Source organism: Saccharibacillus kuerlensis DSM 22868 (genome assembly GCF_000378145.1).
Taxonomy (GTDB): Bacteria; Bacillota; Bacilli; order Paenibacillales; family Paenibacillaceae; genus Saccharibacillus; species Saccharibacillus kuerlensis.
In genome coordinates this window covers 1-42,559 of sequence record NZ_KB899306.1, presented here as the reverse complement: position 1 = coordinate 42,559, position 42,559 = coordinate 1, and the positions used below count along the sequence as shown (strand labels likewise).

Below are 42,559 nucleotides of genomic sequence, written 5' to 3'. Positions count from 1 at the left end.
TTACGTTAGGTACCTCTGCAGATCTTAGGCACTCTAACGAATTCTAATTACGTTAGGTACCTCTGCAGATCTTAGGCACTCTAACGAATTCTAATCACGTTATTTGCTTTCCAGACGGCTTTTACACATTCTAACGAATCGTAGTATCGCTATTTGAGTAAAATCGGCCTCTAAGAGACTTTACAGCGGCAAATAAGAGTATGAGGATTCGTTAGGTTTTCAAAAAGACCAAAAATCGGCAAATAGTGATATCAGGATTCGTTAGACGTCGATTGATGGGCGGAAGAAGTGAATAGTACGTTCTCAATCTATTAAGCTTTCCGGTCCCAGGGCCGGAAAGCTTTTTTGTGGTGTAGAAGCCCCGATCTGTGCATTAATCCAGCGTTTATCTCTATTTTCAGTTCCACTTCCACATCTATTGCTAGCTTTAGCTCTGTATTTACTCTTACTTCCGTATCTACTTCTACTTCCACCTTTACTTCCACATCCATTTCTAGCTTCAGCTCTACTTTCACTTCTACTTTCGTATCTACCTTTACTTCTACTTCTATCTGTGTTCCTACTTTACCTTTCCTCACAAAAATCTCTAGCCGTACAACGTTTATGAAAAGTTGCAGAAACAAGATTGCGACCTGAGATTTGACCTGATACGCTGAATGGAACGGAGTTTCAAGGGGGAAGGAAGAAAAATGAAGAAAAATCCGAGGAAGATGCAAATTGTTGAGGCTGCGGCAAGGACCATTGCAGACCGGGGATACGAAAGCGCCTCGATCAAAGAGATCGCAGCCGAGGCCGGCTTGGCCGCCCCCGGACTGGTCCACTACTATTTCAAGACAAAAGAAGATATTTTGCATGAAGTGGTGCGGCAGAGCCGGGACCGCTACGAAGAAGAGTTCGAAGAAGTGCTTCCGGGCGCGTCTCCGGAGCTGCGTGAAACGAATGCATCGCCGAGGAGAACGGCGGACGGCGGGCGCGAACCGGAATGGTATAAGCTTCGATACGAGCTGTTTGCCCAAGGCCTTCGCAGCACGGCATTGGCTGGCGAGGTAGCAGATCTGCTTGAGACCGGCCGTCAGGGCATTGCCAGTGTGCTTGATTCGACACTGGGTGATATTGAACCTGACGAACGCGAAGCTCTGTCTGCTGTTCTGCTCGCCTGCTTTGACGGCTTGGCGCTCCAGAAGCTGCTTCAGCCCGACCTCGATCTGGAGAAAGCCTACACCCTGATCGAGACTATGATTATCGGCCGGTTTCCGGCGTCCGAGTAAACGGGCTTTCCTCAATCTGTCTTAGAGCGTATTTGAAGACACGCCCTGGTGCTCGGAATCAAGCCAGGCGATCAGCCTTGTTTCCTGAAGCAGATGATGCCGGTAATGCATTTCTGTCAATTGCATCTGCCAGCTGCATCTGTCAGGCATGAGATACTTTCTCCTCCGTACCGTCCTTCTCGTGTTCCCCTTGATCAAAAGCGTCCGTCTGCCCGGGTGCATCCAGTCGGCGGACGCGCTGAACGACCGCACCTGCTTTGTCTGCCATCCTTTGCGTGCGGTAGAAATCACTCAACCGGCGCGCATGCTCTAACCAGAGACGTTGCAGCCGCAAAGCTTCGTCCGTCGACCATGAGTAGCCGTGTCCCGCCAAATAATCCCCGGTATAAGCGTTCAAGACTGCCTCATGCCTGTCCAGCGAATCAGGACTAATCCGTGGCAGGGCCATCACTGCTTCCTCCCACTGCCACGCATCGACATTTATACGTTCGGTCTCAAGACGGTAACCGGCTGCAGGACTCGCTTTGACAATTTCCATGTCCAATCCTTCGTCCTTCAACGCTGTACGAACATTGTAAATCGTGTTGTACAGCTGTGACGCCGCCCGCTCGGGTTCAAAGCCTGGCCACAACAGTTCCAGCAGCTTTTCCCGATTGACCGTATGTCCCTTGTTATACAGTAAATAAGCGAACAGCTCTTGGGCTTTGGACGTTCTCCACTTGATATAATCTTCTCCTGTATCCGGCCGGTATACTCTCAGAGAACCCAGGCAGCGTAGGGAAGGACTTTCAGGTACGGTCCGTCTTGGACGACCTGCCGCTTCCAGACGGTGGCGAGCCATGTCGAGCGTACGGCCAAGCCTTTTGCGGTCGACTGGCTTTCTCATATAGTCCAGCGGATAGACCCGGTAAGCCTCGGATGCATAGCTGTCACAGCCGGTTGTAAATACAATTTGAATTCCGGCATCCAGGGAACGTATCCGGTCCGCAAGCTCCAGACCTCCGATTTCCGGCATTCCGATATCGAGAAATACGAGGTCGATCTCCAAGGCCTCAACCTGCTTTAATGCCTGAATTGCGTCGCTGCATACTCCCACAATTTGTACTTTGTCTTCCTGCTCCAGCATGCTCTTCAAATGCAGAAGCGCCAATTTTTCATCATCTACCAGCAGCGCTCTCATCACTCTGCCTCCGCTCACTTTCAAAATTATAAAAATTCGCTTGGATAGCCCCTTCACAATTCTTTGGCTGTTTGTTGGATTTCGTGCCAACTCATTGCGGCTTCCTTCAAAATAACAATCGTACATCTACAAAAAATATACAGATATGCAAAGAGTCACGTATCCGTAAATTCATTTCGACAAAACTTCCCTATATGACATTTGTCATCTCAACAAACTGACGTTTATGACTGTGTCAGCATCTGCAATCCCCGTATACTTGTAATCAATAGAGGCGTTCCGAGGAATGTCCGCGAAAGGGGAATTCATCCATGAGCATGTCCCAAAGCCAAAACCCGATTACGGAACTCAAAAAACACATGAAACCCTACGAGAAGTCCGATACCAGAGCCAGCGTTATGCAGCTGTTCAATACGATCATCCCACTTATTATTTTCTGGGTCGGCGGCTACTTGGCCCTGTCCGTCTCCTACTGGCTGGCCCTCCCGCTTCTGCTCGTGGCTTCCGGCTTCGTGATCCGGACATTCATTATTTTCCATGACTGCACGCACGGTTCTTTCTTCAAAAACAAAAAAGCTAATGACATTGTCGGCACCATTACAGGCGTCATTACGATTATGCCGTACCGCAAATGGAAATACAGCCATACGATGCACCACGCGACGAGCAGCAACCTTGATAAGCGCGGCGAAGGCGACATGTGGCTGCTGACGATTGAAGAATACGAAAATGCTTCCTTCTGGACACGCTTGGCTTACCGTTTTTACCGTAACCCGCTTGTCATGTTCGGAATCGGACCGATCTTCGTCTTCCTGATTCAAGGACGCTTCAACCGTAAAGGCGCGAAAAAGCAGGAGCGTTACAATACTTACTTGACGAACATTCTGCTTGTCGGACTGTATGCACTGCTGATCTGGGCAATGGGATGGCAGGCATTCGTGCTTGTGCAGGGTCCGGTCTTCTTCTTCTCCGGCATGCTCGGCATCTGGTTGTTCTACGTGCAGCACCAATTCGAAGACTCCTACTTTGAGCACGAAGAAGAATGGAATTACGTGAACGCAGCCGTCGAAGGCAGCTCGTATTACAAACTGCCGAAGCCGCTGCAGTGGATCACGGGCAACATCGGCTTCCACCATGTGCATCACTTGAGTCCGAAAGTACCGAACTACAATTTGGAAAAAGCGCATGATTCCTCGATTCCGCTGCAAAAAGCGACGACAATCACGCTGCGGACCAGCCTGCAATCTCTCAAATTCCGCCTGTGGGACGAAGAGACCAAGTCGTTCACCGGCTACCGGAAAGTGCGCAGCGGACTGCCGCAGAACGCTGTACAGACTGTATCGCGCGAATCGAACAAATAATATCCGCTCCTGTACCGCGACTGACACCTTTACCTTATCTGCGCGGTCGGCGAGCCAACAGTTCGACCCCCGAAGCATGAGCTTCCGGGGGTCTTTAAATTTACCGATAACATACAAAAAGACGAGAGCACTTGGGAAAAAGGGGGGCCTCAGGTTATAATGTTGACAAAAAATGAAGCGGCGTACGGGAATGAAAGTCTCTCATCGCTGCCGGCATCGGTCTACGGAGGGCGGAAATTCATGCAGAAGTGGTACCAGATTTTCCAGCGGAGCACCGGACTCAATCCGTACGTATGGGTCGTTTTCTACATTCTTCCGTTTTATTTTATTTTCCGGTCGTCCACCGTGTTCCATACCGTAATGGGAATATCGCTGGTTCTCGGCTTCTTTATCTGCTACCTGCTTGCCTTCGCTTCTAAAGGCCGGATCCGCTATTTCTGGACAAGCATGCAGTTGGCGGTTTCTGTTACCATGACGCTTATGTTCGGTTATGTGTATTTTGCAGTATTTCTGGCTTACTTTGTCGGAAACATTCGCAACAAACGAGGATTTTTCATCCTGTATTCCATCCAGCTGACCGCCGCACTCGCTTCCGTCTACTTAGGATTCCTCCGGCATGACCCGCTGATGATCGCCCAATGGCCGTTCGTTGCTCTCACGATTATTGCCGTGATCCTGCTGCCGGTTACGACTTACAATCGCAACCAAAGCGAACGGCTGGAAGGACAGCTCGAACATGCCAACAAGCGGATTTCCGAGCTGGTCGTCATGGAAGAGCGCCAGCGCATTGCCCGCGATCTGCATGACACACTAGGCCAGAACCTGGCACTAATTGGCCTCAAAAGCGACCTGGCCGCGAAACTCGTCACCAAAAATCCGCAGCGGGCGGAAGACGAAATTCGAGATGTCCAGCAGACCGCCCGGGTCGTGCTCAAAGAACTCCGCGAGCTGGTTACACAGATGCGCGGCACGCACATCGAAGACGAAGTACACCGATTGCGGCAGATTCTGAAGGCTGCGGAGATCGAATTCACACTGATCGGCGATCCGGCCAAGACGCGCACGTCGCTGCTGAATGAAAACGTCGTCAGCATGTGTCTGAAGGAAGCGGTCACCAATATCGTCAGGCACAGCGGAGCAACCGCCTGCCGAGTAAAGATTGAGCCGACGCCCGGCGAGCTGATCGTACAGGTTGCCGATAACGGAAGCGGTCTTCGAGAAGGAGGCAGCCGGACACGCGGAAGCGGCCTGCGAGGTATGCGTGAGCGCCTGGAATTCGTAAACGGTAGTCTCGAGATTACTTCCGATTCTGAATCGGGCAGCGGAACACTGCTAACTATGCGGATTCCGTACGTACTCGCGCAGCGCGACCCAAACACAGCAGAAGCAGACATCCAGACACAAGAACCAGCGCGGGAATCAGGACGCGACTAAAATAAGGAGGGGTAGGCGTGATAAAAATCGTGATTGCGGAGGACCAGCGCATGATGCTCGGCGCTCTGGCCTCGCTGCTCGATCTCGAGGATGACATGGAGGTCGTTGGCCGCGCAGCAGACGGCGAGGAAGCGATTCAGCTCGTTCGGCTGCACAAGCCGGACATCTGTGTCATGGACATCGAGATGCCTCATAAAACAGGATTGGAAGCTGCAGAGGAATTGAAAGGTTCCGGCTGCCGCGTGCTGATCCTGACCACCTTTGCGCGCTCCGGCTATTTTGAACGTGCAATCAAGGCGGGGGCACACGGCTACCTGCTCAAGGACAGCCCAAGCGAAGAACTGGCGGATGCCATCCGCAGCGTAATGTCCGGCCGACGCATCTATGCGCCCGAGCTTGTGGACGATGCGCCTTACGCCGAAGAAAATCCGTTAACCGAAAGGGAGAGGGAAGTGCTGCTGCTGATTTCCGAAGGCAAAAACACAAAAGAAATCGCAAGCCAACTCTCCCTTACCAACGGAACGGTCCGCAACTATGTCTCGGTTATTTTGGACAAGTTAGGTGCCGGCAACCGGATTGAGGCGATTACAACGGTCAAGGAAAAAGGCTGGTTCAAATGAACCGGCCTTTTAATATGTACGGAAACGATACCTATTCGAAAACCTGTACAACCTCGCCCCTTTTGCGCTATGGTAAACAGAGAATTTTCCTCAACCAGAAAGGTGTGCGTACAATTGCGGATTAACAAATATATCGCCGAGTCCGGCTTTACGTCGAGACGCGGCGCGGACAAGATCATTGCCGAAGGCAAAGTAACCATTAACGGTGTCAAAGCGGACCTGGGCAGCCAGGTGGAGCCGGGCGACGACGTACGGGTAAGCGGCAAACGAATCAAGGAAAAAGCGGCGCAGGAGAACGTCTATATCGCGCTCAACAAGCCCGTCGGCATCACCAGTACGACCGAGCGCAGCGTCAAAGGCAATATCGTCGACTTTGTCGGCCACTCGCAGCGAATCTTCCATGTCGGCCGCCTGGACAAAGATTCCGAAGGCTTGATTCTGCTGACGAACGACGGCGACATTGTAAACGAGATCCTTAGAGCGGAGAACCGCCACGAGAAGGAATACATCGTCACGGTCGACCGCCCTATCACCCCTGAGTTCCTGAAAAAGATGGCGGCTGGCGTCGAGATTCTGGATACGAAGACACTCCCGTGCAAAGTGGAGCAGCTGTCGAAGTTCGTGTTCCAGATCACGCTGACCCAGGGTCTCAACCGTCAGATCCGCCGGATGTGCGAAGCGCTCGACTACAACGTCCGCGCGCTCAAGCGCATCCGGATCATGAATATTCACCTGAACAGCCTGCCGACCGGCAAATGGCGCGATCTGACAGCGAAAGAGCTGGATCGGCTGTTTAAAGATTTGAATTATACGCCTCGCAACAGCTAATCGTTTTCATACAAAAGACGAACCCTTGAGGGTTCGGTTCAGGCTGTCGAGAAACTCTCGACAGCCTTTTTTATATTCATTCGTTTCATTACGACACCGCATTAATGTTGTATAATACAAGCTACTTGTAACGAACGGAAGGTCTTCGCATACTGCGTCCAAACCGAGAAAAACAACAAATCTATGAACTCATTTCGATTGAAGATCTCGTGCCCGAAAACCATATGCTACGAAAGATTGATCGGTATATTAATTTCTTGTTCAACGATGAAAAAGTCCGTCCTCTTTATTGCGAAAACAATGGTCGTCCGGCGATTGACCCGACCGTTCTATTCAAATTGGTTTTCCTCGGTTACTTTTACGGCATTTGTTCCAAACGCCAACTGGAACGTGAAATCCAAACCAACCTGGCTTACCGTTGACTTCCGGGACTAGGATTGACCGACAAAGTGCCGGACTACTCCACGATTAGCTGGAATCGTCGAGCACGCTTTAACGGCACGACGATCTTCTAGGACATTTCGCACAAGATGGTGGGTGGACACGTCTTGTTCTCGGATTCGACTCACGTCAAAGCTAGTGCAAACAAACATAAATACACGAAACAAAAAGTGCTACAAAACACGAAAGGTTACCTGGACGAACTGAATACCGCTGTAGAAGCAGACTGGAAGGAGAATGAAAAAAAGCACTAAAACCACAAGAGGAGGAGGAAGAAACCAAAGAAGTGAAAGTGAGCAAGATCGACCCGGACAGTGGGTATATGGTCCGTGATGGGAAGCCGTAAGGCTTTTTCTATCTGGACCACCGAACCGTTGATGGAAAGAACAATGTAATAACGGATGTCTATGTGACGGCTGGAAATACACATGATTCCGGCCGTATTTGAACCACCTGGACCGGCAGACCAAGCAAGCCGAAGGAACAAGAGACACTCGATGCAAAAGAAACCCAACCCTCCGTTTGGAGAGATGGGTTTCTCGATACTCTGGGCGCTTTCCTATAATAGGAAAGTGCCGACTTTTTGTGGACTATCGAGAAATTCGAATTAAACGACGTTAGCTCCATCCTCGATAATCTTGCCGTCTTCGATTCGTACGATCCGTTGACAGTGGGCCGCGATACTGGGGTCATGAGTGACGATAATAACTGTTTTGCCTTCTTGGTTGATTGAGCGCATTAATTGGATGATTTCGTAGGAGGTTTTCTGATCTAAAGCTCCCGTAGGTTCGTCTGCGAGAATGATGTCAGGCTCGTTAATCAGCGCACGTGCTATCGCAACGCGCTGTTTTTGTCCACCAGACAGATTCATGACTTTTTCATGCTGCTTCTGACCGATATGAAGCTTCTCTAGCAGTGCAGGAAGACGAGCGGCGCGTTCTTTGCGAAGCTTCGTTTCTTTCATGTATTTTAGCGGCAATAGGACGTTTTTTTGGACAGAGTAGTGGTCGATCAGAGCAAAATCCTGCATCACGAATCCCAAATCACGGTTTCGAATATGAGCTAAAGCTTTCGGTGACTGCTGTTCGATTGCCATTTCATTGAGCCGATAGCTACCATCGCTCGGGTGATCGATACAACCAAGAATGTGGAGCAACGTGGTTTTGCCGGAACCAGAGGTTCCCATAATCGCGACCATTTCTCCTTTTTCTATGGTTAAGGAAACATCATTCAGGGCATGCAACGCATGCTGCTTAGTTTTAAACACTTTGTTAAGGTTACGGATTTCGATCTGGTTCATCGGATTCTCCCTTTCAGCATGGAAGTCGTAGTCATTCGATTGAGTCGGAGCACAGGAATGGTCAAAAAGATGATAGCCAGCAACATACTTACGATCACTGAAATATATAGGTTTGAAAAACCTCCGAACAAACTGTTTGTGATTAGATTACTGAGTACAAGCAAAATTAAAAATTGCCCGCCCAGCCTCAGAGCAAGATCTTTGTGGGTTGCCCCCGACAGCAAATGTACGCCAAATTCGTAGATATGTTTTTCGATAAACTGCAAATAAGAGACCGTCACTGTGACGAAAGTAAATATCAAAATCAGACTTGAGAGAAGGATCTGGATTTGAAGCGATTTTTCTTTGTCTTGGGCAACGAATTTGGATTGATAGAGCATACTTTTGAATGCAAAAGAATAGTTAACTAGTTCGTTTGCCTGGTTTACAATATTGGATAAAACTGATTTGTCATCAGTAGCAATATATGCTCTCATAATTACGCTATCGTAATCAGCCGCACTTAACAATTCGTTTTTATTAAGTGGAAGCAAAATCATTTGATCAAGATTTTTAAAATCTCGAGTTGCCATAATATCGATGTAGGAGCTGTTTTTTTTCAATATACCTACAACCTGATATTGTTGACTGCCAAGCGGAGATAGAATGTCTCCCAGTTTATATTTAAATGTAAGATCGCTACCGATCAGCACTGGAATAACAGGTGACTTTTTTTGATAGTCTTCAACAGTGAAATTTCTTCCTTCCGTCAATTCGAGGTTAAAATACTCGAAAAAGAGATCGTTTGTATATAAAAATGGAATAAACACGTTGGCTTCGGAAGTATACAAAAATTCAGAATTACCGAAAGAAGACTTCTCAAAATTAAAGGTAGACGAATAAAGCGAAAATGATTCCACTTCATCGTTGGCATAGATCGAATCGTATATTTGGCTCAACTCAGTAATATACGTATCGTCTTGAAATAAAAGATTTTGCTGCATACTTCCTGTGAAATTGACCAGCCCATAAATTTCTTTAGTCTCGTTAAGGCGTTGAATTTCATGATTCATTTTATTCATGTCATTCAAGCTCCAAGCGATCAAATTAACGATGATAAGAAGCATAACTGTTTCTAGCAAAAGAACGAACGAATTGCCTTTGTGCCGCCAAAGGTCTTCTAAGGAATATCGAAATTGATTCATGGAAGGACGACCTTCTTTCTTATCCGCTTTCTTTTATCGTAGCGAGAAGTTGAGATTAGGGCTGTCAATGTGCCTATAGCCAAACAGAATAGGAAAGAGATCAGACTGCCGAACAAAGTGACTTCCCGAATCAACTCATGGAAAACGCCCCATTTTGCAATTAGCCAAGCCAAACCGTTTCCAATGAAAAAACTTAACAGCAGTACGATCCAATACTCTTTAAGTAGCCAGAACCGAATTTGTCCAGCATTGGCTCCAACCAGATGTCGAGCTTGGATTTCGTCTTTTTTGGCCTGTACCCATGACAAAGTCGTTCCCAACGTGCTCAGCATCATCAGCAGGAGAGCGACTCCAAATACCATGATGATAAACGCTTGATCTCTCATTGTCAGCACAAACCGGTCCATGAAACCCGACACAGCAGGTGTTATGGAAAAAGAAAAAGCTTCAGGCCGTTCTGCCGTCCAAAGACTCAATAAGCTTTCTAAATTCGACTCGGAGATTCCATCGATCGAGTAGGACCCGAAAGCCGGTTTTTCCAGATTGAGAGAAACAAAAAGATTGCTGTCTCTGTACATGTACTTATTTATCCAAGCGAATGAATCTAGTACTTCATAAGAACGGCCTTGATATGAAAAATAATATTTTCCATCTCGAACAGTTGTGTTATTCATCAAACTACGGTCCAACACAATACTGTTCGGCTGGAAAGTGTCTAAGCTTTGTCCACTATCCATAGGAAAAGGAAGCTCGGCATTATGCAGGTAAACTGATTTAGCAAAAAAATTATCTTCATCCTTGTAAAGCAAAAAAGAATCTGTGTTTTTCTCAAGCTGTTTGATGAGTTGTTCGTTCGTCAAATCTGAAACTGCACCGGCAGTTCCAGTATTGATGACGAATTGCAAACTATTATCACTCAAGCCGTTTTGAAGAACTTTTGTATTTGCATATGAAGTGAGCAAAGAGGAAAAAGCAAGGCAGGTAAAAGTCGCGACAACTATGTAATAAACAATCAAATAAAGCGATTTTTTTATAAAAAACATATAGACACACTCCAGAACAAAACAAGACTCTTCTATATTGCAAAGAAGAGTCTTGCTTGTTTTTTATTGTTAATAATGGTGTTATTTTTAGAAATAATACCAGCCGTAGTCCGAAACTGCATCATAGAAAGGACTATTGAATTTCGATGTTACAGCTTCATAAGTCTTTGTATCTCTAGGGTTAGTAGCAAGTGTAGATCTGACAGTTCCAGAATCATAAGCACCTTCTACAATTCGTACCCATGACTGTTTAACCTGTTTACCCGAAACCAATCTCAAGCCGCTTACTCCAGTAGTTGAAGCTGCAGGAACAAAACTTGCTTTTGCAGTCAACGTGCCTACAGCATTGGTATCCGCCGAGAAAGCAAACAAGGCTGCACCTGACACTGAAGCTACACCTGCCAGACCGATGGCACTTGCCAAGGTAATGGACAAAGTTTTTCTTTTAACATTTTTGAATATTAATTCCTCCTTTGGATATGTATCTCATATAGAATGTATATCTTATAAAAATACTATAATTTCCAACAACTAATGTCAACCTTTTTTAAAAATTTACCATAAATTATATTTAAATTAATCATTTTTATTTAATGGTGTGTTGAGCTCGTCCAGGCGTCAGCCCAAACTTGAATGGATTGACCAGCGTATTCACAACTCCACAGATTGGGGGCGTTAACCCGCCTCTCGATCTTCCGATCGGGCGGATCGGCTGCGGACTCTCCGCTGGGGTTCAGCCGTAAGCTGCACTACCCTCGCTTGGAGTTTGTCCTTTCCCGTACTTCTATTCTTGGCCGGTCGGGAGGACTGGCTTTCAAGTGATCTTACCCCTGCTTCCCGCTTCCACACTACCACGAACTCTGCGTGCGTTTTTAGGCGCTCGCACCCGTGCATAAGAGCCAGAAAAAAAGATCCACTTGGTATAACGAGTCCTGCCAGGATAAGGGGTAGCAGGGACACCCGGAAGCGCTGCTCCCTATGTCCCTTACTGTAAATCTGTTCCTGTACCATTTTAGCGCCATGTTACCGTCAACTTTACCGTCAGAAAGATTTAACTTTGAAGATGCCTTAAATCTATGAGCATAGATAGAATAAAGATAAAAGCTCAAAAGACACCAATGTGTCTTTTGAGCTTTTATTTCACTTCAACTTTTAAACCATATAACGCAATTCCTTCTTCCCATTTCCCGCTAATACCATATACATATTGTCCGGGTTGTGAGGGAACAATAAATGTATGATTAGTTTCGTCAACAATAGTAAATCCCGAAGAACTTGTATGCTGTCTTACAATTAATTCATCCGGATTTTTCGGGAAAGAAATTTCAACAGTCGAATCCGGTTTCACGATTACCCCCTTTTCTTCTTTAAATGACTCCCATGGTCCTCCGTAAGTCATTTCCCCTCCCCAGTTATACGTAGTTAGCTTCGTCGGTATTTCCAAATCCGCTCCATCTATCTTTGATTTAGCAACCAATTCCGGCGGACTCTGTAGTTTCTCCTCTGAAGAACAAGAAATAAGCAACATAAAAGTCATTACCATAGACAAAGAAAACAAAAAATTCTTGATCCTAATCACTCCTACCGAGTTGCTTTAGTTTCGTCATAACCACTCGCTTGTATACCAGGACCTCTTGGGTTAATACTGTTTTCAAAGTATTGAAGAACTTCTTCATCGCTTAACTGAGGGTTTGTTTTTTTGTATTTTTCGATTTGTCTATAGACAGCCATTTCTTCATCTTCGATTTTAGGCAATTCATTGAAGAAGTCATTTGTATAAATCTCATCGATGGAACTAATTTCGGCTTGAGGAGCGGCTGGGACAACTTCGGATTCTGCAGTCACACTTGCCTCTTCAGTAGAAGCAAGCATAGCAGCAGGAGATAAAACAATTGCGGATACCAGCGCGGAAGCTACAAATACTTTTTTCAAATAGAACACCTCTTTTAATTTTTTAATGTTCATTGAACAAGTCGTTCAATGCCATTAATATAATGAACAATCCTTAAGACATTTAGTTTTGTTTTTTTGTTTTTTTTGTTTTTTTCAAAAATATTATTATGTATACATTTAAGTGACGGATTGAAAAATGAAGTGCAATACTTTGAACTAAATACAACGAGGCTTATAGCCGGATTCGTGTAGAATAGAGTCACCACAACACTTTCTACAAGGAGATTCCACCATGAGCTATACTCATTTTAGCCTAGTTTTTACCTTGACAAAAATGAAATAAATTCTTTTCATAAGTCTTTTGTCAATTTATCGAGGTTGCAAAACTCATTAAAACTTCTCTTTAAAGAGAAGCCAGAGTGTCGAGAAAACCAGCTCTCCAGATGGAAAGCTGGTTTTCTCGACACTCTGAGACGAACCCTTGAGGGTTCGTCTTTTTTACGTTCGATTCTGAACTTTTCAGCTCATTTACCAAGCGATTAAGATACCGGCTTAGACGGCTTATTCTATTTTGGAGCTAAAATCTCCAAGGATACGATTCGATGGATATCTAAAATTCAGTTTTGTGATTGCTAGTTTGTCCTAAAATAGGCGATTCCATAAAATATCAAGAACGTAACGACAGCTATAATTAAGGCTGTAATTATAGCTCCTTTTATTGATGTTGTCCTTACCTCATTATGAATATTTCTTTCTTTTTGCTTAGCAGCCTCTTCATCAGCTCCATTTAAATGGTTAGGAAACATTAAAAGCCCCTCCTTTTTTAAATTATAATACCAAAAATTATATTTATTTAGGATTTAAATAATAGATAATATTCATTTTATTAACTTACTAGCAATCAAAATTCTTTGTAAATCAATTATTTTGCTTGTAAAAACGTAATCATTACGATAATATAAATCTCATTGATGTTAATCGTAAATATTACGAAATGGAAAGAGGGATTACTTTTGAATAAAAAAGCATCGCTGCTGACGTTGATCTCCCTGGCCCTGAGCGCCGGACTGCTGAACGCCTGCGGATCTTCATCCGACACGGACAATTCCGCTTCCAATGCCGCACAGGCTTCCACTGATAAAAATGTTCACTTCCTTTATAACTTCTCCACCAGCTCGCTCGATCCTCATGTCGACTCCAGCTATGTGCCGCTCCGTGCAGGTATCACCGAAACGCTGATTCGTCTGGACGAGGAGAATCTGACCGTTGCCCCTTGGCTTGCCGAGAGCTGGGACAGCAAAGACGGTCAGCACTGGACGATCAACCTCCGGGACGACGTCACGTTCCAGAACGGCAAGCGGATGACCGGCGATTCTGTCAAAGCTTCCCTTGAGCGCGCACTGAAAGAAAGCGTCGCAATCCGAAATGCGCTCAAGATCGATACGATCGAAGCGGACGGCGACAAGCTGGAGATCACAACGACTCAGCCGTTTCCGGAATTCGCTTCCGAGCTGGTCAATCCTAATACGGCGATCATCGACGTAAGCGAGCCGGATATCGTGAATAAGCCGGTCGGTACGGGACCTTTCAAATTGAACGCTTTTACCCCGGGCAGCAAGCTTGAACTGAGCCGCTATGACGGGTATTGGGATGGTGCTTCGCCGCTCGATAAGGTTACCTTCTCGTTCAACGAAGACGCCAACGCCCGCTCGCTCGCACTCAAATCCGGCCAGGTCGATATCGTATACCGTCCGGAAGTGGAAAGCCTGGAATCGCTCAAAACAATCGACGGTATGGTCGTCGAATCTACTTCGACATTCCGCGTGCATCAGCTGACGATGAACATGGAACGCGAAAGTATTAAGGATCTGAACGTTCGACGTGCGCTGGACGCGCTGATCGACCGCCAAGGCATCGTGGACACCATTCTGCTGGGCTACGGCGAGCCGGCGATCGGTCCATTCCTGCCATCGCTGCCTTTCGCACCGAAATATGACAATACCGCTTCCGAGACCGGACGCGAGGCGGCCGTGAAGTATCTGACGGAAGCAGGCTATACACTGGAAAACGGCGTCATGACGAAAAACGGCAAGCCGCTGAAGCTGACGCTGCTGACCTATTCCGCCCGCGCCGACCTGCCGCTGATCGCGCAGGTGTTCCAGTCCGATGCCAAACAGATCGGCATCGACGTAGAAATTCGCCAGATCGATACGCCGGAAGAATATATGGCGTCGAACCGGGATTGGGACATCGCCACCTACAGCAATCTGACCGCACCGCGCGGCGACGCAGGTTACTACCTGAACGCCACGTATCATCCGACGGGCGCGCTTAATTTCAGCGGCTCCGAAGATCCGGAACTGACCGCAATTATCGACGAACTGAACTTGACCGTTGCGCCGGAAAAGCGGGCCGTATTGGCCGAGCAGGCTGCCAACTACGTACATGACAACGTACTGAACTCGTTTGTGCTTCATCCGGGCACGATTGTCGCCTACAACGGCAAAAAGATCAAAAACTGGGTGACGACGCGCAGCGAATACTACATGATCAACAATAAGCTGGACGTGATGTAATGTTTCGCCTCGTCATTCGAAAATTTCTTGAAGTGTTTATTTTCCTGCTGTTTATTATGTTTGTCAGCTTCCTGTTTATCCGCCTCGCACCCGGCGATCCGGTGCTGACGATTCTGAATGTCGATGAACTGTCCGTCAGTCAGGAGCAGGTCGAGGCGATGCGGGAAGAAATGGGCTTTAACGATCCGCTGCTGATCCAATTCGGGAATTGGCTGCTTGACTTCGTCCAGCTGGACTTCGGCAATTCATACTCCACCGGTCAGCCGGTGATGCAGATGCTGATGCGGGCGCTGCCCGCAACGGCGGAACTGACGCTCGGCGCCCTGCTGGTCATGCTGCTTGTGGCACTGCCGCTCGGATCATTGTCGGCGGTCTACCGCGGCAGCTGGATCGATACGGTCAGCCGCATGCTGTCGATTGTTGGCGCGGCAGTACCCAGCTTTTGGCTCGGATTGATCCTGATCGACCTGTTTGGCGTCCGCTTCGGCGGACTGCCGACAATGGGCCGGGACGGCTTCGCTTCGCTTATTCTGCCATCGTTGACGCTGGGGCTTGCCATCTCCAGCGTTTACGTGCGTTTACTGCGCTCCAGCCTGCTGGATTCGCTGAGCCAGGAGTTTGTCCGTTCCGCCCGGGCCAGAGGATTGTCCGAAGGACGCATCTTCCTGATGCATGCTTTCCGGCACAGCCTACCGCCCGTTATCACCGTATTCGGCGTTAGTCTCGGCAGCCTGATCGGCGGGGTCGTCGTCATTGAGGTGCTCTTCGCTTATCCGGGAATCGGCAAGCTTGTCGTCGACGCGATCCGCCAGCGTGACTACCCGCTGATCCAGGGTTACATTCTGATCATGGCTGTTGTCGTCTTTTTCGTAAACACGGCCGTCGATCTGTCGTACCGCTACTTGAATCCCGAAATGAAGCTCAAAGAAAAGGAGGCCCACCGTTGAAAACGATCTCTCTGCGCTCACCCGCCAGACCGAAGTCGAAAAAACACAGCTGGCAGGCGATTATCGCCGCCTTGTTCATCGTGCTTGTCGCGGCGGCCTCCTTGTATACGTTTATGTATCTGAAGCATGATCCTACGTTGACCGATCTGCGCGGCCGGCTGCAGGAAGGAAGTACGCTTCACCCGCTGGGCACTGATCATCTGGGACGCGATGTGCTGACCCGACTTCTGCTCGGCGGTATCCAGACGATCGGCTACAGCCTGCTCGCACTGAGCACGGCGCTGATCATCGGCATTCCGTTCGGTCTGATCGCGGGCTACAAGCGCGGCTGGACCGACCGAATCTTTATGCGGATCGCCGACGGCTTCCTTGCTTTTCCCGATACGATCGTTGCCATTGTACTGAGCGGCCTGCTCGGCGCAGGCATCGGCAATCTGGTGTTGGCGATTGTTATCGTCAAGTGGGTCAGCTATGCCCGTCTTGTGCGCAGCACCGTCCTGTCCGAATCGCAAAAAGACTATATCCGGATCGCACGCACGAACGGATTGTCGGACGCCCGGATCATGACCAAGCATTTGCTGCCGCATATTGCGGGTCATGTACTGGTGCTGGCCAGTCTTGATCTGGGCAAAATTATCCTGCTCATCTCCTCGCTGTCCTATATCGGACTGGGCGCGCAGCCGCCGACACCCGAATGGGGTGCCATGCTGAACGACTCGCGGCCGTACTTCCAGTCCCGTCCCGAACTGATGGTCTATCCGGGTCTTGCGATCGTCTCTATCGTCCTGCTTGCGAACATGCTGGGCGACTACTTGAGAGACCGCTTCGATGTGAAAAAGGAGGTGCAGCCGTGATTCTCTCGATCGAGGAATTAAGCATCGCCGGCCGTGAGCGCACCATCGTGGACAATGTATCGCTGGCCGTGCGCGAAGGCGAATTTATGGCGCTGGTCGGTCAGAGCGGCAGTGGCAAAAGCCTGCTGTCGCAGGCGATCGGACAGCTGCTGCCACCTAATCTGCACGCGGCGGGTCGAATCCTGTTCGAAGGAAGCAATCTGCTTGAACGAAAGCCCAAAGAGATGCGGGCCCTGCGAGGCAGCCGCATCTCGTATATTTTTCAGGATTATCAGGGAGCGTTCACGCCGTTTCGCAGCATCGGCGCACACTTCAATGAATATCAGAAAATTCACGGGGAAAAGTCATCCACTGTGCGCAGAAATCGGGCGGCCGAAGCGCTGGAATCGGTAGGACTGGACCCAATACTGCTGCGCCGTTATCCGTTCCAACTGAGCGGCGGGCAGCTGCAGCGGGCTTCGATTGCGCTGTCGCTGCTGCTGTCGCCGCGTCTGTTGATCGCCGACGAAGCGACGACTGCGCTCGACAGTGTCTCGGCCCACCGGGTGCTGGAGCTGCTGGCTCGCAAACAGAAGGAAACCGGATGCGCCATTCTGTTTATCACCCATGACTGGCGACATGTACGGCGGTACGCAAACCGACTCTCCGTCATGCAGGAAGGACGAATCGTAGAGTCTGGCGGCAAACACCGGATTCTCGACCATCCGCAGCATGAATACACCCGCAAGTTGATCGAAGCGGCTCCTATTCTGGGCCGTTCGCTGAGGTCGGGGATTGAGGAGGAAACACGATGAAAATTTCGGATAGATTGAAGCGGATGTCCGGCAGCATCCGCCTACGGACGCCAGACATCGCCCCAGCGTCTGTAGGCAGGTTTCTCGCGAACACAGCAGTTACATCAAGCACATCAGGCACAGAAAGCACATCAGACGCAGCCGCTTCTTCAACTGCAGAAACCTTGGACTCTCCGGTTCTTGCCGTAGAGCGTCTGAGTCGGACTTACGCCGGTGCAGAACGCCCAGCTGTAGATGACGTAAGCTTCTCGATCGGCCGCGGCGAATGTCTAGGCCTCGTCGGCGAGAGCGGCTGCGGCAAGAGTACGCTCGCCCGGTGCCTGCTGCGAATCGAAGATGCAGACTCCGGCTCGATTATCCTTGGCGGACAGGATATTGCCCGGCTGAACGGACGGAAGCTGCGCCCTCATCGGCGCAGAATCCAGATCGTGTTCCAGAACCCGACAGCCGCGCTGAATCCCAAGCTCAAGGTGTCAGACTCCTTGATCGATCCTTATGAGCAGCTCGGCCAAGACGCAAAGCTGACGCACTTCGCTTATACGTCCCGCGACGCGTATATCCGGCAGCTGCTCGAAGCCGTCGAACTTCCGGCCGAGCTGGCGAGCCGCTACCCGCATGAACTCAGCGGCGGGCAGCGTCAGCGCGTGACGATTGCCCGCGCGATCAGCATTGAGCCGGATGTCGTCGTACTCGACGAGCCGACAGCAAGCCTGGATGTGATCTCGCAGGGAGCCGTGCTCGACCTGCTGACGAATCTGCGCACGTCGCTGGGTTTGTCGTATCTGTTCATCTCGCACGATCTGGCCGCCGTTCACCGGATGAGCCAGCGCATCATGGTCATGCGCGAAGGGGAGATCGTCGACCGCTTCGATGCGGGTGATCTGTTCGCGGAAGAGCGGCATGCCTATACGAAGGAATTGATTTCGATTTTCTGAATTCGGCATCTATATGGCTTCTGTCCATCCTGCCTTCAACTTCTAATCTTCTGTCTAAAGATCGATCAGCGCTTAACCTGACAAAAAGCGACCGGTATGCTCAGCATACTGGTCGCTTTTGTGTTCAGGCTGTTCACCTACTTATTTCATTATTCGCAAACCAAGCTCAAGACGCTTCCTTAGCTATTAACCCTTGATCGCCGCTTCCACAGCCGCTTTCAACGGCGTATATGCATCCCCGATCAGGTTGACCAGATCGTTCGACGGCGTGCCGAATTCTCCGTTCTCGATCGCGGCATCTACGACATGAACCATAAAGCCCGCTCCACCTTCCGGCACGCCGGCTGATACCATCGCACTGACCGCCTCGGGAGCCGGCAGAGCCTTGTGCACGACCAGTTTGCCGGACACTTCCGCCAGTACGGCGGCATACTCGTCGTACGAGAACGGCTCTGCAGCCGTCAGTTCATAGATCTTGTTCGCATGACCTTCCCCGGTTAGCACGACAGCTGCCGCGCGAGCCAGATTGTCGCGGGTCACATAGTTCATTTTGCCGGTTGGAGCTGCGGAAATTACCGTTCCGGCTTCTACAGCCGCTGCCGTGCCTTCGTTTACGAGCAGCTCTAGGTAGAAGCCGTTGCGCAGGAACGTGTAATCAATGCCTGTCGTGCGGATCATGTACTCCGTCGCCATATGGACATTTTCCAAGCCAATGGTCATCTTCTCCGGGAACGCGAAGCCCGTATACGCAATATGCTTGATTCCCGCGTTGCGAGCCGCTTCCACAACCGCCGAATGCTGACGGACACGCAGCGTGTTGTCCATCGAGGAAGCCGAGACGAACAGCAGCTTCTCTCCGCCTTCGAACGCCGACGGCAGCGAAGCCGCGTTGTCGTAGTCGCCCAGACGCAGCTCGATGCCCAGATCAGCGAGTGCAGTGCCTTTAGCCTTGTCACGTACGACGCCGACGATGTTACTCGCCTGTACGCCGAGATCCAGCAGATGACGGATAGCGGAAGTGCCGAGATGACCGGATGCTCCGGTTACGATAATTTTGCCCATGAATAATCGCTCCTTTGAGTAGATAATGGTAGAGTACCGCATGCAATTGTAACCATTATAGTTTCAGGATAGAAGAGCTGTCAACCGAACTCCCTTTTATCGACATGTCGTCCATCATTAGATCACTTATTATTCAGTCATCTATTGTTCAGTCATTTATCATCCGTTCGTTCTCGCCCGGTCACTTACCGCTCGATCATTTATCCTTGGTATGAATCAATTCCAGAGCCGCATCGGCAATGGCCTGAGGCTGATAAGCCTGCATGGAGTGTCTGCTGCCCTGCACGACCACAACCTCCGACTGGTTCGCCCACGATTCGCCGAACTGCCGCTGGGCAGCTATGCGCTCTTCGCTGGTCCGGCCAAAATTATCCGCGACCAGTATGGTCATGGGGACGTTCAACTTCTGCTTGTCTTCCACAACTTTTCGCGCATTGGCATGCATCTGCCGCATCTCGTCCGTTACGTTCTTATTGTTGGCGATGAGCATGGTCGCCAATCGGTCCTGTTCCTTCATCTCCGGAGACAGCAGTTTCAGTCCGTTGCGCCCGCTTGCAACCCGTTCCGCAAATCCAGGCACATGATACAGCGCACGAACAATGCCGGACTTGATCGCAATCCGCTGAAGCTGCGACTGCATTGCCTGCGAACGGAACGTTTCGTAGAACTCCGGCGAACCGGTATCGATCATGACCAGACCTGTAACTTCCTCCGGATAGAACTGCGAGAATCGGATCGACTCCAACACGCCGAGCGAATGCGCCGCCAGCACATAAGGCGGGCGCACGCCCGCTTTTTCCAATGCTTCATGCAGCTCCTGCGTCATTGTATCGATCTCCCGCTTCTCGTCCGTCACATCGCTGTAGCCGTATCCGAACCGTTCGACGACAGCGAAGCTGCCCTGCCCTCTGAGCTTATCGTAGACGGGCGAAAAGTTGGCGTACGGATTCGGCGTACCCCAGCCTGCAATCAGCACAATCGTCCCTTCGTCCGCCGCTTTGTCCGGCTTCTTTTCGTGATAGACGTGCATCCTATGTCCGTTTACTTCCACACGCTGTCCCGGCGCGATATATGCCTGCCGGTCGCTGCGCTCGCCGAACCACTGATACAGAAAGCCTGCCAGCAGCAGGAGAAGCAGGAAGCTCAGCATTCGTTTACCCACCCTCATTAGCTTGCGCGGCAGCGCCTTTGTCTTTTTTTCCAACGTCCTCTCTCCTTCTTACGAACGCTCTCACGAACGCTTCTTCAATCCACCAGCTCCAACGCGGCTTCGGCTACCGATTCCGGGTGATAAGCCTGAATGGAATGCGCGCTGCCCTGCACTACGGTCATTTTCGAATCTGCAGACCATGACTCTCCGAACTGCCGCTGGCTGTCCAGCCATTCGTCCGTCACTTCGCCGAATTGATCCGCAAACAGTTGAATGATGGGAACCTCAAGCCGCTGTTTGTCTTCGACCAGCTTGTCTGCGTTGGCCGCGGCTCTGCGAACCTCGTCCGTCACATTATCGTTGAGGGCCACAAGAAGGGTAGCCAGCCGTTCCTGTTCCTTCATCTCCGGCGATAGCAGCCTCAATCCGTTTCTCTGTCCGTTCAAATAAGCATCGAAGCCGTTGATATGATACAGCGCCCGTACAAGGCCGGACTTAATCGCGACCCGCTGCAGCTGCAGCGTACGCGCCGGAAAAGTCTGATAAAATTCAGGCGAACCGGAATCGATCGTGACAATCCCTTTCACTTCTTCCGGATAGCGCTGGGCGTAGCGGATCGCTTCCAGACTGCCGAGCGAATGCGCCGTCAGCACATAGGGAGGCTGTACGCCCGCCTTTTCCAATCCTTCGTGCAGCTCCTCCGTCATTCGGTCGATATCCCGCTTCTCGTCCGTTACATCGCTGTAACCGTAACCGAATCGGTCAACAACGGCAAATGCCGCCTGGTTCCGCAGAAATTCATACACGGGCGAAAAATCGGCATATGGATTAGCTGTTCCCCATCCGGCGATCAGCACCACTGTCCCTTCATCCGCCGCTTTGCCCGGTTTCTCTTCGTGATACACATGCATCCTACGTCCATCCACTTCCACATGCTGCCCCGGTGCGATATACGCCTGACGATCCTCGCGTTCTCCCATCCATTGATAGACGAACCCGGCCAACAGCAGAAGCAGCACCAGGATCAAACCCCAGCCAACCCCCATGAACAAGCGCCGAAAAAGACTTCTTTTTTTCTTCACAGACTTCTCCGGCCCGGCCGGTCCGGTCGGCTCTTCCGGCAAACCGGCATTCGCTTGAGAGACGAGCTGCTCCATCTCGGCCCGTCTTTTGATTCGTTCTTCCGGTCCCATCGTCGTTTCCCTCCATCCATAACGAAAAGACGCGTTCTCTGCGCGGAACTTTGCCGATTCGCCCGCTTGTAGCGTAACTTCTGCAAATTCTCTCGCGAAAACGCGCCTTTCGAAACATTTCCGTCGCTGTATCGACGTTCTGTTTGTTCTCTCCCCTGCAAGTTCGGCTGGGTTTTCTTCCTTTTACCGAACGGTCATTTTGAGGCAGTCCTTAGTGGCTTGTCTGCATCAGATGAACGAAATCCTACTATTAGTGAGACAAGCTGTTAGTCCTCGTATCCCGCCAGCCCTTTGTCGATCAGGTAAGCCATCTCGGCATCCAGTACGTTCTCGACTTCGAGTTCATTCAGCTTAACGTTTTTCTGACCTACCACGTAATCGACCAGCTCGTCGCCGTCCAGTTCGATGGTATCTCCCGGCTTCTTGGCCGCTGTCGCAATAAAGTCCTGCTCATGCTTCAGCACGATCTTGATGCCCTCTTCGCTCAATCCGGTTTCATCCACGATGTATGCGATCATTTCGCTCTCGTTCACTTGTTGTTCGCTCATTATATTCATCCTCTCGCATATCGTCTTGCGGCGATTGCACGCGTTCCCATTGTAGCACAAGGAACTGCCGGAAGGGACTGCTCCTGCAAGCTTCAATATAAATAAAGACCGCAGACGCGGAAGCTCTGGTGTCTGCAGCCTAATGCAAGCGGATTACTGTGATTAATGAAAAAATTATCTTTTTTTTCTTAACAGGAAGTTTACTAACAAAAAAGAATAGAGATAAAAAAATAAAGCCTGAGCGATTTGTACAGAGATTGCGATAGGCCCGTCTCTAAACTTGGATTGTGCTAAGATGACTGAAATACGTGAAGGAGGTGGAGGAATGTTCGCAGTGGCTATGACTCTGCTTGGTCTGCTGTCTTATGCCGCCGGCCTGGCAGGATATATCTACGCACTGGACTTTTTTTACGGACAGACGTTAGGCGGAGATCTGAATTTTGTCGTATTTACCACCCTGGTCGGATTCCTCGTTATCGCCTGTCCCCTGTACATTGGAATCGTATATATGGTCGACAAAAAGATCAGGAAGTATAAGCTGCTTATGTACCCTGCAGCCTGCATTCTAATCTTTTTCGTACCGACGCTTATCGCCCACTTTTTCACTCTGCTGCTCTGGGGCGGTATCTCGCTCTTCTCGTCGGAAGCTTTTCTGTTTCACTGCTTTTATGTTTGTTCCGGGTTGGTCTTCGGTATTGGTTACTGGTGTATTCAGCAGATGAATTGGGGCAGCTTTTATCGGGAGAATTCCGGTTCGGCGTAACTGCTTCTCTGTATAATCAAAAAAGGCTGCAGATCCCGGATAGGATCATGCGGCCTCTTCGCTGACTTTGTGAATTCCGCTTCCTTTCTGCCGCTTCTATTCCTCTTCCACCTCTGTCTTTCCCCTGCTACCCTTCGCCTCGCACAATCTTCCGGATTTCTTCTAACGGAACTTTCGGTACCCGATCATATGTCACCAGTCCGTTAATCTCCTGCTCCACATCAGTCAACTGCGTATAGCAGAAGCCCTGCACGACGCCGGATAAGATCAGCGGACGAATAACCGCTCCGAGCTTCTCCAAGAAGTCCTCGTCGGTCTCCGCGCCCGAGTAACCCCAGCCTTCCCAATCGCTTTTCTTGTAAGCAATGCCGCCAAACTCAGTGACGAGGATCGGCTGACCTTCGTACTGACTGCCGCCGACGAAAATGCGCCGGTTGGCCGGCATAGCGTTCGTCGCTTTTTCCACAGATTCGTAACGCTCAGTCAATACTTCTTCGCGCCACTCGTAATCGTGAATAGCCACAATGTCGGTCCGCATCATTTCCCAGCCGTCGTTGTAAATGACCGGGCGCGTCTCGTCAAGCGATCTTGTCAGATGATACAGCGTAAGCCCGTGCTGCTGCTGCCGGCTGTCGATCTGTACATTCGGAATGCCCCAGCTCTCGTTCATCGGCACCCAGACTACGATACACGGATGGTTATAATCCCGGTCGACCGCTTCCTGCCATTCGCGGGTGAAGTTGCGGACATATTCTTCCGAATAGGCATAAGCGTTGGCCGCTTCGCCCCAGACCAGCAGTCCCATCCGGTCGCACCAATACAGGAATCTCGGATCTTCCATCTTCTGATGCTTGCGCACGCCGTCAAAGCCCATTTCTTTGGCTAGACGGATGTCCCGTACATAGTCCTCATCGGTCGGCGCGGTCAGCACACCGTCCGGGAAATAACCCTGATCCAGCGCCAATCGCATAAAATACGGACGGTTATTAAGGCTGAACCGGCCATTCTCGATCGAGATCTTGCGCATCCCGAAATAGCTGCTTACCTTATCTATCGTCTGATCGCCGCGAATCAATTCGATCTCCGCATCGTACAAGTTCGGATTCTCTGGCGTCCACCAGCGTCCCAATCCGTGATCGTTAAAATCGTTCAGTCCGATCGCTCTGGACTCTTCGACATGAAGGACAGGGAATCGTTCCTCGGCAATCAGCTGTCCCTCAAAAGAAATGCGAACGACGGCGGTGATAGATCCGGCGTATTCGGATATACGACTACTGGACGAAGCATCAGATCGTCCGTCGGCAGGGTTCGCAGGATGATGCGCAGTCTGTGCCGCGGCACCCTCCGCTTGCGAGTCCGATTCCTTTTTAGACGACTGAACCGTATTTACTGTTTCCCGTGAGAAGAACATCCGTACACGAATCTCGCCGCGATCAATATCCGGGGTAAACTTCACTTTTTGCAGGTGTGCTTCCTGTACCGGCTCCAACCAGACGGTCTGCCAGATCCCTGTTGTACGCGTATAGAAGATGCTTTCCGAGCCTTCTTTCCAGAACTGCTTGCCCCGGGGCAGCGTCACGTCGCGGCTGAAGTCTTCGGCACGCACGACGATCGTATTGCCGCCTTCGGCATTCAACAGATCGGTAACATCCGCATAAAAAGGCGTGTGTCCGCCTTCGTGCGAAGCCGCCCAGCGGCCGTTGACCCAGACAGTAGACGCATAATCGCATGCTCCGATATGCAGGATGATGCGTCTGTCTCCCCATTCGGCAGGTGCATCGAAACGGCGTCGATACCAGACGAGATCATGGAAACCGGGATCGCCGATGCCGCTCAGCTTGCTTTGAAAAGCAAAAGGTACCGTAATACGGCTGCCAAAATCCGTATCGTCCGACTGCTCATACCAGCGTTCCCGGTCTCCACGGCGTTCGTCGTCAAATGCAAACTCCCATTCGCCGTTCAGATTGAGCCAGTCGGCACGCTGAAACTGCGGCCGCGGATATTCGGGGCGCGGCATTGCAGCTGCGCCGCCCTGTGTCTGTTGAGATGGAGATGGCATATTCATAAATCCTCCTTGGCTTTTTTCATCGTGTCCGTTCATCATATACCTTTACATGCTATACCCTTACATCCTGTACCCTTACATCTCCTTGCCGCCCGTAAACGCGATACCCTTGATGATCTGCTTTTGGAAGATGAGGAAGACAATTAGCACCGGAATGGCGGCAAGCGCGTTGGCTGTCATTGGCAGGGCGTACTCCTGATTGTACGAGCTCTGGAACATCGGCAGGCCAAGGGTAATCGTCATGTACGCTTTGTCGGAGATGGAAATCAGCGGCCAGACATAATCGTTCCACGAGCCGATAAAGGTGAAGATACCGAGCGCGGCCAATGCCGGACGCGACAGCGGCAGGAAGATGCTGTACCAGATTTTGAAGAAGCCAGCTCCGTCGATACGTGCTGCTTCTTCCAGGTCCTTGGGCAGCCCGTCGAAGAACTGCTTTAAGATAAAAATACCCATTGGACCGGCAATTGCCGGCAGGATCAGCGAAGTGCGGGTACCGAGCAGGCCGACGTCCCGCATCAGCAGATACAACGGAATAAGTGTCGCTTCGGCGGGAATCATCATGGCCGACAGAAACAGGATAAACAAGATCTTGCTGCCGGGAAAACGAATGCGGGAGAACGAATAGGCGGCCATTGAAGCAAGCAGCAGAACCATTGCCGTCGTGATCGTCGAGACCATCAGACTGTTACCCATCCAGCCGAAGATCGGCGCACGGTTCAATACGGTCATATAATTGTCCATCGATACATTGAATCCTCCGGCAAACAGACTTCCGCCTTCCGGTGTCAATGACAGCGACAGCATCCAGAAAATCGGAAGCAGGAACATGAAAGCAAACAGAACCGCCGCAATGCGGACGACATACGGATATATGCGATCGAGCATATGAATTCCTCCTTAGGATGCTTAGTTCGAATGCTTAGTTCAGAATAAGCATTTATTCTCCAAATCTGCGCAGCAGTGTCGTCTGCAGCAGCGAGATAATCAGAATGACCAACATCAGCACGAATGCGATTGCCGAAGCGTAACCCATCTGAAACGTCTGGAACCCGTTCTCATAGATCGAGAATACGACCGTCTTGGTCGCGCCGGCAGGTCCTCCGCCCGTGATCAGCTTGGATTGACCGAAGATCTTGAACGATCCGATCGTCTGGAGCACAATGACCAGCACAATAACGCGCGACAGCGACGGAAACGTAATGTAACGGAAGGTCTGCCAGCGGTTTGCCCCCTCAAGTCCGGCCGCTTCGTAGAACGATTCCGGTATATCCTGCAGACCTGCCAGGAACAGAACAAACACAAACCCGATCGTCCACCACAGTGTCGCCATAATGATCGAAGCCCAGGCCAGCGTCGAATCGGACAGCCAGAAGATTTCGCTGCTGATTACCCCGATTCCGCGCAGAATCCGGTTGAGCAAACCCGTATAAGGCTGCAGAAAAATAACCCAGATGCTCGAAATGACGGAAACGGACAGCACATAAGGCATGAAGAATGAAATTCTCAGAAAAGCCTGTCCTTTGCGTATTCCGTTAACCATCACCGCCAGCAGCAGGCCGAAGCCGGAAATCAGCGGCACGCTGATCAGCGTAAACATTACCGTATTCATCAGATTCGCCCGGAACTCTTCGTCCTGAAGCAGATTGCGGTAATTTGCCAGACCGATAAATGACTTTTCGCCAAGCAGCGACCAGTCGTAGAAACTTACGCCGAAGCCGTACAAGATCGGAATCATGGAGAAGAGCAGGAAAAAAATCGTATACGGCAGCACCATCAGCACACCGGTTACCCAGCCCTGCCGGCGCAGAGACCTTCGCGGTGTGCGGGCACCCGCCCCTCCACTACTGTCAGTTATTGTTTTGGAAGCCATGATCGCACCACTCCTTTCGGATTTGAAATGTAAAACCAGGCGCACAGTATAAGGCTTGGGAATAAAAAAGGAAGCGTCCGGCGGCAGAACCGCCCCCGTTCGCTTCCCTTTGTCATCTTGGATGCCTGTACGATGTTCACTTGCGCCGGATCGGCCGGAGCCGCCTAATCGGTAATCAATCAGTTGCCCGATGTTTTGTCGATTACGGCGTTCGCTTTCTCAAGCGTTGTCTTCGGATCCTGCTTCCCGGCCATCATCTTCTCGAATTCTTTAATAATGTTGTCGTTGATCTGACCCTGTTTTTCGTGTCTCGGCCAGTATTTGACGAAATCTGCCGACTGCGCGTAGTCACTGCGGTGCGGCATATCCTTGAATGCTTGCGATTCCAGCACTCGGGTTGTACTCGGAATATGACCGGCTTTGGCCCACATTTCTCCGTTGTCCGCCAACCATTTCGCGAATGTAAGTGCCGCTTTCTGCTTGACCGGATCTTCCGTACCGTGCTTAGGCAGCGTAAGGGTATGCGAATCGCCCCAGGTCGCCGGCTGGTCGTAAATTTGCGGCATCGGCACGACGCCGAAGTCCAGACCTTCGATGTTCTCGAAAGAGCCGGTACTCCATACGCCGGTGATCAGGACGGCTGCCCGCTTGTCTTGGAACAGCTTAACCGCGTCGTTGATCTTCGGGGGAATCAGACCTGACGTATACAGGCTGTTCACATATTCAAGCGCTTCCAGCGCCTGCGGGTTGTTCAGCTCGGCCTTGCCTTCGGCATCGTAGAACTTGCCTCCGTCCGTCATCTGGTTGTAGAAGCCCCAGAACATCCAGTAAGAGTCGATCCGCACGTCCGGCTGGGCCAGCGGAGCCACGTCGGCCGGAACGGCGTCTTTGATCTTGGTCAGGAACTCCTTGAAGCCTTCTGGAGATTGGTCGTAGACCGGCTTGCCATCTTCACCCAGTACACCGGCCTTTTCCAGGTGCTCTTTGTTGTAATACATAACGATCGCATGCGTATCGAGCGGGATCGCATAATGCTTGTCTTCATAGATCGTGGACTCCAGAATCGTCGGGTTGAATTCGCCCCAATCAAGCTGGGATTCGGCGGCCAGATCATCGAGCGGCGTTACAAAGCCGGACGGAACGAACTGAGGCATCCGCGACGAGTGCAGCACCATAAGATCCGGCGCTTGATCCGATGCGATCGCGGTCTGCAGCTTGGTGTAATAGTCGCCTGCGGCATTCGCCAACTGCTCGACGTGAACCTCTTGGTTCTCCGCGTTGAACTTCTCGATCATCTGGGTCATAAACTCGCCGTCCCCGCCGCTGAACGGCGTCCAGAACGAAATCGTTGTCTTGCCGGCCGGCGTCTCGCCTCCTTCACCCGTACTGCCGGTCGTGCCGGTGTTCGTCCCCGGACTTCCTGCCGCGCAGGCACTGAGCAGCAGCATAAGCGTCATGGCCATTGCAGCCATCTGGAATGTACGTTTTTTTCTCATTTTCTTGACCTCCCCTGAATGTTGTAGAATCGTCGGGCCCGTCCGAGTTAACAGGTGCGCTGTCCGAGTCCGCATTTTTGTTTGCGCTTACATGAATATCATAAAGTGAGGTGGCCTTTTATTGAATGACGCTTCTTTAGGGGAAATGGACATATATTTGGATGATCACCTAGATGTTCATCATGCTCGGTAAAATACAAAAAAGCGCCGGTTCAATGAACCCGGCGCTTATCATAGCCTCACACACCTGTCCGGTCCGGACGCAAGCTTTCGCGAAATTCTTTCGGTGTCCGGCCGGTTTCCGCTTTGAACACCCGATTGAAGTGCCGGATATTGGAAAACCCGGCTTCATAAGCAATCGAGGCAATTTTGTCGTCGGTATGAAGCAGACGCTTCGAAGCTTCACGTACGCGTACCTCGGTAAGAATCTCGACAAACGAGCGGCCCAACCGGTTCTTGAACAGACTGCTCAGGTAAGAGGCATTCAGATACACCATTTCCGCCATGCTCCCGAGTGTAATAGGTTCTGCATAATGTTTTTCGATATGCCGGACTACCCGATCCACTGCATGAGGAATGCCATTCCTGTCATCCTTCTTGATCAGAGCCTGCAGCGACCGCAGCAGGCCGGCACAGTATTCGGACAGCTCTGCGCGCGAGCTAAGCGCAAGCGCCTGCTGCAGCGTACCGCCAATATCGCGTCCTTCCGGCCATTCGTCCTGCAGTCCATGATCTGCAGCCAATCCGTAAGCTTCAAGCAGCATCCGGCAGATCTGCTCATGGATAACCGCCGGCCCGGCTCCGGAACCGCAAAGCTGCTCGATCCCTTCGCGAACCCGTTCGCCCAGATCCCCTTCCTGCCCTTCAAGCAGCGCCTGTTCCAGATAGCTGCGATTGGTCAGCGGCGTCTTGCCCGCACCGGCTTCCTGCCGCGGAGGATCTTCGTACAGCAGTACCCGGTTGCCTCCCGATGTCAGCCGGTACAGCAGCGCGATACGGGCTTCACTGTACGACTTGGAAGCCTCCTCGACGCCATGCACACCGCTGCCGATTCCGATCGTAATCGTCAGATTCGCATCACGTCTGATTCTTGCCGCGATCTGCCGAGCCAATTCTGCCACTTCTGCCCGCGATTCATCGGACACTGCGGCATCCAGCAGCGCTACAGCACTCTCCCCATGCCGGAACACAAAGCCAGCACTGCGTCCTGCCAGCGACTCCTCGAGAAATTGGCGAATATAGAGCGAGAATAGCTCGGCTTCCTGACGCTCGTAGCGGAGAGGCTCGATTGAATCTTTGTCTAGTTCGGCGACAAGGCAGTATACGCCGTGCTCGAATTCAATGCCCGCTTCACGCAGCTGTCCCCGCCGAGCGTGAGGCAGCTCGCCTCGAACCAGCCCATCCAGCAGTCGTTCCCGCTCTTCCGCCAGGTCGGCCGGCATCCGCCGCGCCGGCCTTAACTCTCTCTGCTGGCGCTCCTTCAGCAGCAGCTCTCGCTCCACCTGATTCAGCACCCGATACAATTCTTCCTTATCGATCGGCTTGAGCAGATAGTCACGTGCCCCATAGCGAAGCGAACTCTGCGCGTAGCGAAAATCGTTGTACCCACTCAATACGAAACAGCGGATTTCCGGGTAACGCTCGCGAATCTGCTCCTGCAGACCGATACCGTCCAGCTTTGGCATACGAATATCTGTAATGACGAGCTCCGGCTTCAGCCGTTCGATCTCCTCCAACGCTTGAAGTCCGTCTTTCGCTTCTCCTACAACTTCCCAACCCGTATCCGATATGCCGATCAAATGCCGCAGCCCTCTGCGGAAGATCGCTTCGTCGTCGACAACCAGCACTTTTCGTTTAGCCAATGTTCTCTCTCCCTTCCTTGAGCGCTGCGGTTTGCGCTTCCGGCAGCAGGATCTGTGCCAATATTCCTCCCGAATCGGCCCGTTTCAGACGAACACCAAATGCCGAGCCGTAATTCAGCACCAGGCGCCGGTGCACGTTGACAAGCCCGTGCCCGCCGGGCCCTTCCGGCAGCAGTCCCTCCCGCATCTTGGCGTTCTGCTGCCGAAGTGCCTCGTCGTTCATACCCGGCCCGTTGTCTTCGACGGCGATGACGACCCTGCTGTCCTCCCGGCCGATAACAATACGAATTTTCACTTCTCCGCTGCCCTTTTCCAGTCCGTGGATAATCGCATTTTCGACAATCGGCTGAAGGGTCAGACGAATGACCGGATGTTCCATCAATCCCGGTTCCGCCTCGATCGTATAGCGAAGTCTTTCTTCGTAACGGATGCTCTGAATAGCCAGATAACCCCGAATATGCTCGATTTCTTCACGAATTGTCACTTCGTCCCGCCCCCCGCCCATGCTGTAGCGCAGCAGGGCGCTCAGATGATTGGTCATGCTGACGACTTCGCGATTGCCTTCCAGCTCGGCGTACATACTGATTGAACCCAGCGTATTGTACAGAAAATGCGGATTGATCTGACTCTGCAGCGAAGCGATTTCGGCATTTTTTTCCCGAATCTCCGTTTCGTACAGCCGGTAAGTCAGTGCCCCCAGCCTCGATACCATCAGATTGAACGTCCGGCTCAAATGTCCAATTTCATCCTCGCTGTCAACCGGAATGGATATGCCGAACTCTCCCTTCTCGACCTTCTTCATCGACTGCCGCAGCCGGCTCAAGGGACGAGTAATTCGCAATGAGTACAGAATGGATACCAGCACCGAAGCAACCAGACAAGTCAGACCGACCAGCAGCATCTGCCGATTGACCGTCTCCGCATCTTTGAGCAGCACACTCATCGGCACCGCCTGCAGGACCGTCCAGCCTGTGATCGGCGAAGTGACGTAGGTCATCAGGACCGATGAGCTTCCGCTCCCCAGTGTAACCGTTCCGCTGCCCCGATAAGCCGCCAGCCGGCCTCCTGACTCCGGAAATTCGCCGCTTTCGTAAATCGGTTCTCCCCGGTCGTCCAGTACCGCAACCGACCTCTCTCCACCTCCCGACAGACTCGCAATCCGTTCGCGCAGATCGCTCGACGGTACATCGATCTTCAGAATGGCGAGCCGCTGCCCGCTCTCCAGACTGCGAATGACGCGTACAGCGGAAAATACGTTATAGATTGAGCCGTTGTCCGACTGAATCGAATGGGGACCGACAAATACAGCCTGACCGGAAAAACCGGATGAAGCATAGACGTTCAAATCCGCATCGTATTCCTCGGTAAACCGTCCCGGACTGTCGGGCGGCTCGACATACGAGCGAACTTTCTCCGCCTGCAGCGTAATTCCGATCGTATCGACGCGTCCATTTACGCGAATGCGCCGCATGAACTCTTCCAGCAGCAGACGTTCCTCGTACAGCGTCGTGACACGATTGCCTCTACGCTCCAAATAATCGATCAGATCCGGGGTCTGATACGGCAGCACCGAGAGCAGTGCCAGCTCATTCATATAAATATCGAGATTGGCACTGAATTCGTGCACGGCGTCCGCCTGATAGGCTCCGACATTGCGCTGCACTGCCTTCGAGTATCCGATACTGCTCAGCAGATAGGAGAGCAGCAGAGGAACGGAGATCAGAATCAGATTAATCCAGATCAATTTGAAAGCAAGTCCTCTGTCTTTCCAGTATCGATTTTTCCAGAAAGCCGCGATGTTGAGCATCTTCATTCCCCCAGAATCCGATCAATCTTCGGCTCGATTCCCTGCAGCATATCTTCCACCGTCTGACTCCCTGACCAGAGCCTCTCCAGCTCGCCGACCAGTTCGTCGCTTACACGACCCTGCTTCGGATGATCCGGGAAGTAAGCGACATCGTCGGCCGCGTCGGCATAATCACTGCGATGCGGCAGCAGCAGAAAATCTTCAGAATGCGCCGCAGCTTCGTATGCCGGAATATGACCTGCCTGCGCCCACATATCGCCTCTGCGGGTCAACCAATCGGCGAATCGCAGTGCCGCCTGACGTTTCACCGGATTTTCCTCCGCCTGCGCCGGCAGCGCCAACGTATGCGCGTCTCCCCATGAAGCCGGATGATCATAGATTTGTGGCAGCGGCATGACGCCGAAATCAAGGTCTTCCGCCTGCTCGAACAATCCGATCGACCAGACACCGAGGAACAGCGTTGCCGCCTCCCCCCGGGCGAACTCGCTCGTTGCATCATTGATATCCGGCGGAATCAATCCTTCCCGATATAGCGAGTCTACGTAATTCAGCGATTTCCGGGCTGCTTCCATATTCAATTTTGCGCGACCGTCAGCAGTGTAGAGCTGCCCTCCCCCGTCAATCTGACTGTACAGCGACCACCACAGCCAGAGCGAATCGATGCGAATACTTGGCACGGCCAGCGGTGCGATATTTTCCGGTACATCATCACGAATCTTTTTCAGAAATTCGGTAAATCCTTCCTCGCCGGGTCCGATTACCACTTTTCCGTTCTTGTACAGACCGGCCTCACGCAGCCATTTCTTGTTGTAATACAGCACCCCGAAATGCGCATCCAGCGGCAGGCCGTAATGAACATCGTCGAGCACCGTTTTGTCCAAAATGTTCGGGTTGAAGCTTGTCCAGTCCACTTCCGCCTGTACCGCCTCCTCGGCTCCGATTGCTGTAACAAATTCCGCGGGTACGTACTGTGCATATTTTGAAGCATGTACAATGGCGACATCCGGAGCTTCTCCCGTGACGATAGCGGTAGACAGCTTCATATAATAATCGTCCAGCTTATTGTTGGTCATCCGCACCGTAACTCCATCTTCATTTTCCTCGTTATACTGTGCCACCAATGCATTCATGAAAGAACTGTCCCCTCCGCTGAACGGTGTCCAGAACTCGATCGATATCGCTTCTTCTGCGGCGGCTGGCGTTTCGTATCCGCTTTCATAACCGTTCGTGAGCCATAATCCCAAGGCCAGCACTCCGCCTGTCAGTACAGGCACCAGCCACAGCGGGGTTCTTTTTCCGTACCAAAAATTCAGGCGGCGCATTCCGATCATTCTCCTCTCGTCCGGCCTTCGCTCGCTGTTTTCTCCGTTTGCTTTCCTTATACACTCCCTTGTGTCCATTGTAAATCCAAACTGAAAAGAAACGTCGTTTTCTGTCCTTTTCCTAAAATACCGTCCACATCCAAAAATATGTCCATCTCCACTGACTGCCTCAGTTCTCCAAAAATAGGACCGCCAGCTCCAAAGATCTGTCCTGTTTTTCACTCTAATCTTCAGTTAAGTTATTCCTGTACATTCCTGCGTGCTTCTCGTTGACCCTGTCGGATATTAAACTGCGCAAATGATAACTTAAATAGGGTCAGCGTATTGCACCACGAAATTAATGTAAGCGCTTATCTGATTAAAAACTTATCTCATTTTAAAAACCGAGGGGAGACAAGCAGATGAACAAGAAAACGTGGATCAAGGGAGGCCTTGCGCTTATGCTGCTCGGCACGACGATGACCGGCGGCAGCTTTGAGGCTGTGCAGGCCGCTGCCGCTCAAGCCCAATCTCAAGTAAAAAGCGATTTCTACAACGTGATTATGCAGGACGGAGCAGACCCGTTTATGTATCGACATGCGGACGGGTACTACTATTACACGAAAACGACCGGAAACAACGTTACATTATGGCGCTCCAAAACGCTGACCGGCATTGACGCAGGTGAGACGGTAGTTGTCGAGACCGGAGGACAGAATGTGTGGGCACCGGAACTGCATCGGATCGACGGCGCTTGGTACATCTATTACGCAAAAGATGACGGCGACAATGCCAACCACCGGATGTACGTCATGCAGAATAAATCGCTCAATCCACTCGAAGGAACTTGGGTCGACAAAGGACCGATCACCGACTCCACCAACCGCTGGGCGATCGACGGCACGGTCTTCAAAGCACGCGGCATTTCGTACTTTGTCTGGTCGGGTTGGGAAGGCACCGAGAATGTTCGTCAAGTGCTCTATATCGCGCGCATGAGCAATCCGTGGACGATCGACTCGCCGAGAGTGGAGATCGCGCGGCCGGAATATCAGTGGGAAACGAACCATAACCCTCACGTGAACGAAGGCCCGCAGATTCTGCTCAAAGGCACTACGATCAACATCGTCTACTCTGCCAGCGGCAGCTGGACCGACGATTACTCACTCGGTCTGCTAACAGCGAAAAACTACAGCGATCTGCTGGACCCGGAATCGTGGACCAAACGTCCGGATCAAGTATTCAAAACAGGAAATGGCGTCTATGGACCGGGACACGCCAGCTTCACTAAATCGCCGGATGGGCAGGAAGACTGGATGGTCTATCATGCGGCGAAAAGGCAGAGTTCCGGTTGGGACCGTGAGATCCGCACGCAGCCGTTCACATGGAACAAGGATAACACCCCGAACTTCGGCAGCCCGCTGGATCCGAATCAACCGATTCCTCTGCCTTCCGGCGAGCCCAAACGCGATCGCTACGAAGCGGAAGACGGACGGCTCGCCGGAACGGCGAAAGTCTCGCAGCATGAGGACAGCTCCGGCGGCGCCAAAGTCGGCTATATCGATACCGAGGACAGCTATGTGGAAGTCGATGTGGATGCAGCGAAGAGCGGGACGTATATCCTCTACGCACGCACCGGCAACGGTACAGCTGGCGGAAACTGGTCGACACTGAAGCTGTCTGTAGACGGCGGTCCGGCGAGCGACTTCTTCGTGACCAATCAGGGCTGGGACAACTGGGGCACCTCTACACAGAAAATGAGCCTGAGCAAAGGCAAGCATACGATCCGTTTCGCCAAAGGGAACGGATATGCAGAGATCGACGGATTCGACTTGTTCCGGATCGGAAAATAAGCGGAGTTAGAAGTCGGAAACCGATCGAAGGGCTGTATAAAAAGAAAAAAGGACGAGGGCCGGATCAAATGGCCCTCGTCCTTTTGTTATACAGCTTTCGAAGAATCATCAAACATTATTGCATCTGAAGAGTGTTCCACTCAATCCGAGCCGATTGTTCACCATAAACATTAGCGCCACTCCACCACGTTCTCCAGCGGTTGACGAGTCTTCTCCGGCGCTTCCGCGGAGCGATAGCCGAAAGCGGACATACAGGCCAGGCCGAAGCGGCTGTCGTCCATCAATCCTTCCTCGATCAGCACACGCTCTACTTCGTGCTTGACGAAGCCTTCCATCGGACAGGAATCGATGCCGATCATGGCCGCAGCGGTCATCATATTGCCGAGCGCCAAGTAAGTCTGACGGCATGACCATTCGAACATGGCGCGCTCATTATCCTGCAGCGCAAAGCCGGTGCGCAGAAATGTATCGTACGTTTTGCGCTTCATCTCGGCAATCTCCTGAGGCAGACGCTGCACCTCGTTCAGCATATACGAGATATAATCGGAGTCTGCTGTCATTTCGCGGGGCAGACGTGCCAGCACCAGCATCGCATGACTGGCCGAAGCCAGCTGCCGGCGTGCTCCGCCTGCATGTGCGGCGATCTTATCACGCAGCTCCGGATTTTGTACCACAACAAACTTCCAAGGCTCAAAACCATACGAACTCGGCGACATACGACCAGCTTCCAAAATAAAGTCAAAATCTTCTTTCGATACTTTGCGTTCCGGATCAAAGTCCTTTACCGCGTGACGAAACTGATAAGCGTCCAGCAGCTGGCGTTTGACATTTTCATGGGATTCGGCTGCCGTGTCCGGCTTGTTAATCATTCAAACTCCTCCTCGATTTTTCTTGCGTATCTGTTCTTCCGTGCTCGTGCTTCCGTGTTCGTTCTTCCGTCCTTACTCTTCTTGCTCCTTTTGATTTTAACGCACTTTTTTCGTTCACTCCATGCTTTAAGAAAGAGACATTATTTTTCTTATTTCTACTAACAAGCAAGAAGGTATTTATACCTAAAAAAGAGAATAATTATTACATCCTAAAAAAAGAAGGGTTGTAGATCCATGAGCACAGCATTCAATATTCAAATGAACAGCTCAGAAGGTCGGGAGGGAGCCTCTTACTTCGACGGCAATATTTTTCAATACATAGGTTGGAGTATTGTCGGCTACCTCGTTACCGTATTCACACTCGGTTTGTGTTACCCGCTTGCGCTCGTCATGATCTACAAGTGGAAAGCTGAGCACACTGTAGTCGGAGGACGAAGATTGTCTTTCGACGGTACAGCTGTACAGCTGTTCGGTAATTGGATTAAGTGGTGGCTGCTGTGCATTGTAACTTTAGGTATTTATTCTTTCTGGCTCGTGATCAAGCTGGAGCAGTGGAAGGTTAAACATACTCATTTTGCTCGTTAATTCCAAACAGGAACCCAGCATGAATATGCCGGGTTCCTGTTTGATATCGAATAGCCACCGCGTACATGCAAAATACGAATCAGCTTCATCTTCTACGCAGCTTCCTCCCCAGCCATACGATCAGCAGCAGAGCCACCGCAATCAGCACGCTGTTGAATACGATCTGAAGCGAAGCGCGCGGACCGACTATCGCTTCCGGCGTGCCCGATTCTCCGAGCGGCGCTTCATTCATTGAAGGCGGTACGAACTGTTCCGCCGTCTCGGGTCCAAGTGAAGCTTCTTTCGGCTGCTGGCTCTCGATTTCCGGCCGGAACGCTTCAATATCGTACTCTGGCGATTCTTGCTCCGCTTCCGCTCCGTATACCAGCCGGTAAGGCCCGGTGTCGGTATCTTCGAATACCAGCCGATCAACCCGGTAGCCGACCTCAAGCGACTGAATCTTCAGCGGCGGATTGCCCGCATTATCGATCACAACCCTCGGCTGCTCGCTGCGGATCGGCTCCTCCAGCCGAATTTCCGTATCGTCTATAGCTGTGCCGTTGAGCTCCAGACGGGCAAGCCGGTCCGGAGACAGGATTCGGGTATTGAGCCCGCCTCCCGGTACCTTGTCTATAGCATACAGCCGGCTGAAGCCGCTCGATCCGTCCGAAGCGGAAGCATTGATCTTGATTCGGTCGATCTTGAGCCGGCCCGCGTTGTACAGGACAATCTCCGACATCTGTATATTCGGTTCCACGTTAAAAGGAAGTTCTTTCGTCCGACGGAACGCTTCGCCGCTGACGGCCGCACCGACATCGGTAAGCGTTCCGCCGTTAATATCGAGATCCTTGCCGCCATTCGGTATGATCAAGCGGTAATAACCGTATTTCTCCAGGCCCTCCAGCTCGATTACATTCCGAGATGTACCTTCGTTTGTCGAATACAGCTCACCTTCGGTTACGCGCTCCCAGCGCTGCCCGTCATAGCTGCCTTCAAGCGTCACTGCCGCAAGGAAAGAAGCGGCCGGAAGTTCGAACGTTAATAGGCTTCCGCGCACATCCTCACTCTCCGTTGACGGTACGACGCGAAAGTCAAGCCGACTTTCCTGTTCACCATCCTGCCGGGCAATACGTTCCAGCGGATAATCGCGGTTGGTTCCCCGCTCTCCTTCCTCGCCCGTATCGATGTAGTACGGTATAAACTGTCCCATTGCATTGACGATCCGTACGTCGCCCAGATCGTCCTGAGCACGAGCGTAGACGTCCGCATCCAGAAACAGCGACTGGTAACGCGAACCCTCCGCAGGGGCAATTTCTTTGGAAAACTGCCAGAGATCCGAACCGGAGGAATCGTTCTCCTCTGCCCTGGTCTGAACGTCGGCGGCTCCGGCATATACTCGTGCATCGTTTCCCGGCAGCAATTCCGAGATGCCCGCTGTACAAGTCAAGAGCAGTGTCGTGCATAGTACGGCCCCAAGCACGGAGCCCCGTCGTTTTCTTGACTTTGCTGGCAACTGCCTACCGCTCCAGAAGATTGCCCCATTGGCGGCCAACAGAATCAATAGTGCCGCATAATCGGCTGCCCCGTTCAGAGTTCGCTCGCTGTTCAGCAGCGGCATCGTCAGCATTAGACCAAGACCGATCAAGCAGCTTACACCGTACAGGACCAGCGCATAAATATCCGTTATTCGGTTCCGCATCAGAGTGAACCGCGAAAGTCCGAACGACAGCAGTGCCATTACAGCTGCCGCAAGCAGCATCTCCGTTTCGCGGAGCAGATTCCTCTGGTTTTTTTCGATCGTAAGGAGCCTTGCTTTAAACTCGCTCATACCTACAGCCTCCTGTGTTTCTTTTTCAAGGTAATGATTGTGGTTGCAGTAAGATTTGTTTCTAATATATAGGGCTAAAGCGCTCAAAAAGTATACTTCTTGTTACCCTTTTTGTCACATTTCAGGCATTTAAACAACAAATTTACGATATTGATCGACCTACAAAATCAATTATTTTAAATTTTACCTATAGTTTGTGACATTAATCACATTTAAACTTTTAGATTTAATCTATGATTAAGCCATGGAAGAGATGATCATCAAATTAAACAAAAAAGTCGTTCCAACAAGCGGCTGAAGAAACCAATAGGAGAGTGGGATCAATGAACAATTGGCTGAGAACGAATAAAGTGGCAATGTGGCTGCTGACCGTCATTCGCGTCTATGTCGGATTTAAATGGATTGAAGGCGGATGGGGCAAGTTGACCGGCGGAGGCTTTGACGCTACGGGATTCCTTCAGGGAGCCATTGCCCAATCAGGCGGCGACCATCCGGCGGTACAAGGCTTCTGGGCGAGCTTCCTGGAGCATTTTGCTCTTCCAAACGTCGGATTGTTCAACTTCCTTGTTCCGATCGGTGAATTCGCTGTCGGTCTTGGGCTCATCCTTGGTGCATTCACAACTTTTGCCGCACTGATGGGGATGGTCATGAACTTTGCTTTCCTCTTCTCGGGCACAGTCAGCACCAACCCTCACCTGATTTTGGCTGAGATCTTCATCGTTGTTGCCGCCCTTAACGCCGGCAAAATCGGTCTGGACCGCTGGATTATTCCTTACCTGAGAGCCCATGTGTGGGGACGCAAGAAGCGTGATCAACATACAAACGAACAGCTGAATCAAAAACCCAGAATGGCTTAACGAGCAAAACTGCGGCCTATAAAGTTCCGAATCGTCTGCCTCCCACATTCCCGGCGAATGTATCGAGGCAGGCTTTTTCTTGTATAAAAAACCAGGCAAATAGATTCATTTTAAGTCAAATTTAGGATTTTTACAGTCAAAAGCACCTATTCTCCTTATAATAAAAGTAAGCCACCAGGCATAGGTCTTTGTTCGGGAGCGAAGATCTGGGCCTGGTTCGCTATGAAGAAAAAGGGGATGAAGGAAATGGAAAAAACAAGGTTAGGCGTTTCGGTAGGCATGTTGGCTGCGGCCGTGTACTTTCTGGGGATGATCAGTACGCTGGCACTGGTAATCGCTGCCGGGTATGTGCTGCTGTACGAACGCAATGAATGGTTGAAGAAAAGTGCCATCAAAGCATCGGTCGTTACGATTGCCTTTGCCCTGCTGGGGATGATCGTACCTCTCGGCAGCAGTATTCTTGGCGTACTTGCGGGACTGGCCGGCTGGTTCGGTGACAGCGTCTTTATAGGATGGCCGCTCGGCTTGAATTCGATTCTAAGCGGTGTGCTTAGTATTGCTCAGATTGTAGTTCTCGGTATTCTGGGATTCCGTGCACTGCGCCAGCAAGAACTTAAGCTTTCGAAAATTGACAGCCTTATTGAACGCCACGCTGCATAGTCAAATACATAAGTTTCATCTAAGTTTCATCATGAATAAAAAACAGGCCTCTCCGCTTTCGCATTATCGGAGAAGGCCTGTTTTATGTAAATTTTCAGTTTGTCTCGATGGTATTCGATTCTCGTACACCTCTATGCCGCCTTCATTTCGGAACCCGTATGCCGTGGCTCTGAGCCAGATCGATCAATGCGGATGCGCCGAAGCGAACAGCCATCAATACTTCGTCGCGCTCTTCGCTGCTGCGGTAAGCGGGCGGCGTATTCCTGCCGCTCCCGAAGTCGTCCCTGTCAGTGCCGTAATAAGGATGCCAATCAGCCGGATAGCCGGAGGAGGCAAGCGTATCGCAGGATTCAGCAGCAGTCGAAACATTCCGCTGAACTTCCGCATCTGTCCCTTTTACAGCAGTAGTCTTGAAGAGGTCTGCATTCGGAAGTGCTTGAGCAGGCTTCAGATGTCCGGCTTCCTTCACCATTACATTCTCTTCGCCTTCCACCGCTCCGCACAGCCTCATCGCAGGCTCCAATGCCGAGGTAGCGTCCGCTCCTTCCTCCGCGCACAGCAGAAGCAGCTCCAGCAGCTCTGCCGCCCGTTCCGGATCACGAAGCTGCACCGGCTTACCGTCTCCGTCCGCTTCGTTCCCCACCAGTTCGCTCAGCATCAATCCAGCCCATTCCGCCACTTCCGTCGCTTCCTCCGGCAGTACCCGAATTCGAATCACGTCTTCGCTTCTTCCGTCTCGCATGATTATTCCTCCCTTTCAATACGTTCTCTTATTTTCTATTCTAAGTCCTAAAATAAGAAGATAAAGAGAAGATAAAGAGAAGTATTTTTCGCATTTTAATGAGGCATCAGAGCACAAGAGAATAGGCATACAAAAACAAAAAAGCGGACCTCGTCTCGTCGACGATTTCCGCTTTATGTGAAAAATAACGCTCTATATGATTCAAACCGAATCCGAAAAATAATGATCCCGTTCCGGTTTCTCACCGAATGTCCGAAGAGCCTAACCGATTAACCGGTCTAACGCCTTGTCCGTCATCTCTGCGTCTGGCCCGCTTTGGACCGCTGCGAAGTTCGTTCGTCAGTTCCATAAACCATTCTTCATCGCGGATCTGCAGCGCCAGGTCAATCAAGCTGTGAATCTCCTGTTCGCTCTTGCGCGGGCTGTCCGATAACTTCTTCATTCCTCGATCCGACACGGCAATCTCCTTGCCCATCAGTTCCCTATTGTCGCTGTGGGTGACTTGCAGCAGAGCTGTCTGAATGGGCGCGCTCGCCGCAATCAGATAACCGTGTACCAGAGCGCCGTCGTCGGTATATGCTTGAACCCAGTCCCCCGTCGTCCATTTACTCATGTTGATACACCTCTCTCTTCCCCATTAAGAAGTTTGTGTTTGTCGGATCCGGCTAAAAAGATTATACTTGGGATACAACTGTAATTATACTATATACAGTTCAAAAGGTCAAGAAAAGTGAGGGTGATATCGCCCTCTGTACACGACCTTCGGAACTTATCTTTATATTAAATCAAGTTTAGGAGGGATAAACATGAATAGCGAATTTCCTACGGCTGTACACCTGCTTGTTTATCTGGCGCATTCGCCTTCCAAGACAGCCAATAGCGATGAACTGGCTCAAAATGTGAATATTAATCCCGCCCGCGTCCGCAAAGCGATGGGCTGTCTGCGGGATAAGGGTTGGGTCAGTACTCGCGAAGGAATAGGCGGCGGCTACTCGCTCGATGCCGATCCTGCGGAGATTCGCTTGGCGGATGTCTACCGTGCTTCCTGCTTGGCCGGACTGCGTCCGAAAAAAGGCACTGGCCTTCCTGAAAGCGACTGCGTCGTCTCCTCGGGCATCTCCGGCGCTATGAATCATTACTTCGCCGAAGCCGAGCGCTGCTACCTCGACTACTTCGACGGCGTGACCATACAGGAAGTGCTGGATCGCATCGTTCGTGGCGAAGAAAAGGAGGCCCACTAATAGGGGCCTCCAGGCTGTCGAGAAAGTCCCATCCGTAGAGAATCCGTGGAGGCTGCAGAGGAAATTCGTTTCGGTCGCGTGTTGAAATCGAGAAAAGGGATTAAATTTTATTGGAATTTTCTCGATTTCAAAGGCGAACGCTGGCGCTCCTTCACTGAATTTCCTCTTCC

At 51.2% G+C, this 42,559-nt stretch carries 41 protein-coding genes and 1 pseudogene; 17 read left to right on the top strand and 25 right to left on the bottom strand.

From position 1 onward, the window contains the following. Positions 1-311 precede the first annotated feature (311 nt). Complete coding sequence (locus F456_RS0119235) at positions 312-578, bottom strand: hypothetical protein (protein WP_018978688.1); 267 nt, start codon at positions 576-578, stop codon at positions 312-314. A 111-nt stretch (positions 579-689) separates the two neighbouring features. On the opposite strand from F456_RS0119235, the gene F456_RS0119230 reads away from it, so the two are divergent. Then, positions 690-1,268, top strand: coding sequence for a TetR/AcrR family transcriptional regulator (locus F456_RS0119230; RefSeq protein ID WP_018978687.1), 579 nt, complete (start codon positions 690-692; stop codon positions 1,266-1,268). A 21-nt stretch (positions 1,269-1,289) separates the two neighbouring features. Here F456_RS0119230 and F456_RS25040 read toward each other — a convergent pair whose 3' ends face one another. Together F456_RS25040 and F456_RS23065 are read right to left on the bottom strand one after the other, a co-directional pair. Further along, positions 1,290-1,418 carry a hypothetical protein gene (locus tag F456_RS25040; RefSeq protein WP_018978686.1) on the bottom strand — a complete coding sequence of 43 codons (129 nt, stop codon included), beginning with the start codon at positions 1,416-1,418 and terminating at the stop codon, positions 1,290-1,292. After that, entirely contained in the window at positions 1,411-2,448 is a 1,038-nt protein-coding gene (locus tag F456_RS23065) for a response regulator (protein WP_018978685.1), read from the bottom strand. The genes F456_RS25040 and F456_RS23065 overlap by 8 nt, the downstream gene beginning before the upstream one ends. Before the next feature lie 317 nt (positions 2,449-2,765). Between F456_RS23065 and desA the strand changes: the two genes are divergently transcribed. The 5 genes and pseudogenes from desA to F456_RS24945 form a co-directional block, all read left to right on the top strand. Next, positions 2,766-3,809 (top strand): Delta(5) desaturase DesA, encoded by a 1,044-nt coding sequence (gene desA / locus F456_RS0119215; RefSeq protein ID WP_026293996.1) that lies wholly within the window; start codon positions 2,766-2,768, stop codon positions 3,807-3,809. Between the two features lie 240 nt (positions 3,810-4,049). Then, positions 4,050-5,243: a sensor histidine kinase gene (locus F456_RS23060; protein ID WP_083923749.1), complete on the top strand. Its 1,194-nt coding sequence runs from the start codon at positions 4,050-4,052 to the stop codon at positions 5,241-5,243. 17 nt (positions 5,244-5,260) lie between these two features. Next, positions 5,261-5,863, top strand: coding sequence for a response regulator transcription factor (locus F456_RS0119205; RefSeq protein ID WP_018978682.1), 603 nt, complete (start codon positions 5,261-5,263; stop codon positions 5,861-5,863). A gap of 114 nt (positions 5,864-5,977) precedes the next feature. After that, positions 5,978-6,691: a 23S rRNA pseudouridine(2604) synthase RluF gene (gene rluF, locus F456_RS0119200; RefSeq protein ID WP_018978681.1), complete on the top strand. Its 714-nt coding sequence runs from the start codon at positions 5,978-5,980 to the stop codon at positions 6,689-6,691. A 149-nt stretch (positions 6,692-6,840) separates the two neighbouring features. Beyond that, positions 6,841-7,597, top strand: a pseudogene (locus F456_RS24945) (transposase); the annotation flags it as partial. 142 nt (positions 7,598-7,739) lie between these two features. On the opposite strand, the gene F456_RS0119185 reads toward F456_RS24945, so the two are convergent. The 7 genes from F456_RS0119185 to F456_RS24445 form a co-directional block, all read right to left on the bottom strand. Next, positions 7,740-8,432: an ABC transporter ATP-binding protein gene (locus F456_RS0119185; RefSeq protein WP_018978677.1), complete on the bottom strand. Its 693-nt coding sequence runs from the start codon at positions 8,430-8,432 to the stop codon at positions 7,740-7,742. Further along, entirely contained in the window at positions 8,429-9,493 is a 1,065-nt protein-coding gene (locus F456_RS0119180; protein ID WP_169577852.1) for an ABC transporter permease, read from the bottom strand. Before F456_RS0119180 ends, F456_RS0119185 begins: the two co-directional genes overlap by 4 nt. A 119-nt stretch (positions 9,494-9,612) precedes the next feature. Beyond that, complete coding sequence (locus tag F456_RS0119175) at positions 9,613-10,659, bottom strand: ABC transporter permease (protein WP_018978675.1); 1,047 nt, start codon at positions 10,657-10,659, stop codon at positions 9,613-9,615. Between the two features lie 87 nt (positions 10,660-10,746). Next, the gene (locus tag F456_RS0119170) at positions 10,747-11,094 is read right to left on the bottom strand and encodes a hypothetical protein (RefSeq protein ID WP_018978674.1); all 348 of its coding nucleotides are present in this window, start codon (positions 11,092-11,094) and stop codon (positions 10,747-10,749) included. A 700-nt stretch (positions 11,095-11,794) separates the two neighbouring features. Beyond that, the gene (locus F456_RS24450) at positions 11,795-12,217 is read right to left on the bottom strand and encodes a hypothetical protein (RefSeq protein ID WP_157060142.1); all 423 of its coding nucleotides are present in this window, start codon (positions 12,215-12,217) and stop codon (positions 11,795-11,797) included. A gap of 23 nt (positions 12,218-12,240) precedes the next feature. Continuing rightward, positions 12,241-12,591, bottom strand: a complete 351-nt coding sequence (locus F456_RS0119160) for a hypothetical protein (protein WP_018978672.1) — start codon at positions 12,589-12,591, stop codon at positions 12,241-12,243. A 593-nt stretch (positions 12,592-13,184) separates the two neighbouring features. Further along, positions 13,185-13,358 carry a hypothetical protein gene (locus F456_RS24445; RefSeq protein ID WP_018978671.1) on the bottom strand — a complete coding sequence of 58 codons (174 nt, stop codon included), beginning with the start codon at positions 13,356-13,358 and terminating at the stop codon, positions 13,185-13,187. A gap of 207 nt (positions 13,359-13,565) precedes the next feature. On the opposite strand from F456_RS24445, the gene nikA reads away from it, so the two are divergent. The 5 genes from nikA to F456_RS0119130 are packed head-to-tail and all read left to right on the top strand — an operon-like array spanning position 13,566 to position 18,658. Further along, positions 13,566-15,128, top strand: a complete 1,563-nt coding sequence (gene nikA / locus F456_RS0119150; protein ID WP_018978670.1) for a nickel ABC transporter substrate-binding protein — start codon at positions 13,566-13,568, stop codon at positions 15,126-15,128. Continuing rightward, a complete protein-coding gene (nikB, locus tag F456_RS0119145; RefSeq protein ID WP_018978669.1) occupies positions 15,128-16,075 on the top strand; it encodes a nickel ABC transporter permease in 948 nt (315 codons plus the stop codon). The genes nikA and nikB overlap by 1 nt, the downstream gene beginning before the upstream one ends. After that, positions 16,072-16,929, top strand: a complete 858-nt coding sequence (nikC, locus tag F456_RS0119140; RefSeq protein WP_018978668.1) for a nickel transporter permease — start codon at positions 16,072-16,074, stop codon at positions 16,927-16,929. Before nikB ends, nikC begins: the two co-directional genes overlap by 4 nt. Beyond that, the gene (locus tag F456_RS0119135; RefSeq protein WP_018978667.1) at positions 16,926-17,723 is read left to right on the top strand and encodes an ATP-binding cassette domain-containing protein; all 798 of its coding nucleotides are present in this window, start codon (positions 16,926-16,928) and stop codon (positions 17,721-17,723) included. The genes nikC and F456_RS0119135 overlap by 4 nt, the downstream gene beginning before the upstream one ends. Then, positions 17,720-18,658: an ABC transporter ATP-binding protein gene (locus F456_RS0119130; protein WP_018978666.1), complete on the top strand. Its 939-nt coding sequence runs from the start codon at positions 17,720-17,722 to the stop codon at positions 18,656-18,658. Before F456_RS0119135 ends, F456_RS0119130 begins: the two co-directional genes overlap by 4 nt. A 186-nt stretch (positions 18,659-18,844) precedes the next feature. Here F456_RS0119130 and F456_RS0119125 read toward each other — a convergent pair whose 3' ends face one another. The 4 genes from F456_RS0119125 to F456_RS0119110 form a co-directional block, all read right to left on the bottom strand. After that, positions 18,845-19,720 carry an SDR family oxidoreductase gene (locus F456_RS0119125; RefSeq protein ID WP_018978665.1) on the bottom strand — a complete coding sequence of 292 codons (876 nt, stop codon included), beginning with the start codon at positions 19,718-19,720 and terminating at the stop codon, positions 18,845-18,847. Positions 19,721-19,916: 196 nt separating this feature from the next. Next, a complete protein-coding gene (locus F456_RS0119120) occupies positions 19,917-20,924 on the bottom strand; it encodes an alpha/beta fold hydrolase (RefSeq protein WP_018978664.1) in 1,008 nt (335 codons plus the stop codon). 41 nt (positions 20,925-20,965) lie between these two features. Then, positions 20,966-22,063, bottom strand: coding sequence for an alpha/beta fold hydrolase (locus F456_RS0119115; RefSeq protein WP_018978663.1), 1,098 nt, complete (start codon positions 22,061-22,063; stop codon positions 20,966-20,968). A gap of 266 nt (positions 22,064-22,329) precedes the next feature. After that, the gene (locus tag F456_RS0119110; RefSeq protein ID WP_018978662.1) at positions 22,330-22,611 is read right to left on the bottom strand and encodes a hypothetical protein; all 282 of its coding nucleotides are present in this window, start codon (positions 22,609-22,611) and stop codon (positions 22,330-22,332) included. 325 nt (positions 22,612-22,936) lie between these two features. Between F456_RS0119110 and F456_RS0119105 the strand changes: the two genes are divergently transcribed. Further along, positions 22,937-23,374, top strand: coding sequence for a hypothetical protein (locus tag F456_RS0119105; protein WP_018978661.1), 438 nt, complete (start codon positions 22,937-22,939; stop codon positions 23,372-23,374). Between the two features lie 127 nt (positions 23,375-23,501). On the opposite strand, the gene F456_RS0119100 is transcribed toward F456_RS0119105, so the two are convergent. The 7 genes from F456_RS0119100 to F456_RS0119070 form a co-directional block, all read right to left on the bottom strand. Then, positions 23,502-25,433 carry a glycoside hydrolase family 2 protein gene (locus tag F456_RS0119100; RefSeq protein ID WP_018978660.1) on the bottom strand — a complete coding sequence of 644 codons (1,932 nt, stop codon included), beginning with the start codon at positions 25,431-25,433 and terminating at the stop codon, positions 23,502-23,504. A gap of 81 nt (positions 25,434-25,514) precedes the next feature. Beyond that, the gene (locus tag F456_RS0119095) at positions 25,515-26,327 is read right to left on the bottom strand and encodes a carbohydrate ABC transporter permease (RefSeq protein WP_018978659.1); all 813 of its coding nucleotides are present in this window, start codon (positions 26,325-26,327) and stop codon (positions 25,515-25,517) included. Positions 26,328-26,379: 52 nt separating this feature from the next. Continuing rightward, positions 26,380-27,312, bottom strand: a complete 933-nt coding sequence (locus tag F456_RS0119090; protein WP_018978658.1) for a carbohydrate ABC transporter permease — start codon at positions 27,310-27,312, stop codon at positions 26,380-26,382. Between the two features lie 179 nt (positions 27,313-27,491). Then, positions 27,492-28,808: an ABC transporter substrate-binding protein gene (locus tag F456_RS0119085; RefSeq protein ID WP_018978657.1), complete on the bottom strand. Its 1,317-nt coding sequence runs from the start codon at positions 28,806-28,808 to the stop codon at positions 27,492-27,494. Between the two features lie 239 nt (positions 28,809-29,047). Next, positions 29,048-30,670 (bottom strand): response regulator, encoded by a 1,623-nt coding sequence (locus F456_RS0119080; RefSeq protein ID WP_018978656.1) that lies wholly within the window; start codon positions 30,668-30,670, stop codon positions 29,048-29,050. Beyond that, positions 30,663-32,477: a cache domain-containing sensor histidine kinase gene (locus F456_RS0119075; RefSeq protein WP_018978655.1), complete on the bottom strand. Its 1,815-nt coding sequence runs from the start codon at positions 32,475-32,477 to the stop codon at positions 30,663-30,665. The genes F456_RS0119080 and F456_RS0119075 overlap by 8 nt, the downstream gene beginning before the upstream one ends. 2 nt (positions 32,478-32,479) lie before the next feature. Continuing rightward, entirely contained in the window at positions 32,480-33,799 is a 1,320-nt protein-coding gene (locus F456_RS0119070; protein WP_018978654.1) for an extracellular solute-binding protein, read from the bottom strand. A gap of 401 nt (positions 33,800-34,200) precedes the next feature. On the opposite strand from F456_RS0119070, the gene F456_RS0119065 reads away from it, so the two are divergent. Beyond that, entirely contained in the window at positions 34,201-35,628 is a 1,428-nt protein-coding gene (locus F456_RS0119065) for a family 43 glycosylhydrolase (protein WP_018978653.1), read from the top strand. 170 nt (positions 35,629-35,798) lie between these two features. Here F456_RS0119065 and F456_RS0119060 read toward each other — a convergent pair whose 3' ends face one another. Beyond that, on the bottom strand, positions 35,799-36,497 hold the full coding sequence (locus F456_RS0119060) for an NAD(P)H-dependent oxidoreductase (protein ID WP_018978652.1): 699 nt from the start codon (positions 36,495-36,497) through the stop codon (positions 35,799-35,801). 234 nt (positions 36,498-36,731) lie between these two features. Between F456_RS0119060 and F456_RS0119055 the strand changes: the two genes are divergently transcribed. Beyond that, positions 36,732-37,082 (top strand): DUF898 family protein, encoded by a 351-nt coding sequence (locus F456_RS0119055; protein ID WP_018978651.1) that lies wholly within the window; start codon positions 36,732-36,734, stop codon positions 37,080-37,082. A gap of 85 nt (positions 37,083-37,167) precedes the next feature. Here the strand turns inward: F456_RS0119055 and F456_RS0119050 are convergent, their stop codons facing one another. After that, on the bottom strand, positions 37,168-38,889 hold the full coding sequence (locus tag F456_RS0119050; protein WP_018978650.1) for a DUF3999 family protein: 1,722 nt from the start codon (positions 38,887-38,889) through the stop codon (positions 37,168-37,170). 323 nt (positions 38,890-39,212) lie between these two features. Here F456_RS0119050 and F456_RS0119045 point away from each other — a divergent pair, with 323 nt between their 5' ends. Then, positions 39,213-39,746: a DoxX family protein gene (locus F456_RS0119045; protein WP_018978649.1), complete on the top strand. Its 534-nt coding sequence runs from the start codon at positions 39,213-39,215 to the stop codon at positions 39,744-39,746. A 246-nt stretch (positions 39,747-39,992) separates the two neighbouring features. Continuing rightward, positions 39,993-40,406 (top strand): hypothetical protein, encoded by a 414-nt coding sequence (locus tag F456_RS0119040; RefSeq protein ID WP_018978648.1) that lies wholly within the window; start codon positions 39,993-39,995, stop codon positions 40,404-40,406. A gap of 142 nt (positions 40,407-40,548) precedes the next feature. Here F456_RS0119040 and F456_RS0119035 read toward each other — a convergent pair whose 3' ends face one another. After that, complete coding sequence (locus F456_RS0119035; protein ID WP_018978647.1) at positions 40,549-41,148, bottom strand: hypothetical protein; 600 nt, start codon at positions 41,146-41,148, stop codon at positions 40,549-40,551. Positions 41,149-41,389: 241 nt separating this feature from the next. Further along, positions 41,390-41,761: an IDEAL domain-containing protein gene (locus F456_RS0119030; RefSeq protein ID WP_018978646.1), complete on the bottom strand. Its 372-nt coding sequence runs from the start codon at positions 41,759-41,761 to the stop codon at positions 41,390-41,392. Positions 41,762-41,954: 193 nt separating this feature from the next. On the opposite strand from F456_RS0119030, the gene F456_RS0119025 reads away from it, so the two are divergent. After that, positions 41,955-42,389 (top strand): RrF2 family transcriptional regulator, encoded by a 435-nt coding sequence (locus tag F456_RS0119025; RefSeq protein WP_018978645.1) that lies wholly within the window; start codon positions 41,955-41,957, stop codon positions 42,387-42,389. Positions 42,390-42,559: the final 170 nt, after the last annotated feature.

What these genes read in the sequence shown, in the direction of transcription:
- nikB (WP_018978669.1), top strand. Translation starts at nt 15,128, where the DNA reads ATGTTTCGCCTCGTCATTCGAAAATTTCTTGAAGTGTTTATTTTCCTG.
- F456_RS0119085 (WP_018978657.1), bottom strand. Translation starts at nt 28,808, where the DNA reads ATGAGAAAAAAACGTACATTCCAGATGGCTGCAATGGCCATGACGCTT.
- F456_RS0119030 (WP_018978646.1), bottom strand. Translation starts at nt 41,761, where the DNA reads ATGAGTAAATGGACGACGGGGGACTGGGTTCAAGCATATACCGACGAC.
- F456_RS0119045 (WP_018978649.1), top strand. Translation starts at nt 39,213, where the DNA reads ATGAACAATTGGCTGAGAACGAATAAAGTGGCAATGTGGCTGCTGACC.
- F456_RS0119175 (WP_018978675.1), bottom strand. Translation starts at nt 10,659, where the DNA reads ATGTTTTTTATAAAAAAATCGCTTTATTTGATTGTTTATTACATAGTT.
- desA (WP_026293996.1), top strand. Translation starts at nt 2,766, where the DNA reads ATGTCCCAAAGCCAAAACCCGATTACGGAACTCAAAAAACACATGAAA.
- F456_RS0119180 (WP_169577852.1), bottom strand. Translation starts at nt 9,493, where the DNA reads ATGAATAAAATGAATCATGAAATTCAACGCCTTAACGAGACTAAAGAA.
- F456_RS0119035 (WP_018978647.1), bottom strand. Translation starts at nt 41,148, where the DNA reads ATGCGAGACGGAAGAAGCGAAGACGTGATTCGAATTCGGGTACTGCCG.
- F456_RS0119025 (WP_018978645.1), top strand. Translation starts at nt 41,955, where the DNA reads ATGAATAGCGAATTTCCTACGGCTGTACACCTGCTTGTTTATCTGGCG.
- F456_RS0119125 (WP_018978665.1), bottom strand. Translation starts at nt 19,720, where the DNA reads ATGGGCAAAATTATCGTAACCGGAGCATCCGGTCATCTCGGCACTTCC.
- F456_RS0119060 (WP_018978652.1), bottom strand. Translation starts at nt 36,497, where the DNA reads ATGATTAACAAGCCGGACACGGCAGCCGAATCCCATGAAAATGTCAAA.
- F456_RS0119115 (WP_018978663.1), bottom strand. Translation starts at nt 22,063, where the DNA reads ATGGGACCGGAAGAACGAATCAAAAGACGGGCCGAGATGGAGCAGCTC.
- F456_RS23065 (WP_018978685.1), bottom strand. Translation starts at nt 2,448, where the DNA reads ATGAGAGCGCTGCTGGTAGATGATGAAAAATTGGCGCTTCTGCATTTG.
- F456_RS23060 (WP_083923749.1), top strand. Translation starts at nt 4,050, where the DNA reads ATGCAGAAGTGGTACCAGATTTTCCAGCGGAGCACCGGACTCAATCCG.
- F456_RS0119055 (WP_018978651.1), top strand. Translation starts at nt 36,732, where the DNA reads ATGAGCACAGCATTCAATATTCAAATGAACAGCTCAGAAGGTCGGGAG.
- F456_RS0119090 (WP_018978658.1), bottom strand. Translation starts at nt 27,312, where the DNA reads ATGGCTTCCAAAACAATAACTGACAGTAGTGGAGGGGCGGGTGCCCGC.
- F456_RS25040 (WP_018978686.1), bottom strand. Translation starts at nt 1,418, where the DNA reads ATGCCTGACAGATGCAGCTGGCAGATGCAATTGACAGAAATGCATTAC.
- F456_RS0119095 (WP_018978659.1), bottom strand. Translation starts at nt 26,327, where the DNA reads ATGCTCGATCGCATATATCCGTATGTCGTCCGCATTGCGGCGGTTCTG.
- F456_RS0119075 (WP_018978655.1), bottom strand. Translation starts at nt 32,477, where the DNA reads ATGCTCAACATCGCGGCTTTCTGGAAAAATCGATACTGGAAAGACAGA.
- F456_RS0119050 (WP_018978650.1), bottom strand. Translation starts at nt 38,889, where the DNA reads ATGAGCGAGTTTAAAGCAAGGCTCCTTACGATCGAAAAAAACCAGAGG.
- F456_RS0119230 (WP_018978687.1), top strand. Translation starts at nt 690, where the DNA reads ATGAAGAAAAATCCGAGGAAGATGCAAATTGTTGAGGCTGCGGCAAGG.
- F456_RS24445 (WP_018978671.1), bottom strand. Translation starts at nt 13,358, where the DNA reads ATGTTTCCTAACCATTTAAATGGAGCTGATGAAGAGGCTGCTAAGCAA.
- F456_RS0119065 (WP_018978653.1), top strand. Translation starts at nt 34,201, where the DNA reads ATGAACAAGAAAACGTGGATCAAGGGAGGCCTTGCGCTTATGCTGCTC.
- F456_RS0119130 (WP_018978666.1), top strand. Translation starts at nt 17,720, where the DNA reads ATGAAAATTTCGGATAGATTGAAGCGGATGTCCGGCAGCATCCGCCTA.
- F456_RS0119105 (WP_018978661.1), top strand. Translation starts at nt 22,937, where the DNA reads ATGTTCGCAGTGGCTATGACTCTGCTTGGTCTGCTGTCTTATGCCGCC.
- F456_RS0119040 (WP_018978648.1), top strand. Translation starts at nt 39,993, where the DNA reads ATGGAAAAAACAAGGTTAGGCGTTTCGGTAGGCATGTTGGCTGCGGCC.
- F456_RS0119110 (WP_018978662.1), bottom strand. Translation starts at nt 22,611, where the DNA reads ATGAGCGAACAACAAGTGAACGAGAGCGAAATGATCGCATACATCGTG.
- F456_RS0119070 (WP_018978654.1), bottom strand. Translation starts at nt 33,799, where the DNA reads ATGCGCCGCCTGAATTTTTGGTACGGAAAAAGAACCCCGCTGTGGCTG.
- F456_RS0119100 (WP_018978660.1), bottom strand. Translation starts at nt 25,433, where the DNA reads ATGCCATCTCCATCTCAACAGACACAGGGCGGCGCAGCTGCAATGCCG.
- F456_RS0119185 (WP_018978677.1), bottom strand. Translation starts at nt 8,432, where the DNA reads ATGAACCAGATCGAAATCCGTAACCTTAACAAAGTGTTTAAAACTAAG.